We start from the raw sequence: 57384 nt of genomic DNA on the forward strand, positions 1-57384 counted from the left end.
CCCTGAAAAGAGTAGAATATGAAAATAACAGTAATGAGCGTGATGGTAGAAGACCAAGAAAAGGCTCTCAAATTTTATACTGAAATTTTAGGATTCGAAAAGAAAACTGATATTCCTATGGGAGAAGCAAGATGGCTTACTGTAGTTTCTCCGGAACAAAGAGATGGTGTGGAAATATTGCTGGAGCCAATGGGTTTCGCTCCAGCTAAACCATTTCAAAAAGCTTTAAAGGAAGCTGGAATTCCTTGGACTTCTTTCGGTGTAGATGATGTGGATAAGGAATATGAGAAACTTACGAAACTAGGCGTTGAGTTTACGATGAAACCCACACAAATGGGGCCGGTAAAACTCGCAGTCTTAAATGATACTTGTGGGAATCTGATCCAGATCGCTCAACTTATTTAAGAAGAATAAACGCGAGCAATCCAACAAGCAGAACTACTCCAACTAAAATTGCATAGTTGAGAGTATTATTGCTTTCGGATTGTTTTGAGCCCATACCCGCAGGTCGAGGAGCGTTTGCAGCAGTTTTAGGTCTAGCTAAACGAACTGGTCTTTCTTCGAATGCTTGTAAAAGAACTCCTGCAGGACCTTTTGCAAAAATATGATATTCGTTTTTACCTGAAGCGATTGCGACGAAAGAACCGATCACAGGTTTTACGTTTCCATCTTTGTCCATAGCACCTAAAGTTTTAGCTAAAGCTTTTTCTTCAGGAGAAACAGAAGGGAGTTGTAATAGTATCTTATCACCTTCGTTCAAATCGTCGAAATCTATTCCATTTACTGGAGATAAGATCGTTTTTGCTAACACAACTCTTCCGAAACCTTTTCGAATGGTTTCGATCTGACGCATTACCGCAGCTTTTTCTGGATCTAAATTTTCTACAGGAGCAGTACCTTCTGGAGGGTCTTCAGGTGGTTTAGGGATAGATTGAATAATACCCGCAAAAAAACTTTTGCCTCTACATTTCAAACTAGATACATATTCTACGTCAGCTTGGACACGGATCATATTGATCTTCATACTAGTTTTGATCTGATTCTCTAACAAGTTAACTAGAGCAGCAGTATCATTACGATCCCACATTGGATAATATTGTTCTAATATTTGTTTTGTTAATTTAGTATGAAGGATTCTCGCAACTTGATCTGTCAAACCTGGATCTGGAGCTTCTTGTCTAGCGGCTTCCGCAATATCGTGCGAGATCTGACCAAAATCTTCGAAAGTTCTGATCTTGCGGATCACAGAAGAATTGGAGAATAAGGAATATAATTCTAAAAATTCGTTTTTATATCTGGATAATAATCCTAAAACTACGCCTGCTTTGTTCTCAACATCGATCCTTAATTTTAGAAGATAGGCGTCTTTGATTTTTCCTTGGATAAGTTCTATCGCTTGTTCTTCTGTATGAACGGATTCCAAGGCAAGGTTCATTTGATTTGCCTGCTCTTGGAGTTTACTTGTCTGAGGATTCTGTTCCATATTGCTAAAGACCTAACTGAAGTAAGGAGAACTTTAGGTCATGTTAGGCCGCTAGCCTTTTCTTGTAACCATTTTTGGTATCTTTGCCTTCTGGGCACATAATTCTGATCCAAGGGGATTTCGACTCTAGCTACTGTTCTATTTTCGGCCTGGCGACTATAGATCGTAAACAAATGGCGGTCATAGCCGCTTTGGGCTACCAGTATTTCCACCATTGTGATACCCATACCTGCACCTTCTGTGGTATCACCATATTTCATATAGTATTCGAATAGATTGTCAAATTCTTTAGAATGAACGAACTTCTCCCGAATCCTTTTCTCTTCACGGACTGCGAGAGTGAAATTATTTTGTACGAACAGAATGATCCGGTCTGAACTGAAGCTGAGAGTAACTTTTACGAATAGACCATGCTCTTTCATTTTCCTACGATAATAGGGAAACTTTCTGCTGACTAAATTTTCCTTAAAAGACTCCATTCCCAAATCATACTGAGAAGGATCTGCGATATTCAGTCCCAGTTCCTTAAATAGAACTCGTTTAATTGCTGCTTTAGTCGCATTTACGATCAGCTCTTTTGCGGAAGTAAATATAAGTTCGGTCAGATCCTCTCTTTTGTATTTAGAAAGGACGGTTTGGATGATATGTTTGAGCTTATTTTCGCCCCGGGTACTCAGGACGTAGGTAATGATAGAAATTGGCTCTTCTTTTTTTACGGCCGTCTCGACCTCGAAGAGGAATTCCTGAGGAAGTTCCTCGATTCCCTCGTACATTTGGATTCTCGATTATATGGACCCCGGCGGGCTTACGAGAAAAAAACGAAAAACGTCCGGGAAAAAAGAACGGGAATTTCCGATGGGAAATGAAAAATTTTAACCTTTCATTTGTAGAAAACCGCTGATTTCGTCCATGACGGCTCCCACTTCAGGTTTGCAGGATCGAATAACGTTAACCAGTTTTTGATCGGTTCCGGGGATCTTTCCTTCATGGAATTTGAGTTTAAATTCTGTGAATTTTAAACCGTGGGCGGTAGAGATTACGACCACTTGATCACCTTTTGCAATGGTCCCCTTGCCCATAAGTTTGTATAAAGCAGCGAGTGCCACTCCTGTATGAGGGTCATTGTACAATCCAAATAGATCTGTTTTGGCAGAAGCTTCCGAAAGTTCTGCTTCGCTTGCTTGTTCTACTATTCCATTGAATTTTTTTAATGTACGAATTGCCTTTTGGACTGATACAGGATTTCCGATCTGTATTGCAGAAGCAAGAGTAGGCTTCGCATCCACAGGACTGAACTCTTCGAAATTTTTAAGATAAGAAAGATAGAGTGGATTTGCATTTTCTGCTTGGGCCAAAACGATCCTAGGAAGTCTGTCTATCAGTCCTAATTCTTTTGCCATCTCGAAACCTGCTCCGAGAGCGGAAACGTTTCCTAAATTTCCACCAGGGATGATGACCCAGTCAGGAACTTTCCATTCCAATTGTTGAACGATCTCAGGTGCGATTGTTTTTTGGCCTTCAATACGAAGACTGTTCATTGAGTTTGCAAGATAGATCCCGGCTTCTTTAGTAACTTCTTTAACGATCTTCATACAACCGTCAAAGTCTGTCTCCAGTGCGATTACTTTTGCGCCGTTAGAAACTGGTTGTATTAATTGTGCTTGGGAAACTTTTCCTGCAGGAAGAAAAATGATCGCAGGTATACCAGCCTTAGCTGCATAAGAAGCAAGCGCTGCAGAAGTATCTCCTGAACTTGCACAAGCTACTGCTCTGATCTTAGCTCCCTTATTCAACATATGTTTCACTTGGGAGAGAAGAACTGTCATACCCAGGTCCTTAAATGAACCCGTGTGGGAAATCCCACATTGTTTGATCCAAAGACCACCAAGACCAAAATGTTTTGTAAGTCTTTCAGAATTAAATAGATGAGAAAGACCTTCGCCTGAGCTTATGATCTCAGAGTCTTCTACATGTGGAAGAACCCATTCTCTTTTATTCCAGATACCTGAACTATTCGGAAATTTTACCGAACCCAATCTGGAATCGAATAGGTCCTTCCATTCCTTACCTGATTTTTCTTTAAGAGCTCCCATATCATGGGAAACCTGAAGAAGACTTCCACATTTACGACATTCGTATACGATATCATTCAGATCGTAAGTTGCTCCGCAAGAATCGTTGATACAGCGGAATTCCGCTTTCAACTTGGTGAAGGTAAGGCTCATACTTTAGATAGAATTTAGAATGTCCTTTTTTTTGGCATCAAATTCTTCCTGAGAAATCAGGCCCTGGTCCAACATACTCTTGAGTTTTGTGAGTCTTGCGGTCGCATCATTCTGGTTGGAATTCCCGCCGGCATTGTTTTGTCCCATCATACCGGCCATCATATTGCCCATATTCATTCCCATTCCAAGTCCCATACCAGCAGACATTCCTTGACCTGCGTTTCCGCCTTCGTTCTTGGCTGCCGCTTCTCCAATATCCAACATTCTTTTTTGTTGGTACATTCCACCCAAAGCATCGATCTCGAATTTGTCTGTAAGGATCTTCTGGATCTTTTGGAAGTTAGGATCATTCTGGTCGAAGTTGATGGATTGAACAAAAAAATCTAAAACTTCTATCCCGTATTTGGAGAAGTCAGGTTGGATCTTTGTTTTTCCTGCAGAAGAAGCTTCTTCCAAATGTTGGTTGAGTCGAGTGATCGGTTCTCCAGATTTTAAAACAACTTCGGCTAAGAAATCGCTTAGTCTAGTTATGATCATTGGTCTTAAGAAACCATCCACCTCGTCTTGTGAATAAGCTCCTCTTGAACCGACTACTCCAACTGCAAATGCTTTGGAATCTACAATCTTGATATTATAAGCGCCGTTCGCTCTTACTCCTAACGTGATTGTGTATTTAGGGTCTTCTACTTGGATGGGTGCAGGAGTTCCCCATTTTAATTGGATGAGTGCCTTATTAATATAAACTACTTCGGCAGTAAAAGGAGTTTGTCCTCCAAAAGGAAGGTTCACTAATTTTTCTAAAATTGGAACGTTCCCTGTTTTTAAAGTATGAGTTCCAGGTCCGAAAATATCCAGAGCCTTACCTTCTTTGAAGAAGATCGCTTCCTGGCTTTCGTTCACTACCAATTGTCCGAAGGTACTGATATCGTTACGCGGAAATTTCCATACAATTTCGCCCGGTTTCCCTTCGTATTTTATTACGTCTATTAATGCCATAAGAACTCCTTGGAAATATATTATTCACTACTCAACATTCGGCAAATCAAAAATAAGACTATCGTTTTAAGAATACGTCCTTTCTGCTTTTTAATGCAGAATCGAACTCATCCAATTCCGATCTAAAACTACTAACCCAATTCCTCACTGTGTCTACTGAAACTTCTGGAGGGAAGTTCTGGGATTTTACTTTTGTGGATAATTCTTCCGCATGATGGATCAAAGAATAATCCCATTCTGCCAAAGCTTCCAATTCAGATTCGGTGGCTTTGAACCCAGTGCCCAATCCGTTTAAACCGTAACTTGCTCCAATAATTTCGTTTTTGAGTCTTTCTATGATTGAGAGTAAGACCTCAGTGGAACCGATTAGGTCCATTCTTCTTTCTCGGACGAAATTTTCTTCGACCCTACGAATTGGTTCCTTAAGAGAATCTAATTTTTTGGATAATTCATTTCGAGCAATCCTATCCGCTTCGTAATATTGATGGTTCTTTAAAACTTCTCCATAAAAAGGAAATGCAGAGAGAAAGGATAAGATTTTTCCTTTTTCCACTTTGAATCTGGAAACATATTGAGATATCGGGCTATTCGAAGTCATGTATAGAAGAATGATCCGGAATTTCTTTGTAAGCAAGACAAATACTGCTCTTTTCGTATCATATCCATGAAATCGTAACTTCGGCCCTAGGATTATCCGGATTTATTTCTTGATAGAAGATACCTGGAAAGTTTTTAATTCAATTCAGGAAGCAAAACCTCTTCATTATGAAATTTGATTCGGAATTAATTCGTTTGATTAGAAAGTCCACATTTCGATGGATCAAACTTTCTTTTCCGATCTTATTTGCAATATTCTTCATATTATATTTTAGGATTTTCGTGATCCAATTCTATTTGATCAGCGGCACAAGTATGATGCCTAGCTATAAAGAAAACGATTGGGTCTTAGTCAAAAAATGGGGCTTTCCTGCACAAATCGGTCCTTGGGTTTTATATATCTTAGAACCAGACGTTGATAGATTCGACGTATTGGTTTTGGATGGGATCGGAGCAGAACTAAGTTTAAAAAGAGTAGTAGGGCTTCCCGGAGATTTTTTCAGATTTTCAGAAGGTAGAATTTTGATAAACGATTCTTCCTTAGCGGAACCTTTCTTGAATTCAGGCTATAAGACCCAAGCTCCATCTGCATCCATTCTACCTGTTATTGGAGTCTCTGGAAATATTGGCATAGGAGATTCAGGAAGGATCCCTCCTGGTTATGTTTTAGTCTTGGGAGATAACCGAGAATTCTCCACAGATTCCAGAAATTATGGCCTAATTCCTTTCAAAAAGTTGAGAGGAAAGGTAATCACCAGCTTTTAAACCATTATTCCAACTCGGATTTCACTTGTACTAGAAAAGCTCTTTAATCATTCTGAAAAAGACCGAAATTTATAAAAGCGGCTCACTCATCGATGGATTATAACCTTCTCAATCGAAAAAGATTCACCATCTTATTTATTCTATTATGTGTATTCTTCTCTGGTCTTTTGGTCCGAGTAGGCTATCTAGTATTTTTTAACGATAGAGAGATTGCATTCAAGAATGGAGAAAGGATCTTAAGAGGAGCCATCTACGATAGAAGAGGAATTGAATTGGCATTGTCCATTGACTCTTCTACGATTGGGATCTATCCCGGAAATGTTTACGATCCGAATTTTACTGCAGTTCAAATTTCACCGTATCTAGACATTCCTCCCGAAAAGATAGAATCGTTGATCCGTGAAAAAAGTAGATATTTCCTTTTGAAGAGGGAGATTGATGATACAACTGCAAGCCGTATCATGGAGATGGCCCTTCCTGGAGTAAGAAGGGAAAGAGAATTTAAAAGAGTTTATCCTCATGGAAGTCTGGCCGCAAGTCTCGTTGGATTTACCGGAATGGATGATGATAAAGCTCTCTCCGGTTTAGAATATTATTATAACCAAGCATTGATGACACCTACTGAAGCAGATTCTGCAAGAGGTGCAAATGTTCATTTGACTTTAGATGGACTTATCCAATTCAAATTAGAAAAATCTCTAGGAAAAAGATTCGAAGAAGCAGGAGCAAAAAGAGCAGTTGGGCTCTTAATGGAGATCCATACTGGAAGAATATTGGCGATGGCCAGTTTTCCTTCCTTTGATCCAAATCGTTATTCTTCATTTGAAGAATATTCGCATACTAACTGGGCGATCCGGCATGTATACGAGCCTGGATCTACTATGAAAATTTTCTTAGCTAGTATTCTCCTTAATGAAAACTTAATACATCCAAACGAAAAATTTGATTGTCCAGGGTATGTGGACTACGGGAAGACCAGGATCAAATGTACCCATGTTCACGGAAAAGTGAATCTGGAGGAAATTCTGCAATATTCTTGTAATGCTGGAATTATCAAAGCGGCAGCCAAGATCCCGAATGATATACTTTACGAATATATGAAACGATTCCGATTCGGAGATAGAGCCGGACTTTTACCTAACGAATCGGTGGGTTATATGCCTATCTTGAATAAATGGACCCCTACAACTCCAATGTTCATGGCGATTGGCCAAGGAATTTCAGTAACTCCAATACAGTTAGTTGCATCCGCTGCTTCCATTGTAAACGGAGGAAGATTCATCACACCTAGAGTAGTTTCTCATATCACTGATTCTTATGGAGAAGTTCTTCAGGAATTCCAATCCGAAGAAACTCCAGTAGGTATTAAAGAATATTCTACCGAAAGATTATTGAAAGCGATGACTAGAGTTGTCCAAGCTGGAACTGGAAAGAACGCATACATACAAGAGTATTCTATTGCAGGAAAAACAGGCACAGGACAAAAGGCAGTTTCTGGTAGAGGTTACCAAGACGGATTATGGTCTGCTTCCTTTTTAGGATTTTTTCCTGCAGACAAACCCAAAGTAGTCGGTCTTATCCTTTTTGATGAACCTAAAGGGGACAGTCATACTGGTGGGGGACTCGCTGCACCTGTATTTAGAGAAGTAGTAGAGAATATTATTCCTATCATAGAGCAGGGAGAAAGAACGGTTAACGTTAATCTTCCTAAACTGAACAGAAAACCGCTAACAGGAAAATCAGAGCGTATTCCCGATCTAGTCGGAAGAAGTAAGAGAGAAGTAGTAGAGTTATTAGCTCCTTTGGGAGTTCCTTATAAACTTCATGGAAGCGGTTTCTGTTATGAACAAGATCCTTCTCCTGGTTCTTCTTATGAGGGTAAAAGGATAAACGTATTCTTCCAATGAAAGAATTTAGGTCGGATTTACTCGAAAAAAATTTGGCCTCACTTCGTAGCTTCGCGCCGGAAGCCTCCGAAAGGATTGCATCTTCTCAAATCAATTTTGAGATCGTTCCTACAAAAACTGAAGATCCTAGTTTAAGGATCGGTAATGTTCTTTTACATAGTTCCATGGATCCTCGCAAAGAAGCCGAAAGGCAGCTTGCGGATCTTAAAAAAGGGGATGAAGAAAGAGCATTTCTTTTTTTTGGGGCTGGCCTTGGTTATTCCATACAATATACATTAGGATTTGATAAAATAATCTGCGTATGGATGGAGCCTTTTCCAGAGATCATCAAGGCTGCGTTTTCACTTTTCGATTTTTCCGGTATGATACTTTCCGGGAAGTTAAGGATCTTTCTTCCACCATATGAAGAATCTGCATTTTACGAAGGTTTTAAAGGAATTTCAGGATATCCTGTAAGTTTTATTCCTCATAGAGGAAGTCTTCAATGGAAAAAGGAAGAATACCAAGAACTTAGATTTTTGGCCGAAACATTCTTTCATAAGAAAGATGTAAACACTGCTACATTAACTAGATTTGAGAAGGTCTGGACCGGAAATTTTATCAGAAACCTTCCAGAACTTGTGGATATGCAGCCTATAAACGAATTATTCGGTTTATGCAAATCCAAAGTGGATGTAGTTGTTTGTGGGGCCGGACCTTCACTTTATCTATCCTTGCAAGAACTGAAAGAATATAGAGAAAACTTTATATTGATCGCAGTAGATACTGCACTTCTCATTCTTCAAAAGTCCGGAATAGATCCGGATCTTGTATTTAGTGTGGATCCCCAGCCTTTAAATTCAAAATATTTAGAAGGATATTCCGGAAAGGCAAAATTCATATTTGACCCAACCACTTCTTATCATTCATTAAGAATGCCTTATATAGGTAAAAACCATTTTCTGACTTCTTCTCCTTTTCCCTGGATCAAACTTTTAGAGAATGCTTCCGAAAGCGGGCTGGGAGCCGTAGACTTTGGAGGTTCCGTTTCTACAAATGCGGCCAGTCTTGCGGAGAAGATGGAAGCAAGATCCATTTTACTTTTGGGACAAGATCTTTCTTTCCCAGGTTCTCAGGCCCATTGTAAGGGCGCGATCTTAGAAGAAAGATTGAACTTTCTGGAATGTCGGACTCAAAGAAGAGAACATCATAATTATAAACAAATGACCGCTTTGCCTCCCAAGTGGATCGAATCTATAGAAGGAAAAAAAATCAGGACAAACGAAAAACTTCTGATCTTCAAAAAATGGTTCGAAGAAAGATCAAAGGATCGCCCATGGGCCAATCTTGGAAAGGACGGAGCTAAATTAGAAGGGATCCAGAATAGTACGTTTAAAGAATGGTTTAAACAAAACCCCTCAGATACAAACCAAGTTTCAGAGATCAAAGAGAAGATCCGGCTTCTTCTATCTTCTAAGATCAATGGAAAAAAAGTATCGGAAGAATTAAACAAGATCTGTAAAGAGTTAAAAGAATTTGGAATACAAGTCTCTACGGGGGAAATTCTTTCCGAAAAAATATACAATCTCATCCAGAATGGAGAGAAGGACAAAGAATCCATTCGAAAAGCGTTACATGAGATTTCTGTAATAGATGATCGTATCAGTTCTAAAAAAGGCCTTACTGAATTTTTGGGGATTAGTTTACAAAGAGTGATCTTGGCAATTACAGAAGGATATGATACAGAACTCACATTAGAAGAAAAGAAGAACGAAAGACTTGCAGTCGCAAAGAAAAGCCTTCTTCTCTATTCCGGGCTGAAAAAAAGTACGGAAATGAATCTACAGCTTATAAATAAAGCAGTGAAACGTTTTCGATCGTAAGATCAAATTTCTCCACTTTGTTTTAATCTTTGCAACAGTTTTCGAGCCGCAGAATTTAGTACTATATCAATCGTCTCAGAAAGTAGCATACTTTCGGCTATTTTCTCTGACCAAATAACTTTTCCGGTATCGGAATCCACACAACGGATACTAAAATTGATCTTTCCAGAAACGCTAGGGGTGGCGGAGGTAAAATCCAAATCTTCGACTAAAATCAGTCTATCAGCCTGCAAAAGTTTTCCCAATCTTGAATATTCGCGTCCTTGTGTTATTCCGACCAAGGAAAGCTGGACCTCATTTATAACTTGATCCAGCCTTCTCCTTTCCAATATTGAAATTCCATTTTTTAAAAAAATCTTATTAAGCTCGGAATAAATTGAAGAGGTAAGAGGCTCATCTTTAGCGGATTTAGAAGTAACAATAAGAGCGTGATTATACTCATTCGTCGAAAAAAAACGGGAAGCAAGTTCTTTCGATTCTCGAATGTCCTTGAATAGATCATATTCGAACTGAGCAAATACCACTCTCATAATCGCATAGGTCTTATCCGATGTAGAGTGATCGAATCTATCCGTAAACGTTGAAAGAATGGGACCCAATAGTATGGGAGCTAAACCGAACAATATTCTATGATTTACGGAATACTTGTATGTTCTTATAGTCTTATGTTTTTCCTGATCATACAATTCGAAAGAGACAGATCCGTAAGTCCTATAAATTGCAGGAAACGTTCCTACAGTGAAGAAAAAACCGAGCATAGTCAATAATGGAGGTTTTACGTCATCCACCATGGGAACGATCTTGATTTTTATATTAGAATTTGATGATATTAGGAACTTTTGGCTTTTTTGGAATTTTGAGATAATCTCCGTCGAAAGGTATCCGTCAAATTCATCTGTCGGAGTTTGATTCGATCCTTTATCATGCAGCATTTTAATAACCTCTTCTCTTGTAGGAGGGTTAAAATCGAGTCTGACTGGAAGGATTTCTTTGTTTGAAGGAGTACTATGAAAAATGGATTTTGCCCCATAGATATCTCCTTCAATATTCACATGGTGAAGAAAGCAGGACGAAAAACAGAAAAGTATTAATAAGTAAAATAGAGATCTTCTCATTTTATTTGGGCACAATTTTCCAAAGTGAGGAAATAAGATCATCTATGTTTTCTGCAAAGAGTTGATTCGGAGGTTCGCAATTGTGCATAACTTGTAAATAACCCTGCCTAAATCCTCCTTACACAACGGATTTTATCCAAATCCAAGTAAAAATATGCCATAATGTCGTCTTATTGCACAACTAGACTAAAAATCCACCTTTGAAACTTTTTTTCGTTTTTTGGTTGACTCCATTTGTGCTACGCACTACAAATGGATTGTGCGCCGCACAACGGTGTGCCAAGGAGCTAAAAATGGAAAAACAAATTCTAGATGTACTGAACGCAGGTCTTGGTTTGGTTAAAAGTGGACAAGAAGGTCTGGATAAAGCGAAAGCAGAATTAACTAAGAGTTTTCAAGAACTCGCAGCTAAAGGCGCTTCCGACAATTCCGAAGCATCTGTTCGTGTTCGCGAGTTTGTAGACAAATTCTTAAACGAAGCTAAAGAATTATCTACTGCTGCTACTAAAACTTACGAAGATTCTCGCGCTAAGGCACTTGAAGTTTATAACCAGATTGCAGAAGAAGCTAAGAAATTAGTTCCTGCTGAACAAATCGAAGCTATCAAGGCAAAATTTAGCGAAGTTACTGAGACAGTTAAAAAGACTGCTGCTCCAACTAAAAAAACTGCTTAATAAAAGCCTTTTGAACCTCCATATCGGCGGGGGATTCCTCCCGCCGAAAATTTTTCCTTCTTCTTTCTTCCCTCAGTTATGAGCCCCGATAAAATTCCTAATGAATAAAATTACCTCTGTAATTCTCTTTCTCGTTTTCATTGCAGATTGCCGGATGAGCGGTTCCGGCGAAGAAGAAAGAAGGTTGATACACTCTTTCAGGAAAGAAGTATATCTCGGAAATGCTTTAAATGCAGAAAAGATGGTCTGCGAACATGTGCTTTTCAGTCCGGAGCGTAAAAAAGTAGAAAAAATGTTTTCTCGCATAAACCAGGTCGGTGCAAGGGCGAACATCGTACACGAAAGTACGACGTGGAAGTTTTCTGAATTTAACGGAAGCGATATTAATTTTTTAGTATTGGATGCGGTTCGAAGAAAGAAAGACTATTATAGAGAGCAAATTGTCGCAGGTAAGTTGGAAGGAAAACTTTGTATTTTTGGTTATACCATGTATAAAGATAACAATTTAAAACGGGGCCTCGGAGAAATGAAAAATAGTCTGGGTGAACCTTTTAACATTGAGTTTGAAGAATAAAAAGAAGGTTTATTTCTGTATACTTTTATAAACTTCGAATAACCTTTTCACTCCGAGTTTTGTTTCTTCTTCCGACGCGTTGGAGAAGTTCCATCTTAAATGATTTCTTTCAGGTTTACCAACGAAGAAGGAAGATCCAGGAACTGCAGCGAGTCCCTTCTCCAAACATTTTTGGAAAAGAAGGTCTGTATTGATCTCTTGTGGGAATTCCAACCAATAGAATAGCCCTCCTTTAGAAATTTGTAAAGGAAGAGAGTCTCCAAAATTATTTTGAAAACAATTGAATGTATGCTCAGATTTTCTTTGGTAGGTTTTTCGGATTAAGGAAAGATGTTCTTCGTATTTTGAAGAAGATACAAATCCATACACCAACTCCTGATTTAGAGTGGGGGAATGCAAATCCATGGATTGTTTTTGTATGATTAGATCTTTTAGGATTTTTTTAGGCGCTCTTATCCATCCAACTCTTAAGCCAGGTGCAAGCGTTTTGGAGAATGTTCCAATGGAGATTGTATGCTCCGGTCCTAATTCGCATAAGGAGATCGGAAGTTCCTCTTTGAAGTATAATTCTCTATAAGCAGTATCTTCCAAAATTGGAACTCCATTTTCTAAGAGTAACTTAGAAATAGAATTTCGAATCTCCAAAGAATAAGAATATGAGGAAGGATTTTGGAAATCTGGTATACAGTAAAAGAATTTAGGTTTTTCGGAAGAATTAGTCAGCACATATTTTAATTCTTCCATATCCGGACCTTCTTCTCCATAATTGATCCCGATGAAAGTTGGAGCGTAAGAAGAGAATACTTGTATTGCTCCTAGATAACTTGGTCTTTCTAAAAGAATGGGAGAATCTTCCTCTATAAAGTAACGGCTGAGTAGATCCAATGCTTGTTGGGAACCAGATGTTAAAAGAATTTCGTCCGCAGAAGAGCCTGGATAATATCGATCCGCAATCCAAGCACGTAAGTCGGAATGTCCCTGCGTGTCTGAATATTGAAATAGTTTTGAACCTTTTTTAGAAACAGAAGTTTCGAAAATATTTTTTAGATCTTCTATTGGAAACAAAGAATCATCCGGAAGCCCGCCTGCGAATGAGATCATTCCAGGAGTATCTATCACCTTTAATATATCTCTAGTCACAGAAGCAGGAGTTCTTTCAGTCCTCGCAGAAGGTCTGAAAATTTCAGATCTATTTTCTATAATTAACTTGCCCATCTTCTTATTTGGTTTATACATTATATTGAGATTACCATACAGATACAGAAATTGTTTTTATGACCAATACAGATCGACTTCTCACTAAATATTCTAAGATCGCGAATTCTTTGATAGGAAGGATTGAATCAGGAGAATTTCCTCCTGGTTCCAAATTGCCTTCTCTTAGAAAGATCTGTTTATTTGAGGAATGTAATCTTTCTACTGCGGTGGAGGCTTTTGGTATTCTTCAGGAAAGGGGTTTTATCAGTGGGAGAGAAAGGTCTGGATATTTTGTTCTTCCTCGGCCGGAACTTTATCCTAAATACAAATTAGAAAAACCTGTAAGAGTTCCGAATCCTTCTGTCCCAGAAGAGGTAAGTTCTTTGATGTCTGAACTTGCAGATCCTGGTTTTATTCCTTTCGGTGCAGCGGTTCCTGATCCACAGTTTTTGCCATACTCTGCTTTGCAAAAATCATATAAGAAATCTTTAAAAGACTCTCAGGTTTATAAATATTCTGATGCTGCTGGTATTTTAGAACTTAGGAAAAAGATTGCGATCCGTTCTTCTGGTAAAGAAAGAAGAGTTCGTCCCGAGGAAGTGTTTATCACATTAGGTTGTTCAGAGGCTGCATTTTTGGCCTTAAGTCTTTCTACAAAACCGGGTGATAAGGTCGCTGTGGAGAGTCCTCTTCATTTTGTTTTATACCAAATTCTTTCCGAATTAAAATTAAAAGCGATTGAGATCCCCACGGATCCTTTTACTGGTTTAGATCTTCAATCTTATATTTCCGTAATAAAGAAAGAATCCCCTAAATTTTTAATCACTATTCCTACTTTTTCAAATCCTACCGGAAGTCTTATGCCTTTAGGATCTAAAAGAGAACTTCTGAAAATTTCTTCTAAGTATGGTGTGAAAATTCTTGAGGACGATATTTATGGGGACTTACAGCATAACGGAGGAATTCGTCCTTCTTCTTTATTGTCTCTGGATACAGAAGATATTGTAACTCAGGTCTCTTCTCTTTCTAAATCAGTAAATCCTGGCCTTAGGATTGGTTGGATGATCAGTGATCAGAAAAAAGTAGAGAACGCTAGGCGTCTTCGTTTAGCGGAAGCAATTTCTTTGCCTGCGATTCCTCAGCTTGCTTCTTCTTATTTTATAGGATCTCTCGCTCATGAAAGACATTTAAGAGAATTTAGACGGAGGTTGGGAGGTTTGGTGCTTTCTTATGCAGATTCTTTTTTGGAATATTTTCCAAAGGGGACCAAGGTCGCCATTCCGAAAGGAGGTTTTCTTCTTTGGATAGAACTTCCTAAAGGAAAAGATTCTAGAATTCTTAGATTCCAAGCGGCTAAGAAGAAGATCAGTCTTGTTCCAGGAAATCTTTTCTCTCTTTCGGGCAAGTATGTGAATAATTTTAGAATTAATGCAGGAGTTCTAATGGGACCTAAGGTGATATCTGCTATCCAGACTCTTGGAAAAATTGCGAAAGAAATTTAGATTGTGGGTCAGTACAGGCTCCAAGTATTGTCCTTTGAGAGCATGAACTTAGAAACAGAAATCCAACAACCTACCATTTTATGTGATCCTTCCGGTAAAGTGAATCGGAATGCGATCGGCTGGTCCAAAACTCCCTTACATAGATGTAATGTAAAAGGCCATTGGCTTCGTAAGAAAAAATGGAATTACTGGTGTTTTTACGATCAAAACTTTTTGGCGTCCTTTACTGTTTCGGACATTGATTACGCAGGGGTGATCTTTTGTTATTGGTTGGATAGAAGGACAGGTGAATTTCAGGAAACAACAGTAATCACTCCTTTTGGAAAAGGAACTTTGCTTGGACAAACTGTTTCTAGTACAGCTCGGTACGAAGGTAAAGAAGGATTTTTAGATTTCCAAATCGATGCAGATGGAAATTACAAGATCAAAGTTGATTTTTTAAAAGGTACTAAAAAAGCGATCCAAGCAGAAATTACATTAGATATTCCTGAACAATGGGAAAGTTTGAATGTTGTAGTTCCTTGGAATAGAAATCGTTTTCAATTCACTCACAAATTATTCGGATTAGGAGCAAAAGGAAAAGTCACAACTGCTTCTAAATCTTATGAGTTCAATCCTAAGGATTCATTCGGAGTTTTGGATTATGGAAGAGGGGTCTGGCCTTATTTCAGTAAATGGAACTGGGCTTCTATGTCTTATCGTCCAGGCGGGAACGAAATTTATGGAATGAATTTAGGCGGCGGCTGGACTGATGGAACTGGAACTACCGAAAATGCTCTTTTGATCAATGGTAGAATTTATAAAATTCCTTCTGTAGTCGCTTTTGAATTCGATAAAAAAGATCCTACAAAACCTTGGATGATCTATTCCAAAGAAAGCAAAGCAGTCGAGCTTGTATTCACTCCGGATTTTCACAGAAAGGCTTATTCCAATATGGGTTTAATTGCTTCTAAAGTGAATCAAATGATCGGTAGTTTTGATGGTGTTTTCCGAATAGGAAAAAGTGAATTTAGGATTGAAAGAGGACAAGGTTGGGCAGAAGATCATATCGCCCGCTGGTAGATTAGAATGATTAAACTTTCCGAATATTCCACAGAACCTGACGAAGAACTTTCCAAAGAGAAAGCGGAAGAACTTCGTCAGAAGGAATTGGAAAGGATAGAAGAGCTGCAGATCCGTCTTTTTGCAGGGAAAAAGAAATCATTACTGATCATTCTTCAGGGAGTAGATGCTTCCGGAAAAGATGGGTCCGTCAAAAAACTTTTCTCAGCGTTAAATCCTTTGGGCTGCACCTGCAAGGCTTGGAAGGCTCCTACACAAGAAGAATTGAGCCGCGATTTTCTTTGGAGAATTCACAAAGAACTTCCCGGGAAGGGATGGATACAGATTTTCAATCGTTCCCATTACGAGGATATTCTGGTTCCTTTTGTTTCCGAAAGTTTATCTAAGGATAAACTCAAAGAAAGATTAGAGTTTATAGGTTCTTTCGAGGAATTTGTATCTAAGGAAAATCATACTCATATTCTCAAATTCTTCCTACATATTTCCCAAGAAGAACAGATCAAAAGGATAGAAGAGAGATTATCCAATCCTGAAAAGAATTGGAAGTTCGATCCAAGCGATCTAGAGGCTCATAAAAATTTCAAAAAGTACCAGAACGCGTATGAGTGGATATTTTCCCATTCTAAGGAGCGTTTTCCTTGGGTGATCGTTCCTTCTGACAAGAAATGGTATAGGGATTATCTGATCGCTAAGTCAGTTCGTAAGGAATTGGAAGACATGGATCTCAAATACCCTAAGCTGGAAGTCCAACCGGGCCAGATCTAACCTAGTTTTCTTTTTCAATTTTTTCTAAATTTTTGTAATTTAGAGGTTGACCTCTATGGTGCGGTGCAATATGAATGGATTGTGCGCTGCACTAAAGGTGTGGCGGAAAAGGAGAGAAAAATGGAAAAACAACTGTTGGACATTCTTAATGCTGGAATCGGACTTTTGAAATCTGGACAAGAAGGATTAGACAAAGCGAAAGTGGATTTGGAAAAAACCTACGGAGAATTAGTAGCTAAAGGTGCTGCAGACAATTCTGAAGGTTCTGTAAAAATTCGCGAATCTGTGGATAAACTTTTGAACGAAATCAAAGAAGTTTCCACTGTTGCTGGCAAAAACTACGAAGAAACTCGTGGTAAGATCGTTGAGAAGTACAATCAAATCTCCGAAGAGATCAAAAAACGCGTTCCAGAAGGCCAATTAGATGCTGTTAAAGCTAAATTGACCGAAGTAGCTGAAACAATCAAAGCTACTGCAAAAGGAAAAGCTTAATTTCCGACGAGCGGGCGAAGGGAAACCTCGCCTGCTAATTTCTTCCTACCTCTTAATTTCCACTGCTTGACATTTTCACTTTTCAGGTGTCTTTGCAAGGGATGTTCTCCCTAAAAAAACTGGCCTCACTGTTTTTTCCGATCTTATCTATTCTTCTTCTTTGTATCGTATCTTCCCAGAGTTGGTCCCAAACTTCGGAACCTTCTCCAGATAAAATTATAGAACAAAAGCCCAGTCCTATGAATGGACTTCCTCCTGAAAAAACTCCAACTGGACCTAGCCAAGCAGAACTTAGGGAGAAGTTCAAGAACCAGATAGGTGGTTTTGCATTTGGGCGTTCCGAAAAATATTATTCTTTGCAAATCGCCAGAATGTTAGATTCCCAATGGGCAATCGGGCTTAACGGTTATACCAACACTTATGTGAATCGTTTTGATAATGATACTGCATATTCTTATTATCTTCCCCCTCATGATTTTTATGGAAGATTGAGAAACAATCAGGAGAAGTATTGGGGAGGAGCATTCTTCGTCCAAAGGTTCATTGCAGATTCTCCTTTTTTCGTTTCTCTTTGGTTAGGAAGAGAACATTACCAAAAGAACCAAACTGCCTTGTATTGGGAATCTGCAGGTAATACGTATCGTTTTGAAAAAGATTCTTATAGTTCAGGCCCAAGGAACTACGCAGGTTTCGGAGTAGGATTTAGATTCCAAGCTAGTTCCGGTCTGTTTTTCGGCTGGGAAGGTGTGTGGAGTTGGTATGCTCCTTATCGTAATTCATTTTCTGTTTCAGATCTTTATTATTCAGATAGAACTGCAAGTATCGGAGATCTATTATATAGAAGGTATGCGTATCAGAATGCAGAAAGATTGCCAGGTTCTAGCTTCGGTTTGAATCTTTTTGTAGGCTGGGCCTTCTAATGAATTCGGATCCATTCCTTCTTCCTAAACCTTGGGTAATTGCTCATAGAGGAGATAGCGGAGAATATCCTGAGAACACAATGAGTTCCTTTCAAAACGCCTGGGAGCTTAAGGCGGATTGGATAGAACTAGACATCATTCACTCTGCTGATAGCAAGATTGTAGTCATTCACGATGACACATTGGATAGAACCACTGATCAAAAAGGAGAAGTGAAACTTCTTCCATTTAATATGATCCGTAAGGCGGATGCAGGCTCTTGGAAAGATCCTAGGTTTAAAGGGGAGAAGGTGCCGGATCTTTGGGAAGTCTGGGACTATCTAAAATCCAAAAACATTGGTCTGAATGTAGAGATCAAATCAGGAGCTTACGAAGAGATTCCGATCGAAACTCCTATCGAACAAGAACTGATAGACTATACAAAACAAAATTCTCTCTTCCATAAAACATTATTCTCTTCCTTTTGCTGGGACTCTTTGGTGCGTATTAGAGAATTATCCATAGAAGCAAAACTTGGTATTTTGATAGGGGATGAAACATCTTCTTGGATGGAAGCATTGGAGCTTGGTTTTAGATTGAACGCATTCAGTTTGAATCTTTCTGCAAAAGGTTTAGATAAGGAAACAGTTTCCAAGATCCAGAAAGAAGGTTTTAAGGTTTTAGTTTATACACTAAATACAGAAGAAGAACTGAAATTTGGAATAGATCTGGGAGTCGATGGGATCTTTACGAATTATCCTAAAAGAATGAGATCTCTTCTTACTTAATTTCTACTCTTGCAAATTGGTCCAGTTCTACCTGCCAATGATCTATCATATTTTTTAAAACTGTTACTACCTTTTCAGAAGGAACATCATAATTATCAGAGGAGAATGCGTCAGTCTCTTTGAATCCTGCTACATTTTTTAGATCTTCTCCTTCTGCTCTGAATCTATAGATCTCAAATTCTTCTGCGCCTCTTGCCTCTCCATTTTTAATGAAGAAAGGTTTGATCAGACTCATTCTATATTTTCCAAAACGAAAACTTTGCAAAGATTGTAGGAATTTATAAGTTCCAAGAGCTAATTCCAATTTCATATGATCAGAATATTTTTCCGATCCTAAGAAGGTAAGTGCAGAAGTTCCGCCGAATCCTAAATAAACTTCGAATTTAGATCCTTTCTCGTCTTGGACTTTGACTAGATCAATTTCCTTCAACCTTTCGCCGAATAACGCGAACGCTGCCATTTTGATCTTTTCTTCTTCATTTAATTGTGCGTCAGAAAGTATCGTTCTTACTTTTTCTTGAGGGGATTTAGAACAGGATGTTAATTGGAAGAAAGCCAGAGAAATTAATAATATATGAACAATTGTTTTCATAATAAATTCTAAAACCGATCCGCCATCTAATATGACTTATTTTCTGAAAAAAATCTATCGATAAAAATGCAATTTTGGCGTTCAAGCCTTCAAGTAATGATTTTTTTATTCGGGCATATAATCCCTTACTTTATCCCTTAAGGCTCGGCTTTTTATCGTTAGTTTAAATCAATTTGTTTTGCTATAATCGCCTAATGTATTCTCCGTTATATGTCAGAGCTATGGAAATAAATTTCCATATTTATTGAGAATTGATGTAAAACGACTTAACGTTGCCCCGGGCGAAATAATCGATTATTTTAATTGTTAATCGTTAGCCGAAACAGGAAGCCCTCAGACGAAGAAATTTATTAAAAAAATAGTAACCTAATACAAGTTTTGTCAAAAAATTTTATGCTGTGTTATGCGGAAAATTAAAAACACTTTACTAACTCTGTAAGAATATAACTGTTGTTACGTCAGTTAACATTTATGAAACCAAAGAAAGTCACTAACGATGATTTGGAAAAGATCATCGCCGGGGTAAAAACTCAAGCTGTTGAAGCGATAGGTAATTACCTCTACAAAGGATTTCGCATTCAGGTTAGTAAATACAACCTGTCTGGGGCGGAGAGGGTTCAGCTCCTTTACCAGAGGAGAAGGAAAGAAGGTCTTTGTATCGTCTGCGGCACTAAAGTAGGTAAAAAAAATCCTTCTACTGGCCGATTATATCGCCTCTGCGAATTCCACAGAAAGAAAATAGATAAAAAAAAGTAATACATAAAATCCGGAAAACGACTGATAATCTATATAGAGCTTAGCTCTGGTAGGTACTCTTGTTTTCCGGATTTTATTATAAGGGCGTCAATTTTCCCTATTTCTCGAACGCAGCTTCAAAAACACTGACGCCGTCCCGAATCCTAGTCTTAATCCTTCTTATTTTTTCTTTCTCCTTCTCCGTATTTGGCCAAGGGGAAAATCCTTCTAAACAAGGACCTTCTGATCCTGATATTCTATTTAGGATCGCTGAAGAAGCATATAAGGACCGTCGCTTTTACAAGGCTGCAGAAAGTCTTCGTAACTTCCTGGTTCTCTATCCTGGAAATTCTAAAAAAAATAGGGTGCTTGGCCTTCTCAAAGATTGTTTTCTGAAGTTGGATCGACCTGAGAAAGCTTTAGAAGTGAGTCTGGACCTTTACAAAATGGAACCGACAGGAGAATCCGGGTTAGAATCCTACTTGGAAGCCGGGCGCCTACTCGCCAAGATGGGAGAAATCGACCAGGCGAAGCAGATTTTCTCTTCTATTTGCAGACAATCTTACTCCAGAGCAATGGCAGAAAAAGCCGCCCTGGAATTCTCTGGTATCGATCTACTTTCGGATGGGGAAGAATCTTCTCCGGAAGGGGAATCTTGCCGCGAAAAATAAGGAAATACTCGGATTTCAGTCCGAATTCCCTCATCGCGAGCCGATACTAGTTTATAGTTGAATTCCCACGGAAGAAATTTTTAATCTCTGGTAAGTATGTCCAACGGCTTCTTTCAAATCGTGAATTACCCGAAAGGGTCCTATGTCATCGTCGAAGGCAAGAAAGAAGCTCATAATTTCTTTATTATCCGACAAGGCAAGGTCAGGGTTACCCGCGAAAACCAAGTAGTAGGCGAAGACCCGAATCAACTTTTGGGACCTGGAGATTTTTTCGGAGTGGTTGCTGCAATGAGTCAGCACGCTCAGATCGAATCGGCAATTGCTCTCACTGATGTTTCCTTAATTCAGGTAAGTTACGATCAGTTCGGAACTCTGATCCAAAAAAATACTCCAGTAGCGATGAAGATCATTCGCTACTTCTCTATGAAACTCAGACAGTTCGACTCTACAATCACTCGTCTGTCTTTCCGTACCGCAGTTGAAGAAGATCCGAATCAGTTGTTCTCAATCGGAGAATATTACTTTAACCAAAAGAATACTCTTCATGCAGCTTACGCTTTCCAAAAATATCTGCAATATCTTCCTAATGGTCAATTTGCTACTCAGGCAAAACTAAAATTACAAACTGTCAATCAACCGGTCGCTCCTCCTCCGATAGATTATACAAAGTTTAACCGTGCTTACGGCGATAACGAGATGATCTTTTGCGAGCACGAGCCTGGAAGAGAATTGTATATCATACAACATGGAAGAGTGAAGATCACTAAGATCGTAGACTCTAACGAAGTGCTTCTCGCTGTTTTACAAAGCGGAGATATTTTCGGAGAAATGGCACTTTTAGATAATAAACCTAGATCCGCTTCTGCAATTGCCTGGGGAGAAGTTCAACTCCTCGCGATTAACAAAGCAAACTTTGAGGGAATGGTGAAAGCACAGCCACAATTGGCAACTAGGCTAATCACTCTTCTTTCTGAAAGGATTTGGACTGCTTATAAACAGTTAGCTAACTTACTTATTTCCGATCCTCAAGGAAGGGTTGCTGATACATTACTCACTCTTGTGGAGAAAAACAGAGTTAAAGTCATTCCTAAGTCCACATACAATTTCGAGATCGGTACTAAAGACTTGATCAAGATGGTTGGATTAACTTATCCTAAAGATGAGAATCTTGTTCTGGATCTGATCTCCAAAAACAAATTTATCAAATTGGACCAGGGAAAAATTTCCTGTACCGATCTTGTTGAATTAGAAAAATTAGTACAAGCATTCCGCAAAAAATCTCAGATAGACGCTAAGATCAAAAAACGTGCCTAGATATTGATCCCAGCAGTTTTGCAATCTGCTTTGATCATGATCTCTACTAGTTCTTTAAACTTAACCTTAGGCTCCCAACCAAGTTTTGCTTTTGCTTTTGCAGGATCTCCGATCAAAAGATCTACTTCGGTTGGTCTGTAAAAATTAGGATCTACTTCTATTAAAAGTTTTCCGTCTTTCTTATTATAACCTTTCTCTTGGTCACCTTTTCCTTTCCATTCTACTTGGATGTCTAGATGTCTGAAAGATTCTTCTATAAATTCTCTGACTGTATGTGTTTCATTGGTTGCTACTACATAATCGTCTGGTTCTGATTGTTGTAACATCATCCACATCATATTTACATAATCTGGCGCATAACCCCAGTCTCTTTTTGCGTCTATGTTCCCTAAGTGGATCGGACCACCTTTTCCAGAAACGAGTCCGGCGACTCCAAGAGTGATCTTTCTGGTTACGAAACCTTCTCCCCTTCTCGGAGATTCGTGGTTAAATAAAATTCCGTTAGAAGCATGTAATCCAAATGCTTCTCTGTAATTTACTACTGCCCAGTATGCATATAATTTTGCGACTGCGTAAGGTGATCTCGGATAGAATGGAGTTTTTTCGTCTTGGGGAACAGCCTGGACTTTTCCGTACAATTCAGAAGTAGAAGCTTGGTAGAATCTGGACTTCACTCCAGTTTGTTTGATTGCATCTAAAATTCTTAAAGTTCCGACTGCATCTACTTCTGCAGTGTATTCAGGAACTTCAAAAGAAACTCCTACGTGAGATTGAGCAGCTAGATTATAAATTTCGTCTGGTTGGACTTTTTCTAAAACCCTGTTTAGGTTACTGGAATCGGTTAAGTCTCCGTAATGTAGAAAAAGGTGAGGGTTTCCTCTTAAATGTTCGATCCGATCTCGGTTTAAAGAGCTGGTTCTGCGGACGATCCCGTGCACTTCGTATTTTTTTTCCAAAAGAAGTTCGGTAAGATAGGATCCGTCTTGTCCAGTGATCCCTGTAATAAGCGCCTTTTTCATTCTGGAACCAAAAACCCCGGCTTTGTTATTGGGGCAAGAAGGATTAGAATATCAAACTGGTCTGAAATTCCAATATTTGTGGGACTTCCAACAAGAGGATCAAACTGTCCCTTTTATCCAATTTTTCTTTCTAAATTCGTAAATGAAAATAAGGGAAAGTGATGAGATCCAAACGAATATAGCTGCCCAGATACCAAGAGTTCCACCTTTCCATACGATCCCGAAAAGATAAGCCAACGGAAGCATTACTAAATAGGTGAGAAGAATATAGATCCTAAAGACATAGTTCTGCAAACCGGCTCCTCTTAAAGCTGCACCGATCACCATATGATATGCGTCTCCTATCTGGATGACTCCTAATAATAACAGCACAGGATAACATTCTTCTACCAAGGCTTGGTCTCTGGTCATCGCATACACAATGATCTTTCCTAAGAAGATAAAACATAAACCTATGAATCCCATCACATGTGCAGAAATGAATGCGGAACGGAACGCAGAATGATAAGCCAATTTGTATTTTTTAGCTCCCATTGCTTGTCCTAAGATTGTAGTGGCCGCCACTCCGAATGCGTATCCAGGTAAGAATGCAAAACTTAATGTTGAAAAAAGGACATTAGACGCAGCAACTGCTAACACAGAGATCAGCCCCTGTATTTTGGAGAAGATCACGAATGCAACGTTAACTAATCCTTCCTCAAATCCTGGAGGAATTCCTACTTTGAAAATTTCAATTATATGTTCTTTGCTTGGTAGAAGGTTTACTCCTTCGAAATATTTCCCTAATTTATAATAAAAAAAGAATATAGGAAATACAAGTAGCCCAGCAAATCCAGATATAGAAGATGCAAGTCCAGCACCACCTAGTCCCATAGGAGAAAATCCTAGATTGCCGTAGATAAATATCCAGTTAAAGATTATATTTGCGATCGTAGTCACTGCCATGGAAACAAAACCTGCCTTGGTTAACCCAAGACCATCCATGAACCCTCTGAAACAGAATCCTAAAAAATAAAATCCACTGCCTATAAATCTAAAATATAAATATTCGGTCCCAAGTGTATTGACTGTTTTTTCAGGGCCGATCAAAAACATGAGAGATTCTGAAACCCAAGGTCCGGATATTGATAAGAAAGATCCTAAGAGTAAAGAAAGATAAAGTGTAGAAACTCCTACTTTTCCTATCTCGGATCTTTTTCCTTCTCCAAACCTTCTCGCGACTATGATCTGAACTCCCATTGAAAATCCGATTAGGAAAGCAACAAGAGTGTAATAACTAGTCCCACCAATACCAATCGCTGCGATCGCATTTTGGCCAAGATATCCGACCATAACAGTATCCGTAATCCAAATCAAAGATTGGCTTAACATTCCGAAAACAACAGGTAATGCTAAAGAAAGGATTTTAATGTTTAATCGGCTAGGGCGATATAGTTTGAGTATTTTTTTATATAAAGAGGCCAAGTACTTTCCAGCTTTGAAAGGAGGGTTGTGCAAACAACATTTTTTCCATGAAAAACGGTTTATCCAGATAACGATAGAGTTAGGATGACTTAAAAGCGTAGAAGATACATGGATTCGAATATAGGATTTGCTGACCTTCATAATCATCTATACGGTAGTCTGAAACCTGAACTTCTTAGGCAGATGGGATTGAATAATCCATCTCCTCGTTGGGAAATTTTTACAAAACCTTTCCAGGAACTTTATGGAAAGTCCATCAATACAGAAACTTTCTTCGAAGATCATAAGTCTTTAGAAGATTTTAAGAAGATCTATTTATTTAATCACCAAGGTCCTTTTCCTGAGTTCCAGGCAAAGTTCAATCTGATCATTGCACTTTCTAAATTTGATCCTCAAGAGATTAAATTTGTATCTAAACATATCACCAAAGATCAATACGAAGAAGGTGTAGTCTTTGGAGAATATCGTATCATGTATTCTCCGCTCGATACTTACCAAGGAATTTATTCTAAAACGTTAGCTGCTTGCGAAGGTTTTGAAGAAGCAGAATCAGAACTTTCCGGAAATGCAAAATCTCGTTTAGTAGTTTCTTTACATAGGGACGGAGACATTTTTAAAGAATACGAAATGTTAAAAGAGATGATGGAAAAAGATCCCCTCATCAAAAAATATCTAGTCGGTTTAGATTTTTGTTATATTGAAGAAGGTTTTCCGCCTAAGGGAAAAAAGGAATTTTTAAAAGAAATTCAGAAAGATAATAATGCAGAAACTTCTACAGCGCTTACCGTTCTTTATCATGTGGGGGAGTCTTTCTTGGATAAAACTCTTCTATCCGCATCTCGCTGGATTTTAGAAACAGCCGAATGGGGAGCGCATAGGCTTGGACATGCAATCGCGGTTGGATTAGATCCGAACGCTTATCTTGGGAAAAAAGTTTTAGAGCCAGTCTCCGAAAGAGAAGATACTCTCAAATTCCAATTAGATCATTGGGATGAAATTTCCAAATACGGAGAATTACCTCCTAAAAAAAGATTAGAATCTGAATTGGATTCGATCCGACATAAGGAGAAGGTAGAAATTTCCGTTACTGAAAACCTGGTCTCTGAAACAAAGGTATTTCAAGAGTATTGTATGGATCGGATCAAAAATACGAATGCGGTCATTGAGTCTTGTCCAAGTTCCAATGAGTATATTGGAATGGTAAGAGACAAGGCTCACCATCCTTTAATTAGATTCGCTCGTAAAGATCTGAAAATTACGATCTCTACTGATGATCCTGGGATTTTCGGGACCAATATCAAAGAAGAATATGATAAGGCTCATAGTTTAGGATTGGATGCTGAATATCTGGAAAAGATCAGGAAGAATTCTTTCCAATACACCTCCGAAATTCTATCCGGAAGAATAACAGAGCAAGGAGCTATTCTCTAAAGATGAGATCTTTTTCTAGATTAAATAAGTTCCTTGCCCTTTCTATACTTTTTGCATTTTCTTTTCCAACGTTTGCTCAGAATCAAAGTGATTTTTCGGATCCATACGATTATAATTTAAGAAATTATAAAGATGAAAAATCTCCTGATGGATTTAAGGAGTATTCTCTTCCTCCTAAAATGGATAAGCCAACCTTGGTAAATCCGAGGAATGTGCAGATCCCTTTTCAAACAGGTTTACCAACTACTTCTGGAAACCAAGGAACCAGAAGGACTACGAACCCAGTCCAGGGCAGAAATGACGATGGGCTTTTCAATCCAATCACCGGCGAAGTAAATACCGAGGCATTACAAAGACAACAAGATCAAGCAAGAGATCGTAAAAGAAAATTAGAAGAATTTGGCAACGATCCTCAACCGTATACGGAATCTAGACTTCGTCGTTTTTCGATCATATTTTTTATGACACTTCCTATTGCGGCAGGTGTCGCATATGGTGCGTTATCCGCTGCAGAACCGGGTTATCAGAAAACATTTGAGGGTGGATGGATCGTTTTCGGTGTGGCTTCTACACTAGCACTTACAAATGCTTGGTTGGATTTGAGAGATTATGATCGTATGAAGTTGGAGAACCAACCGCAAAGTCCTGCTCCAAATCCAACTGTACCAGATAAACTTTCCGAAACAATACATCCGAAGCTAATGCCAGGGTATGGATTGTATTCCAAAAATTTCGAATATAGAATGGAATTCGAATTTTTCAACACCCGTTTCTGATATAAAATGAATCCTTTTTTAGATCCCGATTTACGGATAAAATTAGTTTCCGAATGGGGAAGGATCTCACTCTTCTTCGAAGAAAATATTAAACCTATCTTAAGATTTATATTTGGTGTTCTAGGAGTTATTTCTCTTTTTATACTGATCTTTCTATATGGATTCTATTATCCACCCGAGTGGATTCATTCACTTCGCCTGGTTACTGTAACTATAGTTTGGTATTTAGTAATTTATGAATTTTTAAGTTTTATATTCACATTAAGTCCATACAAGGCTTATTTAAAATTTCATAAGATAGAAACATTTGTAGTCTTACTCGTGATCTTACAATTCTTCTTTGAAGAAAAAATAGAATCTATTCTTTCCCAACAAAGAACAGAAGAAGTTGTACTTTTATTTTTATCTTTAAGTCAGTTGACATTGGCGTTCGGTGGGTTTGCTCATTTTTTAAGAAGAGCAAGACTTTCTCTCGGAAAAATTTCTCCATCTTTGGTGATGACTGGAAGTTTCGCTATCCTGATAATTTTGGGAACCGCTGCATTATCCCTTCCTAGAGCAGGAGCAAGGCCAATTCAACTAGTAGATCTCTTTTTTACTGCAGTAAGTGCCGTTTGTGTAACTGGGCTAAGCACGATTGATGTTTCTCAAGATTTAACTGGAACAGGACAAGTGATCTTGATGGTTCTTGTTCAGCTCGGTGGACTAGGGCTAATGACTTTGACTGTGTTCTTTGCATTAGTTTTAGAAGGACAAGTTTCCGTTACCGAAAAACTGATCGTTAAGGATCTATTTAGCCAAGAATCTATAGGAAGAGCTGGCTCCATCTTAAAACAAGTTGCCTACCAAACATTTGCGATAGAAGGGGTCGGTTCTATTTTTCTATACTTCACATTTCCGAAAGAATTAGGACTTTCACAAAAAGAACTTATCTTTCAATCTGTATTTCATTCTATAACAGGATTTTGTAATGCAGGTTTTGCACTTTTTTCTAAGGGACTCGCAGAGCCTTATTTCAAGGGATCATATTCATTTCTTTCTATATTGATGATCTTGATCGTATTCGGCGGTTTAGGTTTTCCTACTGTGAATCAACTTTTAAAGAAGATTAGATTTGACGGAGAATCTTTTAGACATCGTTTTTCTTTGGGTTCAAAGCTGATCCTTGTCACTACATTATTTTTATTACTCTTTGGTTGGATATCCTACTGGGTATTAGAAAGAAATTTTAGTTTGAAGGGTTTGAGTTGGTATGACCAGGCATTTCATTCTTTATTCTATTCAGTCACAACAAGGACCGCAGGATTTAATACCTTGGATACTTCTACCATGGGGATCCCGATGGTGTTTGTGAGTTTATTTTTGATGTGGGTGGGTGCTTCTCCTAATTCAACAGGAGGAGGGATCAAAACTTCTACCTTGGCACTTGCGGTTTTGCAATTTTATCAATTCTTTACTGGGAAAGAAAGAGTAGATATATTTGGGAGAACTGTCGCAGAAAATTCTCTTTCAAGAGCATCTGTTGCAATCGTACTTTCTATGTTTATAATATTCATGGGCATCTTCTTCCTGATCTGTTTTGAGAAACCTTTGCCTTTTCTGGATATTTGTTATGAAGTAGTTTCTGCTTACGGGACTACAGGTCTAACTCGGGGGATTACTTCTAAGTTTGAAACTCCTGGAAAATTGCTCTTATGCGTTATAATGTTTGTGGGAAGGGTTGGAGTTCTAACAGTGTTATTAGCTTTTGTTCCAAAACCTAAACCTAGAAGATATTGGTATCCTGAAGAATATGTCGTGGTCGGTTAAAGGAAGGTTCGAATGAGAAAGAAAAGGATCGCAGTCATTGGCCTCGGAGATTTCGGGATAGAACTCGTAAAAAGACTTTATGAAGACGGACAAGAAGTCACCGCAATTGATCAGGATAAAAACAAGATAGATCGTATCAGAGAATTTTCTACTTACTGCGTTGCGATTGATTCTACTGACGAATCAGAATTGAAAGAACATGGTTTGGATGAAATGGATGCAGTTGTTTTAGCGATCGGAGATAATTTTGAAAATCTGATCGTGACCGCGGATGCATTAAAGAAGATCGGTGCGATCAATATATTCGCGCGTTACCAATCCGATCTAAACAAAAGAGTTTTGCAGATGTTGGGGATTGAGAACTTATTCAATCCAGAAGAGAGAGCAGCTCATTCTATGGCAGAGCAACTTTCAAATAGTAGTGTAAAAGGTGTTACCCTGCTTGGACAAGATTATAGAATTTTAGAAGCTATGGTCCCGAAACATATGCAAGGAAAGACTGTTCAAGGCGCAAAACTTAGAGAAGATTGGAACTTAAATTTGATCACAGTCAAAAGACCTAAAAAGACCAGAAGAAAATCAGATCGGAAAGACGAAGAAGTTTTAGGGATTCCTTCTCCAAATCTTGTATTATCAGAAGGAGATATCTTAGTTCTATTCGGAAAAGCGGAAGACCTGGAACAGATGATCGGAAATCGTTAAGTAAGTTTTAGAAAACTTTTATACAAAACTATCAAATTTTAAATGAAAACGATCCGATTTGGGAGTAAAATCAAGTTCAATCCGGTCGAAAGAATATAATGATGAGAGTTCTGATCCTTTTGCTATTATTAGGATGCAATTTTTGCTCTCCTCTCCAGGTAAAATCCCAGGTAGAGGTAGAAAGATCAGATCATATTCGCTATTACGAAAAAACCTACGCATTCCTTCCTTTTTTTGGCCAAGCACCTCCTATTATTATTCGAGAAAACGAAGATCTGATCCGGGAAAAATTAGCGGAGAAGGGTTACAAAGAAGTAGAAATCTCCAGAGCAGACCAATTAATACATTATGATATATTAATATTTCCAAGAGGAAGTGTAATCGATCGTAAAACGGATCTGGGAGCGTTCGGTGGATGGACCAGCGCAAGAGGGATGAGATATCATTCTTATGGCGGGACTTCCAGTAGATTAGCAGCAGTTCCTATTTTGGGAAGTGTAGGAGGATATTCTCCTTTTGCTTTTATGGGAAATTTTGGTAATTCCAGGATTTCAGGAGCAAGTCCTTATTACGAAAATTTTTACGATGTGATCTTTAAGCTAGTGATCTATGATGGAAAACGTTATAGAGGACTTCCTTCCAGTGTACTTTTGAAAGCTAACGTGGAAGGAGAAGGAAGATCCGGGCCGATGTTCGATGTGATCCCTTATCTAATTACCGGCTTTTTTAAATCATTTCCCAATTTCGCAGGAGAAAAAAACGAAGTCATCTCCGAAGAAGAAGTTTGGAGAGGTCATTGATCATCCCATAGGATAAGGGATCTTTTTAGAAACCTCGTCTATTTTTTTCAAAATATCATCGGACAAGATTAGATCAGTAGCTTTTAAACTTTCTTCCAATTGTTCTACAGTATTGGCTCCAATAATTGTAGAAGCAACATAGTCATGTTGTTTGGACCAAGCAACCGATAGAGTAGTCACACTCATCCCTGCTTCCTTAGCTATTTCTATCAGTTCTTTTGTAGATGCAAGTGTTCCCTCATTCAGGAAACGATGTGCCATTCTTCTTTGTCTTTCTGTAGGAAGTTTTGAATAACGTGTGAATCTTGCGTTTTCAGGCGGAGTTGGTCCGTTATACTTTCCGGTCAATACTCCTCCTGCTAAAGGTGAGTAGGGAAGAAGGCTGATCTGTTCTCTTCTACAAATATCAGAAAGAGCGTCTTCGAATCTTCTGTTTAAAATGCTGAAATTGTTTTGGATGGATTCGTATCTTGCGAGTTTGTTCGTGCGGGAAACTTCCAAACTTTTCATGGTTCCCCATGCAGTCTCGTTACTGCTTCCTATATATCTAACTTTACCTTCGTCGATTAATTCGGTCAAAGCTTCTAATGTTTCTTCGAATCCGAAATCGTGATCTGGCCAATGAGTTTGGTATAAGTCTATATAATCTGTTCCAAGTCTTTTCAAACTTCCTTCGATCGCTACTTTTATGTTTCTGCGATCTAATGCGGTTTTACCTTCTCTTACAGGAGGAGTGAACCATCCATGTCCAGGGCCGCAGACTTTCGTTGCGATCAGAATGGATTCTCTCTTCTTAGTCTTTAACCAATTACCAAAAATTTTTTCCGTTTCATGAACATACTCTGCTTCTGGAGGAACAGGATAGATCTCAGCAGTATCATAAAAATCTATTCCCGAATCGAAGGCTTTATTCAAAATCCGATGTGCTTCTTTCTCGTCACAACTGGAGCCAAAAGTCATGGTCCCCATACAAATTTCGGAGACCACCATCCCTGTTTTTCCAAGCCTTCTTTTTTTCATTCTTACCTCTTTTATTTTCCTTCCGCCCAGGATTCTTTTCTTGGATCGGCTCCGCCATATAAAATTCCTGTTTTAGGATCTTTTAAAGAAATACAAGGAGCCCCAAAATCATATTCCCACTTTTCTCTTTCTTTGACTTCGTAACCAAGTGTTTCGAGTGCTTTTCCTTCTTTTTTATAGATATCTTCTTCTAATTCTATTCTTCCCGGATAATATTTATGAGGGGAGAAGGCGTCGGGCCAGTTCAAGGATCGAAAACGAGGAGCACTCACTGCTTCTTGTGGATCCATTCCAAAAACTACTAAATTTAAGAATACTTGGACTACTGCTTGGGTTTGCATATCTCCGCCTGGAGTTCCAAAACTCATCCAAAATTTTCCATCTTTAAATACCATGGACGCGTTAGGCGTAATCGTTGGCCTTTTCCCCGGAACCAAAGCAGATGGATGGTTTGGATCTAATCGGAATTGGGTCATTCTAATTCCTAAAGTGATATCACCCTCTATAATTGGAGACTGAGGAAAATCACTCGGCGTTAAGGAGAGAGAATTTCCTTTAGAGTCAATAATGCTTAGGTAAGTTGTATCTCTTCCTATTTTTCCTGATTCCGTTCTTTCCCAAAAACTTGGAGTAAGATCAAAGAAAGATTCTTCATTTATAGCGAGAGAATCTTCTTTTTGATAAGCGATCTTTTTTGCGCTAGCTGGAGATTCGAATAAGAATGGATTTCCTGATGGAGGAGTTTTTCCAAAAGCTTTAGATTGTAGAAGTTTTCTTCTCTCTGCGGCATATTCTTTGCTGAGCAGGCCCTTCTCCGGAACGGAAACATAAGCTGGATCTCCAAAATATTTTTCACGATCTGCCATTGCTAATTCAATCGCTTGGGTTACAGTGTGAACGTACTCCTTAGAGTTATGACCCATGGATTTAAGATCTATACCTTCTAAAATTTGTAGAACGATAGGAACGACTGCACCTTGGTTCCAAGTTCGATTGGAGAAGATTGTATAAGATCCATAGTTGCCTTGTAAGGGAATTTCCCAGTCGGCGCTGTATCTAACTAGATCCGACTTAGCCATTGTACCATCATGTTCTGAGTGGGCTTTTGCGATTTTATCTGCGATTGGTCCCTTATAAAAATAATCTCTTAAAGCTTCGAGAGACTCTGCGCGGTTTTTTCCAGAAGAAGAAGCTGCCTTCTCTGCTTCTGCCAACTCTTTCAATGTTGCGGATAACGCAGGTCTTTTAAATCTTTCTCCGGCTTGAAGTGGTTTCCACCATTTATCTCCCACATAAATTTTTGCGTTATAAGGAAGCAAAAATTTAAGACCTAATCTTTTGAAAACTCCTATGTTCAAATTCCTCATTAAAATTCTGTGAACAGGAAAACCTTCTTCAGCAATTTGGATTGCTGGTTTACTTACTTCTTCAAAAGATTTTGTTCCATATTTTTTGAGTAATGCAACGATCACATCAGGAGATGCAGGAACCAATTGAGAAGAATATTTCAACATTGGAATGGATTCATGTCCTCTAGATTTAAAATATTCTATCGTTGCCTTTGCAGGTGCAGTCCCAACGCCAATATAACTATGAACTTTTTTATCTGTTTGGTCATAATAAAGCAGGGGAGCAACTCCAGGAAAAGATGCTTCTTCTCCTTGGGTCACATTCAGAACTAAAAGTGCTGCCACTCCTGCATCCGCTGCATTCCCACCCTTCTCCAAAATTTCCAAAGCAGCTTTGGTAGCCAATGGATGACCGCTTGCTACCATCAATTTAGAACCATGGGCGGTGGATCTTTCTGTATGATACGGATCTTGGAAACTCATAGTCTCTCCAGGTTGGGAAGTTGCATAATAGAGTATTACTAACACTAGAACGATTACTAGAATTCCTGATAAAGAATACGTTAGGATTTTTTTCATGATTTCCTCTTCACTGTGAGAGGATCTTTCTGTCTTTCGAAGGAACGAGCAAGATTTTTTTCTACTGGAAAGCCTCGAAAGGAATAAACGGAATTTATAACTTTTGAACTATAGTATAGTCCAATCATAGATAGGGAATTTGAAAAAATCTCCCGGTCTGAATCATAGGGGCTAAGCTTTGACCAAACGTTTTTCTTTTCATTATGCTTGGATCGTTTTGATCGTTACATTTTTCACTTTGATCGTTGCTGCCGGAGTCAGGTCCATGCCTGGAATTCTGATCGTTCCCCTCGAAAAAGAGTTCGGTTGGAATAGATCGGCAATCTCCTTTGCGGTCTCTGTAAACCTTTTATTATATGGATTAGTCGGACCATTCGCTGCAGGACTCATGAATCGTTTTGGTATAAAACGAATTATGGTATTCGCACTCGCGCTATTGATCTCAGGAATCCTGCTAACAACAATTATGCGGACAAACTGGGAACTAGTAGTTCTTTGGGGAGTCATGGTTGGATTCGGTTCCGGAATGGCTGCTTTGGTCTTAGGGGCCACAGTGGTCAATCGTTGGTTCGTTTCTCATAGAGGACTTCTCATGGGAATTTTAACAGCGAGTACTGCTACAGGTCAGATCATCTTTCTTCCATTTTTAGCTTCGCTTACAGAACAAGAAGGATGGAGAAATGCAGTCTATGCGGTTGCTTCTATATTAGCGATACTTCTTCCTACAGTATTCTTCTTGATGAAAGACTCTCCTAAACAGTCCGGGCTCTTACCTTATGGGGCGAAAAGTGAAGAAGAAGGTATCCTACCTGTTTCCGGAAATCCATTCATGGAAGCGATATCTGCATTAAGAGTTGGATTGAGATCCAGGAATTTTTGGCTTCTTGCGGGAAGTTTTTTTGTATGTGGAGCAAGCACTAACGGACTCGTAGGAACTCATTTAGTTCCTGCATGTTCTGATCATGGAATTCCAGAAGTAAGAGCTGCTGGTCTTTTAGCACTCATGGGAATTTTTGATTTGATCGGAACAGTTGGCTCCGGCTGGCTATCGGATAGAGTGAATAATAAAATTCTGTTATTTATGTATTATGGATTGAGAGGTATCTCCTTATTATTATTACCTCAAGCATTTGATCCTGAATCGAATAAACTTTCTATATTTGCAGTATTTTATGGATTAGATTGGATCGCTACTGTTCCTCCTACAGTTGCTTTGACTGCTAAAATATTCGGAAGAGAAAAAGTAGGATTGATGTTCGGTTGGGTAGTTGCATTCCATCAGATCGGAGCAGCTGTTGCTGCATTTGGAGCCGGTTATATCCGAACAGTACAAGGAGAATACGATCTTGCATTTATGTTTGCAGGAGCATTATGTGTGATCACAGCACTCGGGATATTTGCAGTATCAACAGAGAAAGAAGAAGGGAAACTTTCAGAAACACCTGAGTTCGCATCATAATTAAAGAAGTTCTAAGGACTTATTCTAGGAGTTCTACTTTTCCTGAAATTGGAGTGATAGAGCGGATCTTATCTTTTTTATAATCTAATTCATATAGAGTATAATTATTATAAGGTCTGTATTCTTGGTCTTTGGATTGTTTTACGAGTTCAGGATCTCCTAAAAAGTAAACGGATCCATTTTTAACCACAGGGAAACAACCCACAAAAGAAGAATCATATCTTTGTTTTGTTTTTAGATCTATAACTACTATGTTTCCCAATTTTCCATCAGCTCTTTCAGTGAAGGACAAAACTTTTCCATCAGGACTAAAACTAATATTTACCTGTTCTTTATTTTCTCTTGGCTCTTTGGACTGAGGATTTATTGGAAAAGGATAGAATGGATCAGAGAATTTGACCAATTCTCCAGTTAAAGTAGGAAGTTTATAAAGTCTGTTTTCCTTTTCTGTTGCAACACGTACTAAAACTAGATCTTCTGCAATTGTATATACATCAGTAATCTGTAATTTTCCACTTTCTATCCAAGCTAGAGTTTTTAATTCAGAAGTTTCGAGAGAATATTTATGGATCGGAACTCTGAGAGACTCTTCTCCATGTTCAGAGTAACGTACTTCATTACCAATCAATACTATATTTTTTTGATCGGGAGAAACATAAGGTTGGTAACCTGGAAGAGATTTTATCTCCTTCTCCTTTTCATAATCGTATAAAACTGTTTCCCATCGATTTCCATTTTTTCTGGAGAAGATCACAATGGATTTATCTTTTAAAAATCCACTATTCCCAGGAAATGCATCTCTTGTTCCATGGATTGTTTTCACTTTAGAGTTCGCTAGATTTAATAAATTAAGATCTTTGGAAGTTTTAAAAAGAATATAGTTCTGCTTTCTAAAAACAGGGATCCCTTTCTCTTGGGTTCCCGTATAAACAAGTCCAGTTTTTCCGTTGATAGAAGAAATAGAGATAAGTCTTAAGATACCTTTGTCTTCTTGAACTGCGTAAACAGGACTCATAAAAGAAACAGGTGTAGGAGTAACTGAGAAGATCGGATTTTGTAAGATAGTTATGATGAAGATAGATCCGAGGATTCGTAAGAGAGCAAGGTTCAGAAATTTATTTTTAAGTGTATCCTTCGCTCGCATAAAGTCATTCTCCGAAAAAATCCAGGTTTCGTCAGTAAAATTTATCCTATCGGCCCGGATCGATTTCCCAAAGAGGATATTAGATTAACGTTTGATCTCGAAAGTCCTAAACGTACCTTTAGCATCTTCCCAGTGGATTGTAGCTTCCGTTACTTTCGCTTTAGAAGGTCCTCTTTGAACTGCTTTGTATAAATCTTCGATAAAAACTTTGTCTCCTTCTACTACAACTTCTACTTCGCCGGTAGGAAGATTCATAGTGTAACCTTTCAGTCGGCATTCTTGTGCTCTTTGTAGCACAAAATATCTAAAACCAACTCCTTGTACGGTTCCTCGGATCCTAATTTTTGCTCTAAATTCGTTTTTTGCGGCCATTCACGTTGTAACTCCAACAGCTAAATTATACTCCCTCATTCTTGAGAAGAAGCCTTATTTACCATCCAGGAGGAGAAATCCTGCAAAAACTGCCAAAGTATCTCTTTAGATTCTTCGTCTGCTTCCCAATCCTTTATCGCTTTGCGGTAACAGGAAAGCCAAACTCTTCTAGCTTTTTCGTCGATCGGAAATGGAAGATGTCGAGCTCTCATTTTAGGAGGGCCATATTTTTGAACATAATAGGGCGGACCTCCGAGCACTTGCACCATAAAGTCAGCTGACTTTACTTTGCTCTCTTCTAGATCTTCTGGAAACATTCCACGAATTTCACTGACAGCTATTTGATCATAGAAAACAGAAACAAGTTCCCTAATAGAATTTTCTCCAACCTTTGAGAACAATTCTCTAAGAAGAGGACTGGGAGGAGGAGGTCCTCCAGGTGGAGTATAAAATGTTGCACTCATGTAGAAGATCCCTTCTTCATAAAATCCAATATCTTAGGTTCGAACTCTTGGACTAATTTTTGGTACACATCTTTTTTAAAGGAGACTACGGTCGAAAGGCATTCTTGAAATGGAATGAATCTAACTCTTTCAAACTCTTGTTCATGAGCCATTAGATCGCAGTCTTCTGCTTTACCATTCCAGTATAGAAGATACCACTTTTGAGTTTGGCCTCTATACTTCTTTAGATTAGAGCTCAAACGTAAGGACTCAGGAAAATCATAATTGATCCAACTAGGATATTCATAGATGATCTTAGCATCATTGATGCCTACTTCTTCTAAAAGTTCTCTTTGAGCAGCAGAGTTAGGATCTTCTCCATCATCTATTCCGCCTTGAGGAAATTGCCAAGAGCCTTTAAAATTCAGTCTTTCTCCTACTAAAACCTCTCCTTTAGAGTTGAAGACTACCATTCCCACGTTCTTTCTATACGGTTTGTCCATCTTAGTAGAGATTTACATCATATATTCGATAGACAAGCCTATAAAAAAATTTGGACCTAAAGTAATACGCATTTAGTAGAAAAACATGATAAATCAATTGAGGATAGACAAAGAGAGGCCATAAGATTCTTTGGATTAATATTCCGATTCCAATAGGTGGATGTGTTGCTTACGATGTCGGTCAGATATAAAATTCGCAGACCTCAAGTATTTTCAGAGAAGGATTTCGAAATTAGGGAATCTGAGATACCAGGGATCGGAATGGGGTTATTCTCCAAACAAGACTTAGTCAAAGGTGATACGGTAGGATTTTATACCGGTAGAGTGCTTAACGATAAGTCTGCAAACTCTGCCAAATACTGTGAGTCCAAATATTTACTTTGGATCTGCAAAGATCATTGGATCTACGGAGAAGGCAAAGAGTCAAACTATACTCGTTATATCAATCATAGCTCTAAGCCGAATGTAAAACTAGTAGTATCTACTCGTTGGAAGACTGCAAGATTCGAAGCAATGCGTAAGATCAAAGCAGGCGAAGAGTTATTCTTCGATTATGGCGACGAGTATTGGATCCATATAGACATTTCTCCTGTAGAGCAGAACTAAGTTCTGCTTTGACGCGATCAATATCCGTTTAACAACGAATAGCACATTTTTTTTCTCGTAAGAAACAAAAAGTTTCGCGTATCTAACTCATTAATTTTATCTCTATTTCCTGCAAAGAGTGGATTCCCTTTAAACGATAAAGAATATTGGAACTCGGGAGCCGGTTCTGAATTTATTATCCGACATAAAGAACGGCGGAAGAACTCCCTATATAGAGAATAAGGCATTACCTTATTGGACTTGGATCCTTCCGTTAATCCTGTTTCATTTCGCTTCTAAGGCATCCTTAGCCTTCCAAGTGGATACTGGGATCTCCATATCCTATCTTCCTATTCCTGTTGGTATTGTATTATGTTTTTGGTGGGGGCCGGCACGCACGTTACCCGCAATGTATGCCAATGCATTGTTCAGTGCAAATCTTTGGGGACTTCACGATGTAGATAAATATCCAATCTATTGTCTTTGGGAAGTTTTAGCTGTCGGAATTTCTTGGCTCTTCTTTATCAAATTCAGAAAAGGAAAAGTTTGGTTACCCGATCTAAGAGAAACAGTTCGTTTTTTACTTTGGGTAGCTTTCCCCGCGGCGATATGTAACGGGATCTTAGTGGCAGAAGGTCTCGTATTATTCGGAGACCTCCCTCAAGACAAGTTACTCATATCTTCTTTGCAGGGGATGAGTGCCACACTATTCGATACACTGAGTGTTTCTGCTCCGACCTTATTATGGGCAACTCCTTGGATGGAACTCAAAGGTTGTGCAAGAACAGAAGGTGCCTGGGAAAATAGAGAAACAAGCTGGGACAGAAACAGGTTCAGAAATCTTAAACCCAGAAGAATCGCAGAGATTATATCAGTATTTGTACTCTGCGGAGTTTTTGGCGCGATTATTCCTTCCTTAGAATACTGGTTCGTATTTGCGTTATTTGTTCTTTGGGCCGCATTAAGATACGGGATCACTATGGCCTTGACTGCAAACATTTGGGTGCAGATAGTCACGTTGGTGTTTCCGGTATTGTTTGGTCGTTCCGAACATTACCAATGGTTTAAGGATGATAAAGAACTTATCTTTTTAGTAAACTTAGGAATTTTATGCGTAGTCGCTTTGATCACAGGAAGAGCTACAAGCGATTCCAGAAAAGAATTACAAAAAAGAAGAAGGATAGAAGGTAAACTTCTACAAAGCAGAGAACAATACCGAAAATTTTTCGAAGAAAATCTTTCAGCGAATTTTATCACAGATCCTTCTGGCAATATTTTGGCTGCCAATTCTTCTTTCCTCAAGATGTTCGGATTTGAAACACAATCAGAAGCCTCTCTCAAAAATTTTGCAGATCTTTTTCCTTCTTATGATGATTACTCATTCTTCTTACAAAAAATACAGATCAGTTCCAGATTAGAAACTCACGAAGAATTTTTTCAGGAAAAGAATGGGCTGCCTATCCATACAACTGGAAATTATTTTGCTACATTTAACAAGTCAGGAAGTATAGATTCAATCCGTGGATATTTGCTGGACGATACTCTTCGTCGTAAGTTAGAAGATCAATTGATAGAATCTAAAAAATTGGAAACGATCGGAACTTTAGCGGGTGGGATCGCTCACGATTTTAATAATATTCTGCAGATCATCTCTGGATACGCGACCAAAATGCAATTGGAATCTTCCAAATTTGCTTCTCTTATGGACATGTCTCGTTCTATCAACGCAGCGGCTGCAAGAGGAGCAATCATAGTTCGGAGACTTCTTTCCTTAGCCAGAAAGGGAGGAGGTGGATTTAAAACAATCTTAGCTGACCAATTGATAAATGAAACAGTAGACCTATTAGTCCCTACATTCTCTGAAAAAATAAAATTCATCAAAGAATGTAAAGAAGGACTTCCTACAATCGTAGGAGATTATTCTCAGTTGGAGCAGGTGCTTATAAATCTTTGTCTGAATGCAAGAGATGCACTTCCAGATGGGGGAGAGATCTCTATACGTGCATTCGGAGTACAAGGTGCAAATATCAGAGAATCTTTTCCACTTTCTGAACCTGCAGAATATCTTTGTATAGAGATCTCAGATAATGGAGAAGGAATGAGTGAGGAGACTAGAAAAAGGATCTTCGAGCCGTTCTTCAGCACAAAGACTAAGACCCAAGGAAGTGGACTTGGAATGTCTATGGTCTACGGGATCATGCAAAACCATGAAGGAATGGTGCAGGTTAGCTCCCAATTAGGAATGGGCACAAGTATTCGATTATTTTTCCCGGCAGCAAAAACCAAAACTTCTCGATTGATAGAAAGTTCCGGAAAAGTTTCTCAAACTTCTACCGGTATTATGCTCGTGGTAGAAGAATCTCCATACTTGTCGGAAATCCTACAAGATCAAATGTTAGCTTTAGGTTTTAGGTTGATCAGCGCAGATAGCACTAAAAAGGCTCACGAAATATTAAATAAATTTAAATCTACAGCAGTTTTAACAGTGATCGATCTGGATTTTGAAAATCTTTTTTCCTTGGAATTTTTGGAAACAATTAAGAAAGAATGTCCGGATCTGAAAATTTTTGTTTCCGGAACTGATTTCGGAAATGAAACTAAGGAAAAACTTTTCGCACTTGGAATTAACGATATTCTAGAAAAACCCTATAAGATCAGGGACTTGATCGAATTCTTTTATACGAAAAGTTTTTAAATTAGGCTGCCTTCTTTTCTTTCACATTAGCATTCTTAAAGAAGAACGCAAATCCTTGTATTAAATCATAGATCGCAGGTAACTGGGCTAAGGAAATTCCAACATCTCCATGAGAGATCAAAGGTGTTAGCACCAATTTAGATTTTTTATTAGGAAGATTTTCCTTTAAGATCACAGCTTCTTTTGCAGGGACAACATTATCTCCTAAACCATGAACGATAGAAACATGACAATCTAAAAGATGAAGTTTATCTTTTACCTGTAATTCTTGTAAGAATGAACTTTGAGATCCAGCATTCGCTACAATCTCTTTCCAGATTTTTTCTCTGAAACTTTTATCTTCTCTAAGTTTAAAGAATACTTCTTTGCTTTCAGGGCTAATGTTTTCTAAAACAGTAGGAAGTTCCAAGGTTTCTCTGGAGAAACTTCCATCCAAAACGCATGCCTTTAATGCAAATTCTAACTCTTGGTTATCAGACTTGAGGGCAAACTTTACGAAATTATAAAGAAGGATCATCCTTCCATATTCGTCTCCCTCGTCTGAAGTCATCACATAATCCAAAGTGGATTGAACATCACAATAAGCACCAATTGTAAGAATAGAAGAGATCTTTTTTCCAACTTCAGGATCAGATGCAGCAATGAGTCCCATACTTCCAGAAAAGGACGGAGCAATATAAGAAAGTTTTTGGTCAGGGCAATATTCTTTATTAGAAGAGATATGAAGTATAAGTTCTTTTATTTTTTCTACGGTCTCTTTTTTAATTCGGAACTGAGTAACTTCTACCATCAAAGGAGAGATAACTGTATAACCAACTGCAGCTGCAGATTTACAAACTGCTGCAAATCTTGGGTCCTTATTTCCCATATAGGCCAACCCATTTACTGCCAAAATGGTTCCGCAGGATTTTCCTTTAGGGGTATAAAGGATCGCAGGAATTTCAAATTTATCCGTTCTAACTGTTATCTCTTGTTCAGAGACTTTAGGAGGAGTAGGTAATTGGCAATGAAGGGCAAACTTGGCAGCCTTCCAGAAATATTTCATATTTGTATCCAAACCCGAACTCGTTAAGATCCGATAACAATTTAATGACGATTTGAAAAGTCGGGGAACCGAGAATCCAAGTTCCGACGTCTTGTCAACCATCCCTCTGGTAACCACTATTCCGCAAATCAGTGATCGAAATGTCGAATTCTACTTTGCAGGTATTTTTACGAATCCCATTCTCCGAGAAAAAAATTGAATGATCACATTAGGGTATTTGAATGAAAAAAGACAAAAGAAGCAGAACCAAAATTCTGCCAGAGGACAATCCTGTATTCAGTAAGGAAGAGATACGCCTTCTTCTAAACGCATCCAGAACTCATGAAAATCATCACCTTTGGTTTAGAATGATATACTCTTTCGGGCTGCAACTTTCTGAATTGGTTTCTTTAAGAGTGGAGGATTTGGATTGGTCCCATCATAAAATATTGATCCATCATTCTCGAACATTAAACTCCAGAAATCCTTCCATTCCATATTCTCTAAGAAGAGATCTTTGGTTTATTTCTCAAGGCAAACAGGGAGAGGACTTTTTGTTTTCGGGACGAATGGGCAAACTTCGTCCCAGGACTGTTCAAAAAATGTTTTCCAAGTTAGAGGAAATGACGGGGCTGACGATTTCAGTTTTTAGGTTAAGGAGAAGTTTGGCTTCTCACCTGATCGAGGCAGGCTGGGACCTGGAAAGTATCCAGGAACAGTTAGGGCTTTCTTCCCAAAAATCCCTGAAAGACTTGCTCGGGCAGAAACCCAAACTGGCTCCGCTCAAAAAATTTCCATTGGAGGAAATTAACGGCTCAGCGGCATAATATTCAAAATTTAGGATTTTCCAACTATGAGAGAATAATGGAGATGGGAAAAAATTCTTGTAAAACCCCATTTCCTCACTATTTTAGTCTACGGCGAACTTTCCGTTCCCCTTTTGTAACTAAAAAAGGAAATTTTCTTTGTCGGAATATGATCTTATGGATCGTCGCTCGGAGCCTAGCTTGGAAATTAAAACGAAAAAAGTAGGGAAACACACCCTAGTCCAATTGGATGGCAGGCTGGATATCACACATTCGGACGAGGTAGAGGCAAAACTTCTAGACGATGTCCAGGCTGGAACTGGTGATATCGTTATTAACTTGCAAAATATTTCTTATATATCTTCTTCTGGGATCAGGATATTTGTAGGAATGGTCCGGGAACTAGAAAAGCAGAATCGAAAGCTTAAACTTTGCAATATCACGCCTAACGTTAAAAAGGTTTTCGACGTTGTGGAATTATTAGATCTTTTCGAAGTCTACGAAACCGAACAAGAAGCATTAGCTACCTTAAAATAACCAGCCGGGGGCGCTTTGTATTATGGGTTCCCCCGCTAGCACAGAAGACCGATCTTCCGAAATTTACGGACTCATCGGTCTTTTCTTTTTATCTATACTTTCACTCTTAATATTTAGGATCTCCGGGTTGGAGTTCCCGCCAGTTTGGCCTGACGAGGTCTTATTTTATTCTCCGTCCTTAGATTTTGCAAAGAACGGGCTCTTCCGCACAGATGTGTTGGAAGGTTTAGTAAAAGGGATGGAAACCAAAACTCTTTGGATGCCTCCAGTTTTCTTTTTATTAAACGGTTGGGTCCTGAAATTTAGCGGAGAAGGTCTCGAAGTCCTAAGGTTATTCGCTGCGATCTTATCTGTTGCGAGTGTCTGGGTATTTTGGTTTATACTAAAAACATTTGATTATTCTCCAATTGCTAGACTAGGAGCTTCTTTACTTTTATTCACTGACCTTCTGTTCTTAAGAGTAGGTTGGACTGCAAGAATGGAAGCTCTATGTTTGTTTTGGGCACTTCTATCCTTACTAGTACTTGCAAGAAAAGCAAAATGGAAGGGAGATATTCCTCTCAAACAATACGAAGCTCTTTTATCCGGATTCTTTTTAGGGATCTCATTTTTATCACATCCGTTCGGCGCAATCTTTGGAGTACCAGCATTACTTCTAATCCACCAAGCAAAAGCATGGAAGGTATGGATGTTTTGGTTGGGCGGCGCCTTGCCAATCCTTGCTTGGGGAATTTGGATCCATCCTGATTGGGGAATTTTTTTCTATCAGTTTGGCGCTCAGTTTGGACGTAAAAAAGATCTATTCCAATCCTTCTCTCCAATCACAAAGATCAAAGTTTTATTGGGTGGATATGAATCTCCAGGACTCAGACTATTCTTTTATCTTGCGTTAGCTTATGGACTTTGGGTGGTAAGGGGAGAAATTAAGGAAAAACCTAAATCAGCATTCTTTTTCTCTGCATGGACAGTTTCTATTCTATTCTTTTTGATCTTATCTACTGAATACTATTACGTAATGTATTTATGTATCCCTTTGTCTGCGCTTGGAGGATTCTTTTTTGAAAGGATCAGAAGTAGAAGGGTGCAGTTTATAGCAGCTATATTAGTATTTTCAAATATTGCAATTTTAGTGAATGCGTATAAAAGAATAGGATTCGGAAATCCTGAATTCGATTTGAAAGATAGATTTTATGAGGTTTTGGGACCGGAACTAAAAGGTTCTAAAAAGATGTATCTACAGGCGATCCCTGATCCTTATTTCCATATTCAAAAAGAATATCCGAATCTGAAGGTTCTTGAATTTATCCCTGGAGAACTTCCTATCCCGAAAGAAGATTTTATCCAGACCCTGGATTCAATCGATACATTTGTATTTTCGGATCGTCAAAAAAGAAATGAATTCGTTCAGTCTTATTTAGAAGAGAATTCTTCCAAATTCAGAAAATTCAAAATTACTGCAGAACCTTCTACACTTAGAAAAGTAGCAAATGTAGAAGCAGAAGTATATCGCAGACGATAATTAAACTTTTCCGTTATCCTTGATCTTTTTAACAAGATTTCGATTTGCCTCTTGTCTCAGGATTGCGTTTTCGTATCTTCTTGTCTCTGTTTCCGTTTCCGGTTTTATTTTAGGAATAGGACAGGGTTTCTTATTCTCATCCAATGCAACGAATGTAAGATACGCAGTAGTTGCGCGAGTCACAATCCCAGTATAAGGATTTTCCTTAGAGACTTGCACACCAATCTCCATCGAAGATCTTCCTGCATAATTTGCAGAAGCTTTTAAGATCACATGATCACCTAAAGAGATTGGTTCCAGAAAATTCAGTTTGTCTACACTTGCAGTAACTGCTTCTCTTCCACAATGTCTTTGGGCCACCATGACCGCGATCGAGTCTATCCAAGACATTAAGGTACCTCCGAAAAGGGTACCATAATGATTGGTATGGTCAGGCATAACTATATGCCTGGTTTCCACTGCGGATTGTTTTGGTGTTTTTGCAATTTCTTCCGACATCTATTGTTTAGACTAACAATCCAAGTATTACGTTCTTATAATTGGCATTGCAGAATAAAATCGTTGAATACTTGAGCGATATAAACTCTTTCCTTATACGAAAGTGCGGTGCTTCCCGCGGAGATCAATTCACCAGAGTTAGAAAAAATTTCTAAAATAGAATCATCCGGAGAAATTGTAAATATTTTGGTAGGAGAGTGAGAGTCTGCACTACTCGCATGTTTTAGGAACTTCATTACAGAAGGGTGAGTGACGGTGAATATCGTCCCTTTTTCGTCAATCTCTAGATTGTCTGGTCCGCTTCCTAACAAAATCGATTTAGGTTCTCCTATTGCGATTTTTCCGTTCTCTCTTTTGATATCGAATTTTAAAACGGTTCCTTCGTTAAATGCAGATCTGTATAAAATTTCTTTTCCGTCCGGTCTTTTTACATAAAGGATCCCATTCCCTAAGGAGACAGGATTTCCTAGTGAGGACCAAGACTTTCCGTCGTAATAAGCGATCTCAGAACGTTTCATTCTGAAAAGATCATGGAATAGATAGAGCATAAATCCTCCTTCTCCGTGATCATTAGAAACAAAAATTTCGTTCTCAGATGCGACCGACAGATCGTTAGGACTTGTAACTAATGGATCTTGCAGAGTTTGGATATGTTTCCATTTTCCGACCTTTGCCTTCGCGGAAGGTTTTTCTGTTCTTTCAAAAACTTCTATAGAATGTTCTTTGTATAAAGTGATATGAGAGATCACATATAGTCTGTACTTTCCATTTTGATTTAAAAGGCTCATCCCATGAGGTCTGAAATTTTTAGGATATTCAGTCTCTAATAGTTTGGGCTCAAGTGTAGAAGAATTCAGATCTAAAAAGTAGATCTTTCCTTCCTGATCTTTGATCCTTCTTTCGTGGGAAGATACGTATAATAATCCTGCATCCCTATCGATGGCCAGATCTTCTGGGCCGGGCATTCCTGAAATCTTGGAACAGCCTTTTAAGGGGATATCTTTGATATCTCCGGAGCAATTACTAAAAAACGGGGCTAAAACGGCGAATACTAAGGTTAGAATGGAAACTCGCATGGGGTCCCAAGATCTGCCTTAAATCCGGCACTGGCAATCAGATTCAAGGCCCGATTAGGAATTTTATTCTTGCAATTTTTGTGCAGTGCATAAAAATGGAGTTAAAAAGGAATAGCAAGGCATGGACAACCAAAAACTAAACGATATAATCAATGCCGGGATTGGGGCCGTCCAGACTTCGAAAGAGATTTTCGATAAACTTCTCCAGGATCTAAACGATGGAAAGGAGAAGGTGGAGCAGAGATTCGACGAGCTAAAAGCGCAGGGAGAAAAGGACCTGAGTGATAACGCGTTGAAATTCAAAGTTCCTCTGGCTTGGGGAATCGTTAAAATTGAAGAGATTCGTGAGAATATCTTAAAACAATTTTTAAAGAAATGATGGGCGGATTTTTCCCCTGGAATAGGAAACGATCATGTTTCGATTTTCAGAGGGAAAGAATTCCGCTCTAGGCCGTTTTTTACTCTTTCAACTCTCTTCTCTTTTTCTTCTAACTCCGTTACATCCCCAAAATCTTTCTTCCAAAACTATAATACCTAACCCAGGGGAATTGATCCTTGTAACTGAGGTAAGTTCCGGTAAACCCAGATCAGAAAAGGTCTACGGTGCCTCTGAATTTCTGAAACGGGAATATTCTCCTGCTTCTACCTTTAAAACATATCTAGTTTTATCTTTGCTTGAGAATACAATCATTGATCCGGAAGAAAAAATAGAATGTGCAGATAAACATATTCCGAATTCTCCCAGACTTTTGAATTTAAGAGATGCATTGTTTTATTCTTCTAATGATTATTTCGAAAAAGTTTTTCCTAAATTGGGAAAAGACAAGCTGGATCTTACCTTACGTAAAATTGGTTATTTAGAAAATTCTAAATCGAATACTAAAGTAGAGGATTGGTGGGTCGATCTGGCAGGTTTAAAGCATGGAGGAAGGATTACATTAACTCCTAAGAGTGTACATTCTTCTTGGTCTAAAATTTTTGAGAATGGTTACGGGTTACCTAAAAATCTTACGGAAGAATGGAGAAAGACCCTTTTTTGGTCCGAATGTTCTGAGAGATCGGCTAACGTGTATGGAAAAACAGGTTCTTGGGAAGGAAGTTTTTGGTTCCAAGCTGCCTTGGTCAAATCTGAAAACGATTATATAATCTATACTATCTTAAATCGAAACAAATCAGGATCCAGAACTGGAACGATCAATAGATTTTATGAATTGGCTGGTTGTAAGGTTCCGAGTCTGGAATGAATCGAGTTTAAAAAAGGACTTTGGCTTCAGAGTGAAAAGATCAACAAAGAAAGTCCGGAGATACAAACCAAATGATCTGTCCTCCTTGGAATTTCTCACGAGGAATATTCACTGCAAGTGCGGAACCAGGAGTGAATAGAAAAGATTTTCCTACTCCTGAAATTCCTAATAGAGTCTCTGCAAACACACTTACATCAGGACTATGACCCACTAATAGGATCGCATCCGAGTTTGAATTATCTTTAAGAAGAGGACAAATCCTGAAGTAATCTTCGCCAGGAAGAAGGTATTCTGCTGATTCAGTTTCTAATTCTGGTTTTAGGATTTTGGAATAAATTTCAGCTGTGGCTTTTGTGCGTACATAAGGACTATGATAGATCTTTTTGATCTTGAAACCGGTCTGAAAAAACCGGGCCATCTTTTCTATATCTGTGATTCCTTTGGGAGTTAGAACCCTGGAAGAATCTTTGCCGTCTTCTGAATTGGGATCGGCTTCCCCATGTCTGGCTATGATGATCTTCATAGAATAAATATAAAATTGTGGATACGCGTTCTAATAAAAAGGATTGCTTCGAGAAGCAATGGAACTATCGTCTCCGGCACCTGGTCTAAGGATTTTTGAATGCCTCAATTTGCAATTGAAATAGAACACCTACGCAAATTTTATCCGAAAGTAAAAGCATTACAAGGAATTGATCTGAAAATTCCGCAAGGCGGGATTTTCGGTCTACTCGGTCAGAACGGAGCCGGTAAAACTACTTTGGTCCGTATCTTACTTGGTTTCTCCAAACAAACCGAAGGTTACTGCAAAGTTTTGGGTATGGAACCTTCCCCGCTTGCAAGAACTAAGATAGGTTATCTTCCGGAAAGAATGGCGATACCTACTTATTTGAGTGGGAGAGAGTTTTTAGAAGCAAGTTTCAAACTCGCGCTGATACCTTCTTCCATTGCAAAAAAGAAAAGTAATGAGTTTTTAGAAAAGTTGGGACTAGCAGAAGCTGCTGATCGAAAAATTTCCACTTACTCCAAAGGTATGTTACAAAGATTAGGACTTGCAAATGCACTTGGTGGAGAACCCGAACTTTTACTTTTAGATGAGCCTGGCACAGGTTTAGATCCTGCAGGTTATAAAGAATTCAGAGAACTAATTATAGAAGAGAACAAAAAGAGAGGAGTTACAATTCTAATCAACTCCCATCGTCTGTTAGAAGTAGAACAGATCTGTACTGAGATTGGTATCCTGCATAAAGGAAATCTAATGGCTCAGGGCAAATTGGACGAATTAAAACAAGGAAAAGACAGGATACGTATCCGTCTGGAATCCGCTCCTGAATCTTATTTGCAAGAGATCTCCTTGGAACATAAGCAGGACGGAAAAACTTGGGAAATACGTCCGAAACCGGAAGTGGATCTGAAAAAACTTCCTGCAATTTTAGTGGAGAAGGGTGCGGAAATTTTCCTCTACGAAAGAAAGACTGAATCTTTAGAAGATGTATTCTTCAGACTTACTGACGGCTCCGCAAATGGAGGATCAAATTGAGTTCTCAAACTGATTTTAAATTTTTTATCTCTTCTGCATTTCGTCAAATTGGGACTCTGCTTCGGCTAACGTTTGTTCAAATTATAAGGCGTAAGGCAATATTCTTTTATTTTTCTCTGCTTGGATTTTTCCTATTGGGAGAATGGACCTGCACCACATCCGCAGGAGGAGAAACTAGTCATGGTGTTTCTTCTTCTATGTATTTTATTCTAACTTCTTTTTGGAGTTTGGTTTTTCTGGTGATCCTGACTTCTGACCTTCTTCGCCAAGATATGGACGCCCAGGTCCACACTTTGTGGTTGAGTCGTCCTGTGGATCCATACGCTTATGTAGGAAGTAAGGGACTCGCTTTGCTTATATGCGTGGTGCTCTTTGTGCTTTTGGCTTTCGGGATCAGCTCTTCGTTCTCTCTGGAAATCCCTTGGGAGTTCCTTTGGTATCAGGGAACCATGATGTTAGTGTATTCGTTTTTTGTTCTATTGGTTCTTTTAGTAACTCTATTTTCGAACCAATCCCTCGCGATCGTAAGTTCTCTCGGTCTTTTACTTTTCAGCTGCATTTTAGATTTTGTAGCTTATAATCAAAATATTGATATGTCTGCAGATGCGAGCGATGTCAAAAAATTCGCTCTAAAAACGATCTACTGGGTTCTCCCTCAGGTCGGGACTGTTTTTTATCATTCTTACGCGCTTTTTTCGGCGAAGGTTGACCCTAAAAATTTCTACGGACCTTATTCATTCGTCCAAGTAGGAGCATGGATCGTAATTTTAAAATCCACTCTATGGTTGAGCACTCGACACAAAGAGATTTAGGCCCTAAGGGATTCGGAGAATTTAATCTAGGGTTGACAAAACCTGCTCAGCAGTAGGATATAGCAGGCCCTTCCGCCGAGCGAAAATGAATATAAACTGGTACCATTTCGAAAAGGAAGGATACTATCTTAGCGTTCGTAACGTAAACGAACGCATTGAAAAGCTAAATCCTCTCTATATCCGGTTTACCACTTTGAACAAAAATGTGGATAAACTAATCAGCGTTCTTTTGGACAGGTACCTGGTCTATTTGGATGCGATTACCCTCAAAGAATCCGTTTTTTCTATCTTAAGAGAAAGTGCGATGAACGCTGTTAAGGCAAATTCCAAACGTATCTTTTTTGCCGAAAACAATCTGAACATTTCCAATCCGGACGACTATGTGAGAGGGATGGCGAATTTCAAAAAGGAAATGATCAAGGACAAGGAAAGATATGCTGCCTTGTTGGAAAAAGTGAAATTCCATTGTTTGATCACTCTAGCATTTAACCGAACTAGCTTTTTGATGAGAGTATCCAATAACGCTCCTATTATTCCTGAAGAATTAAAACGTGTAGAAAATCGAATCGGCAAGAGCAAAGAGTATAATGACCTGGGAGAGGTTTTCGCAGATCATGCTGACGATACGGAAGGTGCTGGCCTTGGGCTTGCGATGTCTCTTCTGATGTTAAAGAATGAAGGAATTAGTGCTGATTCTTATAAATTAAAGGCAGAAGGCGGGATCACTTCTTCCTATATAAAAATTCCGTTGGACTTCAAACATCGAAATGTTTCCTACCAACGTACTGTCGAAATTATCGCAGAGATAGATAAACTTCCTACATTTCCTGAAAACTTAAATCAGATCATGAGCTTGATCAATAAACCTGATTCTTCTATCCAACAGATTACGGAGCAGGTCGGAAGAGACGTTTCCTTATCTACCAATATTTTAAAACTCGCAAACTCTGCTTCTTTTGCACAAGGAAGAAAAGTAGAAACTTTAGAAGACGCGATCAAACTGATTGGTCTATCAGAATTAAATAATATTCTTTTGAGTCTCGGAACTAAAAAGATCTTGGAAGAAAGATACAAAGAGTTCGAGCATATTTGGGAAATGTCCAGTCTTTCCGCTTATATTTGCAGAAGGCTAGGGGAAAGAATGGGCTGGAAGAAAACATTCCTGACCAATCTGGTTTGTGCAGCTCTTCTTCATAATATAGGACTTGTACTTTTACTATCTCTAGAAGGGGATACGATCGAAAAGTTAACCGATATCTCCGGCAAAAAACTTTTACCTTCTACCCTTGGATTGGAAGAAGCCGCACTTGGTATTACCCATACTTCCTTAGGAGGTATGATCTGTGAAAAATGGAATTTCTCGGATACGATCAAGGTCGCAGCAGAATACCATCACAGACCATTGATGGCCAAAAAGGAATCCAGAGATGTTGTATTTGCGGTCTACTTATCTGATTGGATCATAGATTGTTTGGATGGAAAAGCGGATCCGGCAGCGATCCACTGGGAAGTACTTCAACATTTCGGCTTTAAAAAAGATGAGGAATGGTTGGAGTTCGGTAAGAAGGTTATAGAAGAATATAAAGCCTTTCAGAAATATTCTGCCTGATCCTTTTCTTCTCAAAAAAAACTTTACAACTCTAGATAAGCCCGAGAGTCTAAAACTTAAGTTTGCATATGATTGCCTGATTGTTTACAACCTTTTCCCCAAAGGGCCCTCGTATCACGAGGGAGTTACATGAATTAGTCTTACGACTACCTATGCTTATAGGTTTGGGCAAAATAAATGGACCAACAACCATCTTTGAATTTATCCGTATGGGATGCGGATAGAGAAAAAGAATTTATCAAAATTTCAGAGGACCTAGGTATCTCCGACCCTGTCTCTGCGAGAATTATCGGAGAACAGGGACAAGAGTTTCGTCTCGAATTAGTAAGTATTAAAGAAGAAGGTACCGGAACATTAACCGGTGCACTTCGTTTTAATGCAGATTCTAGTTTGGATCTACCAGTCGCAGGAGATTGGGTACTCGTCACAAAACTAAGCGGAGAAGAATATCTAATCCATAAGGTTCTTCCCAGAAGAAGTTTACTCGTACGAAAAACCAAAGGAGAAACTTTAAAGCCAGATCCTATCTGTGCAAACATGGATCGAATTTTTCTCTTACATGGTTTGGATGGGGACTTCCAACCAAGAAGATTGGAAAGAACTCTGATACAAATTTGGGAAAGTAAGGCTACACCAGTAGTCGTACTTACTAAGAAAGATTTGTATTCGGACAGAGAAGAAGAACTAAGGGAGAAGATCGAGATCGTTCGAAAATCTTGTCCTGGTGTAGAAGTATTTTCGGTTTCCAATCATAAACAAGAAGGTTTGGAAGAACTGGAAATGTTTTGGAAAGACGGATCCACTTCTGCTTTTATTGGATCTTCCGGAGTAGGTAAATCTTCTCTTCTCAATTTATTGATCGGAGAAAAGATCAGATCAGTAAACGAAGTCAGAGAATCTGATTCGAAAGGAAGACATACCACTACGAATAGATGGATGTTCCGTTTGGATTCAGGTGCTTGGATCTTGGACACTCCAGGAATGAGGGAGATCCAACTTTGGTCTGACGGTTCAGGTTTGGAAGAAACCTTTCCTGAAATTTTCGAGGCTGCTTCTGATTGTAGATTCCAAGACTGTTCCCATATCAGTGAACCTGATTGTGGAGTAAAATTTGCGATCAACTTAGGAAAAATTTCGGAAGAAAGATTCAAAAGTTATCTGAAACTCAAAAGGGAATTGGAAAGAACCGCGAATCTAAGCGCTCCAAACTCAGTTGAATTCAGAGAACAAAAAGCGAAGTGGAAATCTATCCACAAAGAACAGAAAAGAATGCAACAACAACGAGACCGAGAAAGGTATCGTTAGTTTTTGAGAAGGGCAGGGGAACATCCTCTGCTCTTTTAATCGATCTGAAAATGATCTACAATCTTATAAAAATCTTCTGCCTTTAATTCTTCTGGTCTTTTATCTAAAGAAATTCTGGCTGATCCTATACATTCTTTTAATTTAGATCTTAAATTTTCTTCGGAGATTTGGATAGGAAGACCGTTCGGATAAAAAGAATCTAATGGAGCTTCTTTGATAGAAGAACCTATCTTTTTTCTTTTTCCCCAAAATAAGGTCCTGCATAAAATTTCTAAAACTTGGTAAGACTCTTTTTTAGAAAATCTTTTGTTGGAAACAAATGTAAGTACACTTGAATCCACATTGGGGGAAGGATAAAAACATCCAGCCTTGATTGTCTTTTTGCTTTGGAATTTTCCGTAAGATCCCGCATAAATTGAAAGAGAAGAAATTTCCTTAGTGATCCTTTGAGCAAATTCTTTTTGGACTAAAAAAACTGCTCCTTGCAAATTCGGAAATTTTTCTAAAGAAAGAAGTATAAGTTCGGAAGTGATATAATAAGGAAGATTTCCGAATAAAAAACAGGAGCTATTTTCCTGCTCGGATAATGTATCTCTTGCATCTCCTAAAATGATCTCGGTTCCAGGTAGAAACTCATTTAACCATTTATAATATACTGGATCAATCTCATATAATCTCAGTTTTTTCCTTAGTCCATAGAGTAAATGGGAAAGCGCTCCGAGGCCTGGGCCGATTTCTAAGATCAGTTCTGATTTTTGTAGAAGTTCCGGTGCAGCGCTTGAGAATAAAGTTTTTATAGCGTTTGGATCAATTAGAAAGTTTTGTCCCCATTTTTTGAGAGGAGCAGAAGATCTTTCTGATAAAAATTCCCGGATCACATTTGGTTTATAAAATGGGTATTCCGGGGAGCTCATCACTTCCAATAAACTTCCAACCGGGAGCGATTCCAAGCTGTTTTCTAAATCGATTCCATTCTCTTAGATCTTCTTTGATCCCAAATCTTGGAATGATCAGTATAATCCCTTCTCCGCTTTTTGTTCGATTTGACAGAGTAATTAACGAATCTTTTTCAATATCAAATCGGATCAACTTTTGGCCTGGCTCAGGCAGGTGAAATTCTACTAACTTAGGAATTAAATTCCAATTTTCGAGACTAGCGATCTTTGGTTTTTCTTTTCCTCCGTATTTCAGAGAAAGATTTTGATTCCTTTTCAAACATTCTGAGACCCAGTCCAAACAAGACTCATGTTCTATATAAATTTCAAAGGTTTTAGAATTTCCACAAAATCTTTCCGGATCTTTTCCCAAGGACTTATACAGAATTTTGGAACTATACTTACATTTTCCTGCGAGAACTACTCTGTTCTTTTCTTGTAGGAAGAATATAAATCTATCTCCGAAAAATACATCAGGTAGTTGGATCCAAGAAGCGGAATTTGCTAATAAAAATTGAAAACCGCAACAAATACAAAATCCTAAAAGCCAGATCTTTTTGAATAGTGTGACTTTTCGAGTTTTCTTATTTAAAGGATTAGAAAGATCCAATTCGGAATTTTTGACTTTGTCTGAAGGGAGTAATTTCCAAAAAGATAAGAAGAGTAGGAATAAAAACCAAATCCCTAATCCGAAAAATTTTGTATTACCTCTATAATAATGTACCAAATTCCAATCTGATTCTCCCCAATAGAGAGTTGTTTTTTCTAAAATTTCCAAAAGAAATAAAACGATTTTCCAGAGGGGCCGTGCAAGCAAGGAAAGAGACATTGTTTCCAATACTAAAGAAAAATATAATAAAGGAAGTAAGATCCCGCAGATTGGAACTAAGATCAGGTTTAAACCCAGAGATCCAAAACTATAAGTCCCGAAATAGTAAATTAAAGAAGGTAATGTCCCGAGCCCTGCAGATAAGGAAACTAAAAGATTTTCTCTCCAGAATCCAATAAATCTAGTTAAGATCGTTTTATCTTCCCCAGCTGGAGGGAGACATTTTTGAAAACAAGGAAGCAAAAGTAGAATTCCGGAAACTGCGCCGAAGGAAAGTAAAAATGAAACTCCAAAAGAACGAATTGGATCCCAAAGATAAACTAATCCAGCGGAAGATATTAATAGATCCGCAGGTTTGGATTTTCGGAAAAACATAGATTGTAAAAGTATCCAGGCAGAAAATATCCAAGCTCTTGCAAGTGAGATTGGAAAACCTAAACATGCTAAATACAATAATCCGAATAATACAGGAAGTATTCTCGGAAGATAATATCCTAAGAAAGGAATTCGTTTCAATACAGCGAACATACATCCTATTAAAATCCCCAGATGTAAGCCAGAGGCAGCGAATAAATGTAAAATTCCTCCTTCTTTAGCATTCTTTTTAAATTCTTTATCTAAACCTTTTGCGTCCCCTAAAACTAAACCGATGGAAATTTCTCTGGCTCTGCCTTCTATCTTTGCCTTGTCCAAGACTTGATTGATTTTTTGGGAGAATTCTTTTTTCCAAGTACTGGATTCTTTCAGAAAGGGAGCGGATCTTTTGGTATAACCGCAGATCGCCAAAACAAAAAATAAGATCACTCCCCAAGAAAAGTATGGAATCTTTTTCCCGAAGAATAAAAAAGAAAAAAGTATTATATTAATTGAATGTATTGAAGTCCAAACTAAGACCAGATCTGGAAAGAAAGAATCTAAAAATAAAGTGGATAAAAGTCCTAAAACTAGATAGGAAAATAAGGAGGAGGGAATCCAGTCCCGGTAGTTTTGTTCCAAGTATTCGCCCATACGAATACCTGTTTTGGTAAATTTGAATTGTGTGCGGAATCTTCATTCCGCCATAAATTTTGCCGTTAAACGGAAACTTTTGAGATTCCGATTCCCAGTTTTCCTCTTACATTATCTAAGATTTGAGAAGAAGCCGCTCTCGCTTTGTCTGATCCTTTTTTCATTACGGATCTTACATAAGCAGGATCGGCTGCAATCTTCTCTCTTTCCTTTCGATAAGGGCCGAAATAATCTAAGACAGTCTCTAATAATGCTTTTTTGAGATCTCCATAACCAGTTCCTGGGTTTGTAAATCTGGATTGAAGATCTTTTTTGCCGGATTCATTTAAAAAAAGTGAATGAATGGAATATATTATACTTTTCTCATAATCCTTTGCTTCATCCACTCCTGCAGAATCAGTAAGTATCCCCATTACAGATTTTTTTAACTTCTTCTCATCATCAAAAAAGTTAATCGTATTTCCGTAAGACTTGGACATTTTCGCTCCGTCCACTCCAGGTACGATCGCAGTCTCTTCGTCTATTTCAGGTTCAGGAAGTTTGAAAGTTTCTCCGTATTGTGAGTTAAACTTCTCCGCTATATCTCTTGCATATTCTAAATGTTGTTTTTGGTCTTTTCCGACTGGAACCTTGTCGCTATTAAATGCGAGAATATCAGCAGCCATTAAAACTGGATAAAAGAAAAGTCCGCCACTTGGAACAATTCCTTTAGCGACCTTATCTTTATAAGAGTGGGCCAATTCCAATTTAGGAACTGTGATGGACATGCTCAGATACCAAGTAAGTTCAGTGACTTCTGGAACTTCTGATTGGATCCAAAATGCACATTTGTCTGGATCGATCCCTAACGCTAAAAAATCACAAACTGCATCATAAGTATTTTCTGTTTGGTTTTTTGCAGAACTAAAAGTGGTTAATGCGTGCAAGTCAGCTACAAAACAGAATAGGTCGGACTTATTTTGATAATCTACTAACTTGCGTATAACGGAGAAGTAATTTCCTAAATGTAATTTACCAGAAGGTTGTACCCCGGTCAATATCCTCATTGTTCCTCCGAGGAAGCGAATCGGTTTTGTGGATCGTCGAAAGTTTTTCCGGAAAGGCGTTCATACTCTGCTTTTAATGCGCTGAGTTCTGCATCCAACTTTCTGTGAGCAGTCAGTTTGTTTACAGTAAACTTGTCTTTATAGATGACCGCGTAATTAAATAATAACTGAGCCATATCCACAAAAACGTATTCCAAAGTTTTACTATTTAAACGGTTCCCGGATACCATCGTAGAATCATAAAATGGTATAAATCTGTGAAGGACTTTCACTTCTTCTAATACTTTTTCTTTAGAAGCTAAAACTCTTTCGTTCAACTGTCCTTTAGCTTCATAATCTTTTGCTAAAAGATGATTTTCAACCAATACGTTGATCCTTTCGGCGAATTTTCCCATGAAGGCAGAAGCTTCTGAAAGTAATCTTAATAAGTTTACTGTGATCTGGTCTTCGACTGAGCCGCCGGAAGTGTTTTGGTTAAAATTGGAGAAGGTATACTGAAAGCTTGGATACTTCTTATTAAACGCATCCAATTGTCTGAGAAGATTATTGATCTCTTCAATCTCAGTTTTGAATAAACCTGGTTGTGTTACCAATACATCTCTGTTGTGGTTTTTGGTTCCTATCTTAACAGTTCCCTCTAAGAGAGGAGTGTAACAAGATTGAAAGTCGCGTAGAAGTATATGGATCAGCTTATGAGGCATTCCTTTGTAGGAAGACTTGAACGCAGCTGAGTTCATATTCTCAGGCATATGATGTGCAAAATAATCATCCACAACACCGTTCAAGAAGTCGAAAGAGATCTTTCCATTATCATCTATTTTGAAATAACGTTGTCTTAAGCCGTGTAGCTCTTCTTTTTTATTCATTCTTGTCAGAATATCATCTGACAATTTGATCAAAGTGGTTTCTACTTCTTTGGTGATGTCTGGAGATCCTTGGAATTTGGTCTCATTGATCGGAGGAACATTCAAAGAATCTAATATTTCTTCCCAGCCGATCACTTTTTTGTTGGAAACAACATAGAATGCTCTGATCGCGTCTGTAAGTTTAGGTCTTCCGTTTTCCAGATTTAATCCGTAATTTAATCCGGATATGATAGAAGGAAGTTTTACGGATAATTTTTCGTCCTTCTTCACTAATTCAGGAACATGGCCTAGGATAATATCTCTGGCGTCATTTCTGGAAAGATGGCGTGCATAATACATTTGCATCTTTAGAGATCTGTTCAAAA

At 38.5% G+C, this 57384-nt stretch carries 56 protein-coding genes (1 of these 56 running past the window's edge); 32 read left to right on the top strand and 24 right to left on the bottom strand.

Annotation, left to right across the window (positions count from 1 at the left end):
• The first annotated feature begins 18 nt into the window (after nt 1-18).
• Nucleotides 19-405: a VOC family protein gene (locus EHQ52_RS09115; protein ID WP_135614882.1), complete on the top strand. Its 387-nt coding sequence runs from the start codon at nt 19-21 to the stop codon at nt 403-405.
• On the opposite strand, the gene EHQ52_RS09120 is transcribed toward EHQ52_RS09115, so the two are convergent.
• The 5 genes from EHQ52_RS09120 to EHQ52_RS09140 all read right to left on the bottom strand — a co-directional run bounded on the left by EHQ52_RS09120 (nt 398) and on the right by EHQ52_RS09140 (nt 5302).
• Nucleotides 398-1483 carry an LIC10486 family protein gene (locus EHQ52_RS09120; RefSeq protein WP_135614883.1) on the bottom strand — a complete coding sequence of 362 codons (1086 nt, stop codon included), beginning with the start codon at nt 1481-1483 and terminating at the stop codon, nt 398-400. The two genes, EHQ52_RS09115 and EHQ52_RS09120, sit on opposite strands and share 8 nt — an antisense overlap.
• Before the next feature lie 38 nt (nt 1484-1521).
• The gene (locus EHQ52_RS09125) at nt 1522-2256 is read right to left on the bottom strand and encodes a hypothetical protein (RefSeq protein WP_086447865.1); all 735 of its coding nucleotides are present in this window, start codon (nt 2254-2256) and stop codon (nt 1522-1524) included.
• A 99-nt stretch (nt 2257-2355) separates the two neighbouring features.
• Nucleotides 2356-3708 (bottom strand): threonine synthase, encoded by a 1353-nt coding sequence (gene thrC, locus EHQ52_RS09130; RefSeq protein ID WP_135614885.1) that lies wholly within the window; start codon nt 3706-3708, stop codon nt 2356-2358.
• 3 nt (nt 3709-3711) lie between these two features.
• Nucleotides 3712-4704, bottom strand: a complete 993-nt coding sequence (locus EHQ52_RS09135; protein ID WP_135614886.1) for an SPFH domain-containing protein — start codon at nt 4702-4704, stop codon at nt 3712-3714.
• A 58-nt stretch (nt 4705-4762) separates the two neighbouring features.
• Nucleotides 4763-5302 (bottom strand): LIMLP_15305 family protein, encoded by a 540-nt coding sequence (locus EHQ52_RS09140; protein ID WP_135614888.1) that lies wholly within the window; start codon nt 5300-5302, stop codon nt 4763-4765.
• A gap of 167 nt (nt 5303-5469) precedes the next feature.
• Between EHQ52_RS09140 and lepB the strand changes: the two genes are divergently transcribed.
• The 3 genes from lepB (at nt 5470) to EHQ52_RS09155 (ending at nt 9835) form a co-directional block, all read left to right on the top strand.
• Nucleotides 5470-6066 carry a signal peptidase I gene (gene lepB / locus EHQ52_RS09145; protein WP_135614889.1) on the top strand — a complete coding sequence of 199 codons (597 nt, stop codon included), beginning with the start codon at nt 5470-5472 and terminating at the stop codon, nt 6064-6066.
• A 92-nt stretch (nt 6067-6158) separates the two neighbouring features.
• Nucleotides 6159-7973, top strand: coding sequence for a penicillin-binding protein (locus tag EHQ52_RS09150; RefSeq protein WP_135614892.1), 1815 nt, complete (start codon nt 6159-6161; stop codon nt 7971-7973).
• Nucleotides 7970-9835 (top strand): motility associated factor glycosyltransferase family protein, encoded by a 1866-nt coding sequence (locus tag EHQ52_RS09155; protein ID WP_135614894.1) that lies wholly within the window; start codon nt 7970-7972, stop codon nt 9833-9835. Before EHQ52_RS09150 ends, EHQ52_RS09155 begins: the two co-directional genes overlap by 4 nt.
• Before the next feature lie 2 nt (nt 9836-9837).
• Here EHQ52_RS09155 and EHQ52_RS09160 read toward each other — a convergent pair whose 3' ends face one another.
• Nucleotides 9838-10767, bottom strand: coding sequence for a hypothetical protein (locus EHQ52_RS09160; RefSeq protein ID WP_208653469.1), 930 nt, complete (start codon nt 10765-10767; stop codon nt 9838-9840).
• 476 nt (nt 10768-11243) lie between these two features.
• Between EHQ52_RS09160 and EHQ52_RS09165 the strand changes: the two genes are divergently transcribed.
• Nucleotides 11244-11624 carry a phasin-related domain-containing protein gene (locus EHQ52_RS09165; RefSeq protein ID WP_135614897.1) on the top strand — a complete coding sequence of 127 codons (381 nt, stop codon included), beginning with the start codon at nt 11244-11246 and terminating at the stop codon, nt 11622-11624.
• A gap of 154 nt (nt 11625-11778) precedes the next feature.
• A complete protein-coding gene (locus EHQ52_RS09170; RefSeq protein WP_135614898.1) occupies nt 11779-12198 on the top strand; it encodes a hypothetical protein in 420 nt (139 codons plus the stop codon).
• 9 nt (nt 12199-12207) lie between these two features.
• Here EHQ52_RS09170 and EHQ52_RS09175 read toward each other — a convergent pair whose 3' ends face one another.
• Nucleotides 12208-13413, bottom strand: a complete 1206-nt coding sequence (locus EHQ52_RS09175) for an aminotransferase-like domain-containing protein (protein ID WP_244244829.1) — start codon at nt 13411-13413, stop codon at nt 12208-12210.
• A gap of 59 nt (nt 13414-13472) precedes the next feature.
• Between EHQ52_RS09175 and EHQ52_RS09180 the strand changes: the two genes are divergently transcribed.
• The 6 genes from EHQ52_RS09180 (at nt 13473) to EHQ52_RS09205 (ending at nt 18903) form a co-directional block, all read left to right on the top strand.
• Nucleotides 13473-14897 (top strand): aminotransferase-like domain-containing protein, encoded by a 1425-nt coding sequence (locus EHQ52_RS09180; protein ID WP_135614902.1) that lies wholly within the window; start codon nt 13473-13475, stop codon nt 14895-14897.
• 42 nt (nt 14898-14939) lie between these two features.
• Nucleotides 14940-15959, top strand: a complete 1020-nt coding sequence (locus EHQ52_RS09185) for a DUF2804 domain-containing protein (protein ID WP_135614905.1) — start codon at nt 14940-14942, stop codon at nt 15957-15959.
• Nucleotides 15960-15965: 6 nt separating this feature from the next.
• Nucleotides 15966-16724 (top strand): PPK2 family polyphosphate kinase, encoded by a 759-nt coding sequence (locus EHQ52_RS09190; RefSeq protein ID WP_135614907.1) that lies wholly within the window; start codon nt 15966-15968, stop codon nt 16722-16724.
• A gap of 120 nt (nt 16725-16844) precedes the next feature.
• Nucleotides 16845-17216 (top strand): phasin-related domain-containing protein, encoded by a 372-nt coding sequence (locus EHQ52_RS09195; protein WP_100708920.1) that lies wholly within the window; start codon nt 16845-16847, stop codon nt 17214-17216.
• 101 nt (nt 17217-17317) lie between these two features.
• Nucleotides 17318-18136 carry a hypothetical protein gene (locus EHQ52_RS09200; RefSeq protein WP_135614909.1) on the top strand — a complete coding sequence of 273 codons (819 nt, stop codon included), beginning with the start codon at nt 17318-17320 and terminating at the stop codon, nt 18134-18136.
• Complete coding sequence (locus EHQ52_RS09205) at nt 18136-18903, top strand: glycerophosphodiester phosphodiesterase (protein WP_135614910.1); 768 nt, start codon at nt 18136-18138, stop codon at nt 18901-18903. Before EHQ52_RS09200 ends, EHQ52_RS09205 begins: the two co-directional genes overlap by 1 nt.
• On the opposite strand, the gene EHQ52_RS09210 is transcribed toward EHQ52_RS09205, so the two are convergent.
• On the bottom strand, nt 18896-19495 hold the full coding sequence (locus EHQ52_RS09210) for a hypothetical protein (protein ID WP_135614911.1): 600 nt from the start codon (nt 19493-19495) through the stop codon (nt 18896-18898). The genes EHQ52_RS09205 and EHQ52_RS09210 overlap by 8 nt on opposite strands.
• Nucleotides 19496-19966: 471 nt before the next feature.
• Between EHQ52_RS09210 and EHQ52_RS09215 the strand changes: the two genes are divergently transcribed.
• The 3 genes from EHQ52_RS09215 to EHQ52_RS09225 all read left to right on the top strand — a co-directional run bounded on the left by EHQ52_RS09215 (nt 19967) and on the right by EHQ52_RS09225 (nt 22215).
• Nucleotides 19967-20251 carry an LIC10235 family protein gene (locus tag EHQ52_RS09215; RefSeq protein ID WP_010513869.1) on the top strand — a complete coding sequence of 95 codons (285 nt, stop codon included), beginning with the start codon at nt 19967-19969 and terminating at the stop codon, nt 20249-20251.
• 59 nt (nt 20252-20310) lie between these two features.
• The gene (locus EHQ52_RS09220; protein ID WP_135614912.1) at nt 20311-20901 is read left to right on the top strand and encodes a tetratricopeptide repeat protein; all 591 of its coding nucleotides are present in this window, start codon (nt 20311-20313) and stop codon (nt 20899-20901) included.
• Between the two features lie 96 nt (nt 20902-20997).
• Complete coding sequence (locus EHQ52_RS09225) at nt 20998-22215, top strand: Crp/Fnr family transcriptional regulator (RefSeq protein WP_086447884.1); 1218 nt, start codon at nt 20998-21000, stop codon at nt 22213-22215.
• Here the strand turns inward: EHQ52_RS09225 and gmd are convergent.
• Complete coding sequence (gmd, locus tag EHQ52_RS09230) at nt 22212-23234, bottom strand: GDP-mannose 4,6-dehydratase (protein WP_135614913.1); 1023 nt, start codon at nt 23232-23234, stop codon at nt 22212-22214. The genes EHQ52_RS09225 and gmd overlap by 4 nt on opposite strands.
• Nucleotides 23235-23333: 99 nt before the next feature.
• Complete coding sequence (locus EHQ52_RS09235; protein WP_208653470.1) at nt 23334-24698, bottom strand: MATE family efflux transporter; 1365 nt, start codon at nt 24696-24698, stop codon at nt 23334-23336.
• A 108-nt stretch (nt 24699-24806) separates the two neighbouring features.
• Between EHQ52_RS09235 and EHQ52_RS09240 the strand changes: the two genes are divergently transcribed.
• The 5 genes from EHQ52_RS09240 to EHQ52_RS09260 all read left to right on the top strand — a co-directional run bounded on the left by EHQ52_RS09240 (nt 24807) and on the right by EHQ52_RS09260 (nt 30216).
• Entirely contained in the window at nt 24807-26129 is a 1323-nt protein-coding gene (locus EHQ52_RS09240) for an amidohydrolase family protein (RefSeq protein WP_135614915.1), read from the top strand.
• 2 nt (nt 26130-26131) lie between these two features.
• Complete coding sequence (locus EHQ52_RS09245) at nt 26132-26905, top strand: hypothetical protein (protein WP_135614916.1); 774 nt, start codon at nt 26132-26134, stop codon at nt 26903-26905.
• A gap of 6 nt (nt 26906-26911) precedes the next feature.
• Nucleotides 26912-28714, top strand: a complete 1803-nt coding sequence (locus EHQ52_RS09250; protein ID WP_135614917.1) for a TrkH family potassium uptake protein — start codon at nt 26912-26914, stop codon at nt 28712-28714.
• Between the two features lie 12 nt (nt 28715-28726).
• Nucleotides 28727-29416 (top strand): potassium channel family protein, encoded by a 690-nt coding sequence (locus EHQ52_RS09255; protein ID WP_135614918.1) that lies wholly within the window; start codon nt 28727-28729, stop codon nt 29414-29416.
• Nucleotides 29417-29517: 101 nt separating this feature from the next.
• A complete protein-coding gene (locus EHQ52_RS09260) occupies nt 29518-30216 on the top strand; it encodes a DUF4136 domain-containing protein (RefSeq protein ID WP_135615700.1) in 699 nt (232 codons plus the stop codon).
• Here EHQ52_RS09260 and EHQ52_RS09265 read toward each other — a convergent pair whose 3' ends face one another.
• Both EHQ52_RS09265 and EHQ52_RS09270 read right to left on the bottom strand, forming a co-directional pair.
• Nucleotides 30217-31236: an aldo/keto reductase gene (locus EHQ52_RS09265; RefSeq protein WP_135614919.1), complete on the bottom strand. Its 1020-nt coding sequence runs from the start codon at nt 31234-31236 to the stop codon at nt 30217-30219.
• 11 nt (nt 31237-31247) lie between these two features.
• On the bottom strand, nt 31248-33164 hold the full coding sequence (locus EHQ52_RS09270; protein ID WP_135614920.1) for a gamma-glutamyltransferase family protein: 1917 nt from the start codon (nt 33162-33164) through the stop codon (nt 31248-31250).
• Between the two features lie 178 nt (nt 33165-33342).
• Between EHQ52_RS09270 and EHQ52_RS09275 the strand changes: the two genes are divergently transcribed.
• Nucleotides 33343-34623 (top strand): MFS transporter, encoded by a 1281-nt coding sequence (locus EHQ52_RS09275; protein WP_135614921.1) that lies wholly within the window; start codon nt 33343-33345, stop codon nt 34621-34623.
• 19 nt (nt 34624-34642) lie between these two features.
• Here the strand turns inward: EHQ52_RS09275 and EHQ52_RS09280 are convergent, their stop codons facing one another.
• The 4 genes from EHQ52_RS09280 to EHQ52_RS09295 all read right to left on the bottom strand — a co-directional run bounded on the left by EHQ52_RS09280 (nt 34643) and on the right by EHQ52_RS09295 (nt 37085).
• A complete protein-coding gene (locus tag EHQ52_RS09280) occupies nt 34643-35767 on the bottom strand; it encodes a TolB-like translocation protein (protein WP_135614922.1) in 1125 nt (374 codons plus the stop codon).
• An 84-nt stretch (nt 35768-35851) separates the two neighbouring features.
• The gene (locus EHQ52_RS09285; RefSeq protein WP_135614923.1) at nt 35852-36139 is read right to left on the bottom strand and encodes an acylphosphatase; all 288 of its coding nucleotides are present in this window, start codon (nt 36137-36139) and stop codon (nt 35852-35854) included.
• A 35-nt stretch (nt 36140-36174) separates the two neighbouring features.
• Nucleotides 36175-36603, bottom strand: a complete 429-nt coding sequence (locus EHQ52_RS09290; protein WP_135614924.1) for a globin domain-containing protein — start codon at nt 36601-36603, stop codon at nt 36175-36177.
• A complete protein-coding gene (locus EHQ52_RS09295; RefSeq protein WP_135614925.1) occupies nt 36600-37085 on the bottom strand; it encodes an RNA pyrophosphohydrolase in 486 nt (161 codons plus the stop codon). The genes EHQ52_RS09290 and EHQ52_RS09295 overlap by 4 nt, the downstream gene beginning before the upstream one ends.
• 174 nt (nt 37086-37259) lie before the next feature.
• On the opposite strand from EHQ52_RS09295, the gene EHQ52_RS09300 reads away from it, so the two are divergent.
• A complete protein-coding gene (locus EHQ52_RS09300) occupies nt 37260-37691 on the top strand; it encodes an SET domain-containing protein (RefSeq protein ID WP_135614926.1) in 432 nt (143 codons plus the stop codon).
• A 388-nt stretch (nt 37692-38079) separates the two neighbouring features.
• Nucleotides 38080-40365 (top strand): ATP-binding protein, encoded by a 2286-nt coding sequence (locus tag EHQ52_RS09305; RefSeq protein ID WP_135614927.1) that lies wholly within the window; start codon nt 38080-38082, stop codon nt 40363-40365.
• A 1-nt stretch (nt 40366) separates the two neighbouring features.
• Here EHQ52_RS09305 and EHQ52_RS09310 read toward each other — a convergent pair whose 3' ends face one another.
• Nucleotides 40367-41410 (bottom strand): alpha/beta hydrolase, encoded by a 1044-nt coding sequence (locus EHQ52_RS09310; RefSeq protein ID WP_135614928.1) that lies wholly within the window; start codon nt 41408-41410, stop codon nt 40367-40369.
• Between the two features lie 221 nt (nt 41411-41631).
• On the opposite strand from EHQ52_RS09310, the gene EHQ52_RS09315 reads away from it, so the two are divergent.
• The 3 genes from EHQ52_RS09315 to EHQ52_RS09325 all read left to right on the top strand — a co-directional run bounded on the left by EHQ52_RS09315 (nt 41632) and on the right by EHQ52_RS09325 (nt 44251).
• Complete coding sequence (locus EHQ52_RS09315; protein WP_135614929.1) at nt 41632-42216, top strand: tyrosine-type recombinase/integrase; 585 nt, start codon at nt 41632-41634, stop codon at nt 42214-42216.
• Between the two features lie 180 nt (nt 42217-42396).
• On the top strand, nt 42397-42732 hold the full coding sequence (locus EHQ52_RS09320) for an STAS domain-containing protein (RefSeq protein WP_020769420.1): 336 nt from the start codon (nt 42397-42399) through the stop codon (nt 42730-42732).
• A gap of 22 nt (nt 42733-42754) precedes the next feature.
• The gene (locus EHQ52_RS09325; protein ID WP_135614930.1) at nt 42755-44251 is read left to right on the top strand and encodes an ArnT family glycosyltransferase; all 1497 of its coding nucleotides are present in this window, start codon (nt 42755-42757) and stop codon (nt 44249-44251) included.
• Here the strand turns inward: EHQ52_RS09325 and EHQ52_RS09330 are convergent, their stop codons facing one another.
• Nucleotides 44252-44749, bottom strand: coding sequence for an acyl-CoA thioesterase (locus tag EHQ52_RS09330; protein WP_135614931.1), 498 nt, complete (start codon nt 44747-44749; stop codon nt 44252-44254).
• Between the two features lie 35 nt (nt 44750-44784).
• Nucleotides 44785-45825, bottom strand: coding sequence for an SMP-30/gluconolactonase/LRE family protein (locus EHQ52_RS09335; RefSeq protein ID WP_135614932.1), 1041 nt, complete (start codon nt 45823-45825; stop codon nt 44785-44787).
• A gap of 121 nt (nt 45826-45946) precedes the next feature.
• Between EHQ52_RS09335 and EHQ52_RS09340 the strand changes: the two genes are divergently transcribed.
• A complete protein-coding gene (locus EHQ52_RS09340) occupies nt 45947-46204 on the top strand; it encodes an LIMLP_16025 family protein (RefSeq protein WP_100705174.1) in 258 nt (85 codons plus the stop codon).
• A 34-nt stretch (nt 46205-46238) separates the two neighbouring features.
• A complete protein-coding gene (locus tag EHQ52_RS09345; RefSeq protein WP_135614933.1) occupies nt 46239-47069 on the top strand; it encodes a penicillin-binding transpeptidase domain-containing protein in 831 nt (276 codons plus the stop codon).
• 40 nt (nt 47070-47109) lie between these two features.
• Here EHQ52_RS09345 and sixA read toward each other — a convergent pair whose 3' ends face one another.
• Nucleotides 47110-47592 carry a phosphohistidine phosphatase SixA gene (gene sixA, locus EHQ52_RS09350; RefSeq protein WP_100708948.1) on the bottom strand — a complete coding sequence of 161 codons (483 nt, stop codon included), beginning with the start codon at nt 47590-47592 and terminating at the stop codon, nt 47110-47112.
• Nucleotides 47593-47691: 99 nt separating this feature from the next.
• On the opposite strand from sixA, the gene EHQ52_RS09355 reads away from it, so the two are divergent.
• The 4 genes from EHQ52_RS09355 to rsgA all read left to right on the top strand — a co-directional run bounded on the left by EHQ52_RS09355 (nt 47692) and on the right by rsgA (nt 52335).
• Nucleotides 47692-48609, top strand: coding sequence for an ABC transporter ATP-binding protein (locus EHQ52_RS09355; protein ID WP_135614934.1), 918 nt, complete (start codon nt 47692-47694; stop codon nt 48607-48609).
• Nucleotides 48606-49421: an ABC transporter permease gene (locus EHQ52_RS09360; RefSeq protein ID WP_135614935.1), complete on the top strand. Its 816-nt coding sequence runs from the start codon at nt 48606-48608 to the stop codon at nt 49419-49421. The genes EHQ52_RS09355 and EHQ52_RS09360 overlap by 4 nt, the downstream gene beginning before the upstream one ends.
• Nucleotides 49422-49506: 85 nt before the next feature.
• Nucleotides 49507-51030: an HDOD domain-containing protein gene (locus EHQ52_RS09365; protein ID WP_135614936.1), complete on the top strand. Its 1524-nt coding sequence runs from the start codon at nt 49507-49509 to the stop codon at nt 51028-51030.
• Between the two features lie 177 nt (nt 51031-51207).
• Nucleotides 51208-52335, top strand: coding sequence for a ribosome small subunit-dependent GTPase A (gene rsgA, locus EHQ52_RS09370; RefSeq protein ID WP_135614937.1), 1128 nt, complete (start codon nt 51208-51210; stop codon nt 52333-52335).
• A gap of 35 nt (nt 52336-52370) precedes the next feature.
• Here rsgA and rsmA read toward each other — a convergent pair whose 3' ends face one another.
• From rsmA to EHQ52_RS09390, 4 genes are all read right to left on the bottom strand, one after another.
• Nucleotides 52371-53249 (bottom strand): 16S rRNA (adenine(1518)-N(6)/adenine(1519)-N(6))-dimethyltransferase RsmA, encoded by an 879-nt coding sequence (gene rsmA, locus EHQ52_RS09375; protein WP_167492197.1) that lies wholly within the window; start codon nt 53247-53249, stop codon nt 52371-52373.
• A complete protein-coding gene (locus EHQ52_RS09380) occupies nt 53221-55107 on the bottom strand; it encodes a ComEC/Rec2 family competence protein (RefSeq protein WP_135614938.1) in 1887 nt (628 codons plus the stop codon). Before EHQ52_RS09380 ends, rsmA begins: the two co-directional genes overlap by 29 nt.
• A 65-nt stretch (nt 55108-55172) precedes the next feature.
• The gene (trpS, locus tag EHQ52_RS09385; protein WP_135614939.1) at nt 55173-56153 is read right to left on the bottom strand and encodes a tryptophan--tRNA ligase; all 981 of its coding nucleotides are present in this window, start codon (nt 56151-56153) and stop codon (nt 55173-55175) included.
• Nucleotides 56150-57384, bottom strand: the 3' portion of a protein-coding gene (locus EHQ52_RS09390; protein WP_135614940.1) for a hypothetical protein. Its footprint extends 595 nt past the window's final position; 1235 of the gene's 1830 nt are visible here — the last part of the coding sequence; its start codon lies off the right edge, out of view; it ends in the stop codon at nt 56150-56152. Before EHQ52_RS09390 ends, trpS begins: the two co-directional genes overlap by 4 nt.

This window comes from Leptospira koniambonensis (assembly GCF_004769555.1).
Classification (GTDB): Bacteria; Spirochaetota; Leptospiria; order Leptospirales; family Leptospiraceae; genus Leptospira_B; species Leptospira_B koniambonensis.

Excerpts from the sequence above, each read along its gene's own strand:
- EHQ52_RS09120 (WP_135614883.1), bottom strand. The coding sequence starts at position 1,483 with ATGGAACAGAATCCTCAGACAAGTAAACTCCAAGAGCAGGCAAATCAA.
- trpS (WP_135614939.1), bottom strand. The coding sequence starts at position 56,153 with ATGAGGATATTGACCGGGGTACAACCTTCTGGTAAATTACATTTAGGA.
- EHQ52_RS09315 (WP_135614929.1), top strand. The coding sequence starts at position 41,632 with ATGAAAAAAGACAAAAGAAGCAGAACCAAAATTCTGCCAGAGGACAAT.
- EHQ52_RS09265 (WP_135614919.1), bottom strand. The coding sequence starts at position 31,236 with ATGAAAAAAAGAAGGCTTGGAAAAACAGGGATGGTGGTCTCCGAAATT.
- EHQ52_RS09165 (WP_135614897.1), top strand. The coding sequence starts at position 11,244 with ATGGAAAAACAAATTCTAGATGTACTGAACGCAGGTCTTGGTTTGGTT.
- EHQ52_RS09170 (WP_135614898.1), top strand. The coding sequence starts at position 11,779 with ATGAGCGGTTCCGGCGAAGAAGAAAGAAGGTTGATACACTCTTTCAGG.
- EHQ52_RS09250 (WP_135614917.1), top strand. The coding sequence starts at position 26,912 with ATGAATCCTTTTTTAGATCCCGATTTACGGATAAAATTAGTTTCCGAA.
- EHQ52_RS09205 (WP_135614910.1), top strand. The coding sequence starts at position 18,136 with ATGAATTCGGATCCATTCCTTCTTCCTAAACCTTGGGTAATTGCTCAT.
- EHQ52_RS09260 (WP_135615700.1), top strand. The coding sequence starts at position 29,518 with ATGAGAGTTCTGATCCTTTTGCTATTATTAGGATGCAATTTTTGCTCT.
- EHQ52_RS09345 (WP_135614933.1), top strand. The coding sequence starts at position 46,239 with ATGTTTCGATTTTCAGAGGGAAAGAATTCCGCTCTAGGCCGTTTTTTA.
- EHQ52_RS09295 (WP_135614925.1), bottom strand. The coding sequence starts at position 37,085 with ATGGACAAACCGTATAGAAAGAACGTGGGAATGGTAGTCTTCAACTCT.
- EHQ52_RS09200 (WP_135614909.1), top strand. The coding sequence starts at position 17,318 with ATGTTCTCCCTAAAAAAACTGGCCTCACTGTTTTTTCCGATCTTATCT.
- EHQ52_RS09180 (WP_135614902.1), top strand. The coding sequence starts at position 13,473 with ATGACCAATACAGATCGACTTCTCACTAAATATTCTAAGATCGCGAAT.
- EHQ52_RS09305 (WP_135614927.1), top strand. The coding sequence starts at position 38,080 with ATGTATGCCAATGCATTGTTCAGTGCAAATCTTTGGGGACTTCACGAT.
- rsgA (WP_135614937.1), top strand. The coding sequence starts at position 51,208 with ATGGACCAACAACCATCTTTGAATTTATCCGTATGGGATGCGGATAGA.
- EHQ52_RS09160 (WP_208653469.1), bottom strand. The coding sequence starts at position 10,767 with ATGCTGCATGATAAAGGATCGAATCAAACTCCGACAGATGAATTTGAC.
- EHQ52_RS09140 (WP_135614888.1), bottom strand. The coding sequence starts at position 5,302 with ATGACTTCGAATAGCCCGATATCTCAATATGTTTCCAGATTCAAAGTG.
- EHQ52_RS09335 (WP_135614932.1), bottom strand. The coding sequence starts at position 45,825 with ATGCGAGTTTCCATTCTAACCTTAGTATTCGCCGTTTTAGCCCCGTTT.
- EHQ52_RS09190 (WP_135614907.1), top strand. The coding sequence starts at position 15,966 with ATGATTAAACTTTCCGAATATTCCACAGAACCTGACGAAGAACTTTCC.
- EHQ52_RS09330 (WP_135614931.1), bottom strand. The coding sequence starts at position 44,749 with ATGTCGGAAGAAATTGCAAAAACACCAAAACAATCCGCAGTGGAAACC.
- EHQ52_RS09155 (WP_135614894.1), top strand. The coding sequence starts at position 7,970 with ATGAAAGAATTTAGGTCGGATTTACTCGAAAAAAATTTGGCCTCACTT.
- EHQ52_RS09300 (WP_135614926.1), top strand. The coding sequence starts at position 37,260 with ATGTCGGTCAGATATAAAATTCGCAGACCTCAAGTATTTTCAGAGAAG.
- EHQ52_RS09365 (WP_135614936.1), top strand. The coding sequence starts at position 49,507 with ATGAATATAAACTGGTACCATTTCGAAAAGGAAGGATACTATCTTAGC.
- lepB (WP_135614889.1), top strand. The coding sequence starts at position 5,470 with ATGAAATTTGATTCGGAATTAATTCGTTTGATTAGAAAGTCCACATTT.
- EHQ52_RS09150 (WP_135614892.1), top strand. The coding sequence starts at position 6,159 with ATGGATTATAACCTTCTCAATCGAAAAAGATTCACCATCTTATTTATT.
- EHQ52_RS09245 (WP_135614916.1), top strand. The coding sequence starts at position 26,132 with ATGAGATCTTTTTCTAGATTAAATAAGTTCCTTGCCCTTTCTATACTT.
- EHQ52_RS09215 (WP_010513869.1), top strand. The coding sequence starts at position 19,967 with ATGAAACCAAAGAAAGTCACTAACGATGATTTGGAAAAGATCATCGCC.
- EHQ52_RS09270 (WP_135614920.1), bottom strand. The coding sequence starts at position 33,164 with ATGAAAAAAATCCTAACGTATTCTTTATCAGGAATTCTAGTAATCGTT.
- EHQ52_RS09255 (WP_135614918.1), top strand. The coding sequence starts at position 28,727 with ATGAGAAAGAAAAGGATCGCAGTCATTGGCCTCGGAGATTTCGGGATA.
- thrC (WP_135614885.1), bottom strand. The coding sequence starts at position 3,708 with ATGAGCCTTACCTTCACCAAGTTGAAAGCGGAATTCCGCTGTATCAAC.
- EHQ52_RS09175 (WP_244244829.1), bottom strand. The coding sequence starts at position 13,413 with ATGGGCAAGTTAATTATAGAAAATAGATCTGAAATTTTCAGACCTTCT.
- EHQ52_RS09290 (WP_135614924.1), bottom strand. The coding sequence starts at position 36,603 with ATGAGTGCAACATTTTATACTCCACCTGGAGGACCTCCTCCTCCCAGT.
- EHQ52_RS09185 (WP_135614905.1), top strand. The coding sequence starts at position 14,940 with ATGAACTTAGAAACAGAAATCCAACAACCTACCATTTTATGTGATCCT.
- EHQ52_RS09135 (WP_135614886.1), bottom strand. The coding sequence starts at position 4,704 with ATGGCATTAATAGACGTAATAAAATACGAAGGGAAACCGGGCGAAATT.
- EHQ52_RS09125 (WP_086447865.1), bottom strand. The coding sequence starts at position 2,256 with ATGTACGAGGGAATCGAGGAACTTCCTCAGGAATTCCTCTTCGAGGTC.
- EHQ52_RS09225 (WP_086447884.1), top strand. The coding sequence starts at position 20,998 with ATGTCCAACGGCTTCTTTCAAATCGTGAATTACCCGAAAGGGTCCTAT.
- EHQ52_RS09195 (WP_100708920.1), top strand. The coding sequence starts at position 16,845 with ATGGAAAAACAACTGTTGGACATTCTTAATGCTGGAATCGGACTTTTG.
- sixA (WP_100708948.1), bottom strand. The coding sequence starts at position 47,592 with ATGAAGATCATCATAGCCAGACATGGGGAAGCCGATCCCAATTCAGAA.
- EHQ52_RS09340 (WP_100705174.1), top strand. The coding sequence starts at position 45,947 with ATGGACAACCAAAAACTAAACGATATAATCAATGCCGGGATTGGGGCC.
- EHQ52_RS09115 (WP_135614882.1), top strand. The coding sequence starts at position 19 with ATGAAAATAACAGTAATGAGCGTGATGGTAGAAGACCAAGAAAAGGCT.
- EHQ52_RS09210 (WP_135614911.1), bottom strand. The coding sequence starts at position 19,495 with ATGAAAACAATTGTTCATATATTATTAATTTCTCTGGCTTTCTTCCAA.
- EHQ52_RS09310 (WP_135614928.1), bottom strand. The coding sequence starts at position 41,410 with ATGAAATATTTCTGGAAGGCTGCCAAGTTTGCCCTTCATTGCCAATTA.
- gmd (WP_135614913.1), bottom strand. The coding sequence starts at position 23,234 with ATGAAAAAGGCGCTTATTACAGGGATCACTGGACAAGACGGATCCTAT.
- EHQ52_RS09240 (WP_135614915.1), top strand. The coding sequence starts at position 24,807 with ATGGATTCGAATATAGGATTTGCTGACCTTCATAATCATCTATACGGT.
- EHQ52_RS09285 (WP_135614923.1), bottom strand. The coding sequence starts at position 36,139 with ATGGCCGCAAAAAACGAATTTAGAGCAAAAATTAGGATCCGAGGAACC.
- EHQ52_RS09355 (WP_135614934.1), top strand. The coding sequence starts at position 47,692 with ATGCCTCAATTTGCAATTGAAATAGAACACCTACGCAAATTTTATCCG.
- EHQ52_RS09380 (WP_135614938.1), bottom strand. The coding sequence starts at position 55,107 with ATGGGCGAATACTTGGAACAAAACTACCGGGACTGGATTCCCTCCTCC.
- rsmA (WP_167492197.1), bottom strand. The coding sequence starts at position 53,249 with ATGAGCTCCCCGGAATACCCATTTTATAAACCAAATGTGATCCGGGAA.
- EHQ52_RS09280 (WP_135614922.1), bottom strand. The coding sequence starts at position 35,767 with ATGCGAGCGAAGGATACACTTAAAAATAAATTTCTGAACCTTGCTCTC.
- EHQ52_RS09325 (WP_135614930.1), top strand. The coding sequence starts at position 42,755 with ATGGGTTCCCCCGCTAGCACAGAAGACCGATCTTCCGAAATTTACGGA.